This is a genomic window from Nocardioides sediminis (assembly GCF_003047295.1).
GTDB classification, from domain to species: domain Bacteria; phylum Actinomycetota; class Actinomycetes; order Propionibacteriales; family Nocardioidaceae; genus Nocardioides; species Nocardioides sediminis.
On sequence record NZ_PZYZ01000005.1, the window covers coordinates 279,849 to 334,930 of the forward strand.

Consider the following 55,082-nt stretch of genomic DNA (forward strand, 5'->3'; position numbering starts at 1 on the left):
GGCGATCGAGATCAGAGCACACACTCCGATCACCAGGGCCTCGCGGACTGCGTCCACGCCCTTCAGTGTGCACGCGCCTCCGCCCGCGGAGAAGGGCTCGCCGCCGGTGTCGCGCCGCGGGTCAGTTGGCGGGGTAGAGGATCGGCCCCACGCCCCGCCGGCCGGCCGCGGCGGCCTCGACGAGCAGCTGGTCGGCCGCCTTGCGCGCGCTGATGCCGTGCTGGCTCATCCGCGCGGCGATGAGGCCGCTCACCAGTGGCGTCGAGAACGACGTACCGCTCCACCGCGCGATGCCGGTGAACTCACGCTTCTCGCCGACGTTGGGCGGCTCGTGGCAGAAGAAGGTGCCGGTCGGGTAGGCGTTCACGACCCCGGTGCCCAGGGCGTAGACGTCGACCCAGCTGCCGAAGTTGGAGTAGTCGGCGCGGCTGCCGTCGGCATCGATCGCGCCCACGGAGACCGACCACGGGAAGGCGGCCGGCCAGAAGGGCTTGCGGTGGCCGTCGTTGCCCGCGGCCGCGACGAGGACTGTGCCCTTCTGGTGCCGCAGGCGCTGCTCCCAGAAGACCTCGAAGCTGAGCAGCGGCACCTCGCCGCGTGTCGGGCAGCCCGCCGAGAGCGAGATGATGTCGGGCCCGTGGGCGAGAGCCTCCCCCAGCTGCACGACGATCTCGGACTCGTAGACCGCGCCGCCGAGCGGCAGGAAGCCCTCGACGCGGATCCGGGCCGCCGGGGCCTGGGTCCGGACGATGCCGGCGATGAACGTGCCGTGGCCGGCGTAGGGATGGATGTTGCTCGTGTCGATGGTCTCGGGATCTCCGTCCACGCCGGCCAGCCACGGGGACACCGGGTCCGTCGCGGCGGGCGGCCACCAGCCGGTGTCCACGACGGAGACGAAGACCTCGGTCCCGGCACCCAGGTCGCTGGTGATGGCCGGGTGGGGCGCGGGGTCGGAGCCCGGCTCCTCGGGCTCGGTGGCGGGACAGGCATAACCGCCGCCCCCGCCCGGGGTCACGAAGAGGATGTGGTCGGGCGTGGCCTTGCCGACCCCGAGCTCCCGGTCGACGCGCTCCAGGACGTCGGGGACCGTCGTCTCCGAGTCGAGGGCGACCTGCAGGACCGTGAGCCCGCGCTGGCGCTGGATCCGCTCGCCCTCGACCCGCTGTGCCCCGAGGAGCTCCGCCACCTCGGTCCAGTGCTCGTCGCGGGCCAGGAGGACGCCCGGTCGGTAGAGGTAGTCGAGCCAGCCGTCCTCGGTCCACACCACGGCCGCCGCGTCCGGTCCACCCATGGCCTCGATGAGGTAGCGGACCTGCTCGCGGAGGATCTCCTTGCGGAGCTTCTCGCTCGCCTCGTCCATGCCGTGCACGGACGCCTCGTCGGGTGCGTCGGACTGCGAACTCGTCATGGGCTCTCCCGGGATGGGCTTGGATGAGGCGTCACAGGTGCGCCGACGGGCGTGACCTGCATCGACGATAACGACGACCGCGCGCGGGGAGGGGCGAATGGCGATTTCGACCGGCGACGACCTCCTGGCCCTCGTCCCCGTCGATCCCGACCGGGCGAGCCGGACGGCGCGCCACATCCTCGACACCGGCGCCGACCACGTCGCGCTGTCCTACGCCCACCAGGCGCTCGGCATCGTGATGCGGGACCGGGGCGACATCGAGACGGCCCTCGACCACCTCCGGACCGCGAGGCGCCTGGCCGAGGGAGCGGATCCCGACCGGGTGGCGGACGTCCGGGCGACCCTGGGAGTCGCCCTCTCCCTGCGCGGGCGGACCCCGGCCGCCATGCGGGAGCTCGACGCGGCCGTACGCCTGTCCGCGGCCCGCGGTCCCGTGCGCCCCAAGGTGCTGCTGCGCCGCGCGCACGTGCTGGCCTACCTCGGGCGCCACCTCGACGCCGTGGCCGACCTGCAGGAGGCCGTGCCGGCCTTCCGTCGCGCCGGGGACGAGATCTGGGAGGCGCGCGCACTCAACCTGCGCGCGTACGCGCTCATGCAGCGCGGCGACTTCACCGAGGCGGAGCAGGACCTGCACGGTGCGGAAGCCCTGTTCGCGCACCACGAGCAGCGCCTCGAGGTGCTGCACACCCGTCACAACCTCGCCCACGTCCGCTTCTTCCGCGGCGACGTCCCGGGTGCGCTGTCCGCCTTCGCGCGCCTCTCGGCAGCCTTCGAGGACCTCGGTGATCCCCACCTCGACGTCGCGCTGGACCGGGCGCGCGTGCTGCTGACAGCCGGCCTCTCCGAGGAGGCGGTGGGAGTCACCACGGCTTCCTGGCCCTGGGCCGCACCGCGTCCGCGGGCACGCGCCGACCTGCTGGTCACCCGCGCCGCCGCCCAGCTGGGCGCAGGGCGTCCCGACCTCGCGCTCGCCGACGCCCAGGAGGCACGACGACTGTTCGTGCGGCAGGACCGGCAGTGGTGGCGCATCCGCGCCGACCTGGTCGCCCTGCAGGCCCGCACCGTCCTGGGCCGCGGCTCGCGGCGCGCGGCCGTCGCACTGGCCGACTCGCTGCGCGAGGACCGGACCGAGGACGCCGTGCTGGCGCACCTGATCGCCGGTCGCGAGCTCGCGCGGAGCGACCCGGCCGGCGCATCGGCGTACCTCTCCCGGGCTGCTGGCGGACGCCACCGCGGCAGCCCGCTGAGCCGCAGCACCGCGTGGCTCGCGCGGGCCCTCGAGCTCGAGGTGCAGGGGCGGCCGCGGGTGCTGGACGCGGTCGGCCGCGGGCTGGACGCGCTGGCCGAGCACCGGGCGACGCTCGGCAGCCCGGAGCTGCGCGCCCTCACCGCCCTGCACAGCGAGGAGCTGGCGCGACTGGCGGTGCGCCACGCGCTGCCGCGCGGCCCGCGCGCCCTGGTGCGTTGGAGCGACCGCGCGCGGGCGGGGTCGTTGGCCGAACCGGTGCGGGCACCGCAGGACCCGGCGATCGACGCCCTGCTCGCGACCATCCGCGGCCTCTCGCACCGGATCGCCGAGGAGGAGCACCCGGGGCGTGTCCAGGAGCTGGAGCGCGAGCGGTCGCGGCACGAGCGTGCCGTGCGCCTCGCGTGGGCGGCGACGCCCGCCGACGGCCGCCCCAGCACGTCGGTCGCGGACACCGACCTCGTCGCGCACCTCGGCGGCCGGGTCCTGGTCCAGCTCGTCGACGTCGACGGCACCCTGCAGGCCGTGGTGGTGCGTGACGGCCGCTGGCGCCGGGTCGAGGTCGGCCCGCGGGTCCGTGCGGCCGGAGCTGTGGACCAGGCGCTCTACGGCCTGCGGACCGCCACGCGGGGGCGTCCCGTCGACCTGGACGCCCTCGGTCGGCGGCTCGAGGTGGCCCTGCTCGGGCGGGTGGCCGGGCTCCTGCCGGAGGGCCGGGCCGTGGTCGTCGCCCCGCCGACCGACCTCCTCGCGGCACCGTGGGGGCTGCTGCCGGTGCTGCGCGAGCGGGCGGTGGCGCTCACGCCGTCGGCGACGGCCTGGGTGCGCGCGTGCCGGGCGGGTACGACGTCGTCGCGTGCCGTCTTCGTCGTCGGGCCCGACCTGCCCACCGGCGGCGGCGAGGTGCAGCTGGTCGCCCGGATGCACGACGGCGCGGCGACGCTGTCCGGCGAGGGCGCCACGGTGGCGGGTGCCCTCTCCGCCCTCGACGGCGCAGCCCTGGCGCACGTGGCGGCGCACGGGTCGTTCCGCGCCGAGTCCCCGATGTTCTCGAGCCTGCACCTGGCCGACGGCGCACTCACCGTCGACGACGTGCACCGGCTCGACCGCCCGCCGCACCGCGTGGTGCTGCCGGCCTGCCGGTCGGGGGTCGTGGCCGACGTGGCCGGCCAGGACATGATCGGCTTCGCGTCCGCGCTGCTCGGGCAGGGCACGGCCGGGGTGGTCGCGTCGATCGCCGACGTCGACGACGCCGCGACCGTGCGGGTGATGGTCGAGCTGCACCGCGGGCTCGCGGCCGGGTGCCGGCTCGACGAGGCGCTGCGGGACGCCCGCGTGGCGGCCGGTTCCGACGCGGTGTGGCTGGCGACCGCGGTGGCGTTCACGGCGCTCGGCGCGGGCTGACGCGTCGTACCCCGCTGGGTAGTTTGGGACGATCTGGGTGGCCGAACGGCGGTTTCGCCTACGAGTTCGTCCCAAACCATCCGGCTGACCCGGGGTAGTCCGTGACGAACGGACCCTCATCCGAACCGATTCGGGGTCCCTTCGTCGCGGACTACGCCACCGGGCCCGGTGCGACCGGGCGTCCGCCCTGCCAGACCCCGGCGACCAGCGGGACGCCGGGGCGATAGGCGAGGTGGAGGTACGACGGGGCGTCGAGGAGGACGAGGTCGGCGCGCTTGCCGACCGCCAGGACCCCGACGTCGTCGCGGTCGAGGGCGGCAGCGCCCATCGCGGTGGCGGCGTGCACGGCCTCCGCGGGGCTCATCCCCATGTCGCGCACGGCCAGCGCGACGCAGAACGCCAGGGACGAGGTGAAGCACGAGCCCGGGTTGCAGTCGCTGGCCAGCGCGACCCGGACCCCGGCGTCGAGCAGCCGGCGCGCGTCGACGTAGGGGTGCCGCGTCGAGAACTCGACCCCCGGCAGGAGCGTGGCGATCGTGCCGGAGTCGGCCAGCGCGCTGACGTCGTCGTCGGTGAGGTAGGTGCAGTGGTCCACCGCGACCAGCCCGAGCTCGGCGGCCAGCCGGACGCCGCCGCCGTAGGTCAGCTGGTTGGCGTGGAGCCGACCGCGCAGGCCGTTGTCGGTGCCCGCTGCCAGGATCGTCCGTGCCTGGTCGACGTCGAAGGCGCCGTCCTCGCAGAAGACGTCGATCCACCGCGCGTGGGGGGCCGCGGCCTCCAGCATCGGGCCGGTGACCAGCTCGACGTACTCCTCGGGGGTGGTGTCCGCCGGCACGACGTGGGCACCGAGGAAGGTCGTCTCGTCGGTGAACTGGCGGGCCACCGCGAGCGACCGTGCCTCGTCGTGGACGGAGAGTCCGTATCCACTCTTGATCTCGATGGTGGTGGTGCCCTGGGCCCGCATCTCGGCGACGAGACGGGCGACGTGGGAGGTGAGCTGTTCGTCGGTGGCCGCACGCGTGGCGGCGACGGTGGTGCGGATGCCGCCGGCGGAGTAGGGCTCCCCCGTCATCCGGGCGGCGAACTCCTGCGCGCGGTCGCCCGCGAACACCAGGTGGCTGTGGCTGTCCACCCAGCCGGGCACGACGGCGCGCCCACCGGCGTCGTACGCCGTGTCGGCCGCGGGTGCCTCGGCCGCCGGGCCGACCCACGCGACGGTGCTGCCCTCGACCACGACGGCGGCGTCCTCGACCAGCCCGAGCAGTCCCTCGCGCTCGGGGTCGTTGGTGACCAGCTCGCCGATGCCGGTGATCAGCACGCTCATCCGTGCACCGCCTTGATCACCCGGTCGAGCTCGCGTCCGATCTCACCGACCTGGTCGCGCGTGTGCACCAGTCGCCCGTCGGCGACCACCTGGAGGACGTCGCCGGCGCTCGCGGCGAAGACCACGGCGTGCTCGTCGACCCCCGCCCCCGCCGTGCGCGGGGAGGCGAGGTCGAGCGTGACCAGGTCGGCGCGCTGGCCCACGGCGATCGAGCCGGCGTCCGGCCACCCGAGACTGGCGTGGCCGGTGGCGGTCGCGGCCGTGAGCAGCTCGGCGGCCGACCAGTGGCCGCGGCGCATCGTGGCCAGCCGCTCGTCGAGCTCGACCGCGCGCATCTCCTCGAAGAGGTCGATGACCGCTTGGCTGTCGGACCCCAGCGTCAGCCGCGCGCCGGCGTCGGCGAGCCGCCGGCTCGGGCCCACGCCGTCGCCGAGGTCGCGCTCGGTGGTCGGGCAGAAGTCGACGTAGGCGTTCGCCTCCCCGATCAGCGCGATGTCCGCGGAGGTCAGGTGGGTGGCGTGCACGAGCGTGGTCGTCGGCCGCAGCAGCCCGTGGGCGGCGAGCAACCGGGTCGGGGTGACGCCGTACGCCGCCTGGCAGGCCTCGTTCTCCGCGACCTGCTCGGAGAGGTGCACGTGCAGCACGCCGTCGTGGTGCCGCGCGACGTGCTCCAGCGCGTCCCGCGGCACAGCGCGCACCGAGTGCAGCGCCGCCCCGACGCGGGCGCCCGGGCCGGCGTCGATGGCCGCCGTCCGGTCGGCCCACGCCTGCGAAGACCCGTCGCTGTAGCGGACCTGCACGCCGTGCGGCGGCTTGCCGAAGCCGCTGGAGAGGTAGAGCGAGTCGAGCAGGGTGATCCGGATGCCGGCCTCGCGGGCCGCCTCGAGCAGCGCGTGGCCCATGGCGTTGGGGTCGGCGTACGGCGCCCCGTCGTGCTGGTGGTGCAGGTAGTGGAACTCCCCGACGGCGGTGATGCCGGCGGCGACCATCTCGCGGTAGGTGGCCCGGGCCAGCTCGAAGTAGGAGTCGGGGTCGAGTCGGCCGGCAACGACGTACATCTGGTCCCGCCAGGTCCAGAACGTGCCGCGGCCGCGCTGGGTGCGCCCCCGCAGGGCGCGGTGGAAGGCGTGGCTGTGGCAGTTGGCCAGGCCCGGGATCGTGAGCCCCAGGAGCACGTGGTCGGGCTCGAGCGGACGCGGCTCCGCCTCGGGAGCCCCCGAACGATCACGCAGCGTGACGCCGCTGATGACCCCGTCGTCCACGTCGACGACGACGCCGGGCTCGACCCGTCCCCCGACCCACGCGTGCTCGAGCAGGTAGGTCGTGGTCATCGCGCCAGCTCCGTGAGGGTGTCGGCCAGGGCCTCCACCCCCGACAGGCAGTCGACGGTCTCGGCGGACTCGGCAGGTGAGTGCGACACCCCGGTCGGGTTGCGCACGAAGAGCATGGCACTGGGGATGCCGGCCGCGGAGAGGATTCCCGCGTCGTGGCCGGCCTGCGTCGGGATGACCGGCCAGTCGCCGATCCCGGCGATCCGTGCCGCGAGCGCCGGGTCGAAGGCCACGGAGCGGGACACCGACTCCGCGGTCACCGCCAAGGCCGTGCCGTCGCGGTCCGCACGCTCGGTGCCCTGCCGCTCGATCGCGGCGACCAGGTCGGTGAGCACCTCCTCGGAGGAGCAGCGGGCGTCGAGCCACGCGGTCACGCGCGACGGGACGGCGTTGGTGCCGTTGGGGGCGACCTCGAGCCGACCGAACGTCGCGCGCTGCCCCGACAGCCGCGCCTGCTTGTTGGCGGCCAACGCGGTCATCGCGTAGGTCAGCATCGGGTCGCGGCGGTCCTCCATCCGCGTCGTGCCCGCGTGGTTGGCCTCGCCGGTGAAGTCGAAGCGGTAGCGACCGTGCGGCCAGATCTCGCTGCCCACGCCGACCGCGGCGCCGCGGTCGACGAGGTCGCGGCCCTGCTCGACGTGCAGCTCGACGAAGCAGCCGACCCCCGAGAGGTCGACGAGGCCGCCGCCGTCCTCCAGCGCTCCCACGTCGAGGCCCGCGGCCGCCAGCGCGTCCGGCAGCGCCACCCCGTCCCGGTCCCGGCGCTCCCGGGCGTCGGACCACGAGGTCGCCCCCGTCGCCAGCCGCGACCCGAGGCACGCCAGCCCGAAGCGTGATCCCTCCTCCTCGGTGAACACCGAGACGCCGATCGGCCGGGTCGGCACGACGCCCCGCGAGCGCATCAGGTCGAGCGCCGCGAGCGCGGAGACCACCCCCAGCGGGCCGTCGTACGCCCCGCCCTCGAGGACGGAGTCGAGGTGCGACCCGGTGAGGATCGCGCCCGGTCGGGGTGGTCCGTGACGTTCGGACCCCCTTTCGGCGGACGCAGGGGTCCGTTCGTCACGGACCACCCCGGCCGGACGCCACCACGCCACCTGGTTGCCCATCGCGTCGGTCTCCAGCTCCAGCCCGCGCGCCGACGCGGCCGAGGCGAACCAGGCCCGCAGCTCGGACTCCGCCGAGGCCCAGGGCTGGCGGTTGTAGCCCCCCGACGACGCCGACCGGCCGATCGGCGCCAGCTCGGCCCACATCCCCTCGAACGTCATGGGGTGAGTCCACCGGGCGGAGGTCCGCCGGTCAACGACACCCGCCGTGGCGACGTCTCGGATCCCAGACGCCGGCCGGGACGTCAGCCCGTCCAGACCCCGTCGTCCCAGGCCCGCCGGAGCACGGCGAGGTAGGGCTCGAGGTCCCAGCCCTGCGTCTCGACCCAGGCCGGCGAGAAGTAGGTGTCGAGGTAGCGCACCCCGGCGTCGCACAGCAGCGTGACGATCGACCCGGCCTCGCCGGCGGCCCGCATGTCGCAGGCCAGCTTGGTGGCGGCGTACAGCGCGGTGCCCGTCGACGGGCCCGCCAGCTGGCCCGTCCGCTCCCGCAGGAAGTGCGCGGCCGCGACCGAGGCGGCGTCGGGCACCTGCACCATCCGGTCCACGACGTCAGGCAGGAACGACGGCTCGGCCCGCGGCCGACCGATCCCCTCGATCCGGGAGCCGCAGGTGGTCTCCCCGCAGCCGGGGTCGCGGAAGGCGGCGAGGAAGGCGGAGTTCTCCGGGTCGACGACGCAAAGCCGCGTGGTCAGCCCGCGGTAGCGCACGTAGCGCCCGATCGTCGCCGAGGTCCCGCCCGTCCCGGCGCCGACGACGACCCACGCGGGGACGGGGAACCGCTCCATGGCGAGCTGGTCGAAGATCGACTCGGCGATGTTGTTGTTGCCCCGCCAGTCGGTCGCCCGCTCGGCGTAGGTGAACTGGTCGAGGTAGTGCCCGCCGGACTCCTCGGCCAGCCGGCGCGCGACGTCGTACACCGAGGCGGGGTCGTCGACGAGCACGCACCGCCCGCCCTCGCGCTCGATCAGCGCGACCTTGGACGGCGACGTGGTGCGGGCCATCACCGCGGTGAACGGCAGCCCGAGCAGGTGCGCGAAGAACGCCTCGCTCACCGCCGTCGACCCCGACGACGCCTCGACGACGTGGGTGCCCTCCTGGATGAGGCCGCTGCACAGGCCGTAGAGGAACAGCGAGCGCGCCAGCCGGTGCTTGAGCGAGCCGGTCGGGTGCGTCGACTCGTCCTTGAGGTAGAGGTCGACGTCGGGGAACGCCGGCATCCGCACCGCGTGCAGATGGGTGTCGGCCGAGCGGTTCTGGTCGGCCTTGAGCCGCCGGATCGCCTCGACGACCCACGCACGCTCGGCGTGCCCGGACTGGTCGACCTCGACGATCGGCACGACGCCGCCAGCTGTGCCCGGCTCTCCCATGGCGGGAGCGTGCCACAGTCGGGGCATGGAGTTCCAAGACGTCGTACGACGACGCCGCATGGTCCGCACGTACGCCGACCGGCCGGTCGCGCCCGAGGCCCTCGACCGGCTCCTCGACAACGCCACCCGCGGGCCCAGCGCGGGCTTCAGCCAGGGCTACGCGTTCCTGGTGCTGGACACCCCGGACGACGTCGCGCGCTTCTGGACGGCCACCGGTGCGGACCCGGACGCGCACAACACCTGGCTCGACGGCATGCGCACCGCGCCGGTGGTGATCGTGCCGCTGGCCCACAAGGACGCCTACCTCGACCGCTACGCCGAGCCCGACAAGGGCTGGACCGACCGCGACGAGGCGCGCTGGCCGGTGCCCTACTGGCACGTCGACACCGGGATGGCGGCCCTGCTGATCCTGCAGACCGCCGTCGACGAGGGCCTCGGCGCCTGCTTCTTCGGCATCCCGGGCGAGCACGTCGACGGCTTCCGCGAGGCGTTCGGGGTGCCGGCGGACCACACGCCCGTCGGGGCGATCACCGTGGGCCACCGCACCGAAGCGACCGGCACCCGAGGCTCGGCCGCCCGTCGCGAGCGGCGTACGGACGTGGTGCACCGCGGTCGCTGGTGACCCGCCCTTCGTGACCCAGCCGTCCCCGGTGACCTGGGCCACCCCGGGGAATGCCTGCCGGCCCGAGGCCCTTGGACCAGGTGAACGGTCAACGAGTTCTCGAGGAGAGGTCACCCACGTGTCCAAGGCATTCGAACCGATCGTCGTCGGCGGCTGGAAGCTGCCCCAGCGCTTCGTGATGGCGCCGCTGACGCGCAACCGCGCGAAGGGCACCGTCCCCGGCGACCTCAACGCCGAGTACTACGGCCAGCGCGCCGGCGCCGGGCTGATCATCACCGAGGGCTCGCAGCCCAGCGCCGTCGGCCAGGGCTACCTCGACACCCCCGGCTTCCACTCCCCCGAGCAGCTGGCCGGCTGGCGCAAGGTCGCCGACGCCGTGCACGAGGGGGGCGGCCACGTCGTCGCCCAGCTGATGCACGTGGGCCGGGTCGCGCACCCCGACAACAAGGGTGGCCTCGAGTCCGTCGCCCCCAGCGCCCTGCCCGCCGACGGCAAGATGGTCACCGCCGACGGGCAGGTCGACATGCCGGTCCCCCGCGCGCTGGAGACCGACGAGGTCGCGGGCGTCGTCGAGGAGTTCGTCACCGCCGCCCGCAACGCCGTCGAGGCCGGTCTCGACGGGGTCGAGGTGCACGCGGCCAACGGCTACCTGATCCACCAGTTCCTGGGCCAGTCCTCCAACACCCGCACCGACGGCTACGGCGGGACGCCCGAGGCGCACGCCCGCTTCGCCATCGAGGTGACCCGCGCCGTGGCCGAGGCGATCGGCGGCGACCGGGTCGGCATCCGCATCTCCCCCGCGCACAACATCCAGGGCGTGCTCGAGGAGGACAAGGCCTTCACCCGGGCGACCTACGAGACCCTCGTGGACGGCATCAAGGACCTCGACCTGGCCTACCTCAGCATCCTCGCCGACCCGCGCAGCCCGCTCGTCGCGGACCTCCGCAGGCGCTTCGGCGGCCCGGTGATGCTCAACTCCGGCTTCGGGTCGGTCACCGCATTCGAGGACGTCGAGGCGATCCTCGACGAGGACCTCGCCGACCTCGTGGCCGTCGGGCGCGAGTTCCTGGCCAACCCGGACCTCGCCGAGCGCTGGCGCACCGGTGCGCCCCTCAACGAGCCCGACCCGTCGACGTTCTACGGCGGCGGTGCCGAGGGCTACACCGACTACCCGACGCTCGGGGACCGCTGATGCGCGCCGTGGTCTACCGCGAGCGCGGCGACTCCTCGGTCCTCCACCTCGTCGAGCGCGACGCGGCCGAGCCCGGCCCCGGCGAGGTCCGGGTCCGCATCGTCCGGGCCGGGGTCAACCCGACCGACTGGAAGTTCCGCGCAGGAGGCATGGGCGAGCTCGCCTTCCCCGAGATCGTGCCCGGCCAGGACGGCGCGGGCGTCGTCGACGCCGTCGGCCCCGACGTCACGGACCTCGCGGTCGGCGACCGGGTGTGGACGATGCTGGCGCAGCACACCCGCCCCGGCGGCACGGCGCAGGAGCAGGTCGTGCTCCCGGTCGGCAACGTCACCAGGCTCCCGGACTCCGCGTCGTACGACGTGGGGGCGGCGCTGGGCGTCCCGGCCGTCACCGCCCACCGGGCCCTGACCACCTCCGAGGACGGCCCCGACCGCCTGACCCCCGGCGCGCTCGACGGCCGGACCGTGCTGGTCGCCGGCGGGGCCGGCGCCGTCGGCAACGCGGCCATCCAGCTCGCCCGCTGGGCCGGCGCGACGGTGGTCAGCACCGTGAGCAGCGCCGAAAAGGCCGCGCTGGCGACGGCGGCCGGCGCGCAGCACGTCGTCAACTACCGCGAGGACGACCCCGTCGCGGCGATCCGCGTGCTGGCGCCCGACGGCGTCGACATCGTCGTCGAGGTGGCCCCCGCGCAGAACCTGCGCCTGGACCTCCAGGTGATCCGGCCCCGCGCGACGATCGCGATCTACGCCAACAACGGCGGCGACGAGGTCACCCTCGGGGTGCGTGAGACGTTCACCACCAACGCGCGCTTCCAGTGGGTGCTGCTCTACACCGTCGGTCACGAGGCGCTGCGCCGGGCGGCCGAGGACGTCACCGCAGCCGTCGCCGACGGCGCCTTCGGGATCGGTGAGGAGCACGGCCTGCCCGTGCACCACTACCCGCTGGAGGAGACGGCGGCAGCCCACGCCGCCGTCGAGGCCGGCGCGGTCGGCAAGGTGCTCCTGGACGTCACCGAGGCCTGACGGGTCGAGGCCACCCCCCTCCCCCCGGGCTGGCTAGTTTGGGACGATCTCGTAGGCGATCGCGCGGTTCGACCTACGAGTTCGTCCCCAACTACCCGGGGGCGGCACTAGGTTGCGGCCATGTCCGACGCCCCCCTCGACCGCGTGGTCGGCAAGCTCCAGGCCCTCGTGCGGATCCCGACGGTGTCCGACCGTGACCCCGCGCGGGTCGACACCGACGCCTTCGACCGGCTGCTGGCCGAGCTCGAGACGCAGTTCCCCCGGCTGCATGCCGAGCTGGAGGCCACCCGCGTCGGCACACACGGGTTGCTGCTGCGGTGGCCGGGGGCGAGCGCCACCAAGCCGGTCGTGCTCATGGCCCACCTAGACGTCGTACCGGTCGACGAGGACGCACCCTGGCAGCACCCGCCCTTCGGCGCGGTGCTCGCCGACTCCCCCACCGGGCCGGCAGTCTGGGGCCGCGGCACCCTCGACGACAAGGGCTGCGTGGTCGGCATCTGCGAGGCGGTCGAGCTGCTCCTCGAGGCCGGGCACGTGCCCGGCCAGGACGTGTGGCTGTCGTTCGGCTGCGACGAGGAGGTGAGCGGTACGGCGGCACTCGCGGCCGTCGACCACCTGCGGGCCGCCGGGGTCGACCCGTGGTTCGTGCTCGACGAGGGCGGTGCGATCGCGCACGAGGCCTTCCCCGGGATCGCGGCACCGCTCGGCGTCATCGGCGTGACCGAGAAGGGCACGACCAGCATCGAGCTGGTCGCCGAGGGCCGCGGCGGCCACGCCTCGACGCCGGCACGCAACGGCCCCACCGCCCGCATCGCGCGGGCGATCCTGCGCATCGAGAGGTCGCCGTTCCCCGCCTCCGCGCCCGCCCCGACGCTCGAGCTGGTGCACCGGCTCGCGCCGCACGCGCCCGCCCCGCTGCGCCCGATCCTCTCCCGCGCCGGCCGGCTCGCGCCCGCCGTGACACGCGCGCTGGTGGCGGCCGGCCCGGAAGCGGCGGCGATGACCCGCACCACCGTGGCCGCCACGACGCTGAGCGGGTCGCCGGCGATCAACGTCATCGCCTCCACCGCCCGGGCCGGGCTCAACGTCCGGGTGATGGTGGGCGACACCGTCGCCGGCGTCGTCGAGCACCTCCGGGCGGTGATCAAGGACGACTCGATCCGCATCGACGTCGTCGCGGCCGGCGAGCCCAGCCCGGTGTCACCGATGGACGACGCCTTCCGACTCCTCGAGTCGTGCATCGGCGAGGTGTTCGCCGACGCGGTGCCCACGCCGTACGTGATGATGGCCGCCACCGACTCGCGGCACTTCACCGCGATCTGCGAGCGGGTCTACCGCTTCGCGCCGTTCCGGATGACCAAGGCGCAGCGCGAGTCGATCCACTCCTACGACGAGCACCTCGGGGTCTCGGCGCTCGTCGACGGGGTCCGCTGGTACCGCACGCTCCTCGAGAGGCTCCCCGCATGACGACCACCGCCGCCGCGCCTCGCGTCGCGCCGCACCTGGTCCGGATCGTCGGCTTCCTGGTCTGCGTCGAGCTGGCCAGCGGCATCCTGCAGGGCTACTACACGCCGATCTTCAGCGACATCGCCGACCACCTCGGCATCACCGACGCCGACGTCAACTGGTTCGAGGCCGCACAGCTCATCGTCTCCGCCCTCTGCGTGCCGCTGCTCGCCCGGCTCGGCGACCTGTGGGGGCACCGCAACGTGCTGCTCCTGTCCACGGCGATCACCGCGCTCGGCTCGTGGATCCTGGCGTTTGCACCGTCGTTCACCACCTTCCTCATCGGCTGGGCCATCCAGGGCGCGTACGTCGTGTGGCTGCCGCTCGAGGTCGCGATCATCCACCGGCGCACCGCCGGCACCGGACGGCAGGCGCTGCTCACCCGGCGGTCGGCGGCGGTCCTCGTGGGCGCGCTCGAGCTGGCCGTCATCATCGGGGCGCTGACCTCCGGTGCCCTAGTCGAGTCGACCTCGATGACGGTGCTGCTGGCGCTGCCCGCGGTCGCGGTGACGATCTGCTTCGTGGTGATCTGGTTCGGCATCGAGGACGTGCCCGGGCGGGCCACCGGCGGCATCGACTGGGTGGGCTTCACCCTCATCACCGGGGTTTTGGGCGTGCTCATGACCGGCCTCATCGTGGTCCGGCTCGACGGCCCGTCGTCGCTCCTGGCGTGGCTGCTGATCGGCGCCGGGCTCGCGCTCCTCGTCCCCTTCGTCCGGGCCGAGCGCCGGATCGCCGAGCCCCTCATCGACGTGGACCTGATGGCCACCCGCGCGCAGTGGCCGGTGCAGCTGACCGCGTTCCTCTTCGGCATGTCCGTGCTCGGGGCGCAGATCCCGCTGTCGACCTTCGCGCGCACCGACCCCGACGTCGCCGGTTACGGCCTCGGTGCGGACGCGGCCTTCGTCTCGACGCTCATCGGCGTGTACGTCGTGAGCCTCGCCGTCGGCGCCTTCACGCTGCCGCTGACGGCGCGGCTGCTGACCGCGCGGCGGGCGCTGATCGCCTCGTCGTTGCTGGTCGCGCTCGGCTACGCGTTGTGGATCCCGTTCCACGACACCACCACGCAGGCGCTGGTCAACATGGGCGTCGCCGGCATCGGCTCGGGGGCGCTCGTGGCTGCCCTGCCGGCCGCGGCCGCCGCCGCGGCCCCCGCGGACCGGACGGGCTTCGCCACCGGGATGACCAACGCGACCAAGACCGTCGGCGGTGCGATCGCCTCCTCGATCTTCGCCATCGCGCTGGCCTCGACCGGCTCGCTCGTCGGCCCGGAGGCCGGGCACGCGCCGCTGGCGGGCTACCTCACGGTGTGGGCCGTCTGCTCGGTCGCCGCGCTGCTCGCGGCGCTCGCGCTGGTCGCCGTACCGAAGTCGTCCTTCAGCGACCACTGACCCCTCACGTCCCGGGCGTGCTCTTCCCCGTGGGTCGTGTGCAGGTGCAGTCGGCAGTTGACGGCAACCGCGCACGGTCTCGCGGGTCGCCCCCTCGCCGGTGGAGCACCGCGAGCGTCAGCCGCCGGCACCGAGACGCTGCCGCAGCGTCGGCACTCCCGGCCCAGCGAGGTCGTCGAGCGCGACGGTGCGGCCGGCGGCCACGAGGAGCAGCGACAGGGCCGGTCCGCGCACCTCGGCACCCTCGCCGAGGCCGAGGCCCGCGTCGGTCGCCACGAGGCGGAGCCGGGCGAGGTGCTGCTTGGCGCCGCCGAGGCCGACCCAGGTGTGCGCCTGGTAGGCCAGCGCCCGCAGCACCGCCTCGGGCGGATAGCTGCGGGTGAGGCCCAGGGGGCGGCGGATGTCCTCCCCGTGCACGACCTCCTCGACGAGCCGACTGTCGAGCGGGGCACCCGGGCCGGTCGTGCGCAGGGCCACGCGCCGCAGGCGGTCGAGGGTCTCGGCCGGGGTGGCGCCGCGGGCGCGGGAGACGCCCTGCGCGTTCTGCCGGTCGAAGTCGAGCCCTGCGCGCAGCATCGCCCGGACGACGCCGCGACGGGTGGCGAGGGCGTTGACGACCAGGTGGGCCGCCACGTCGTGGACGGTCCACCCCTCGCAGAGGGACGGCTGCGCCCACTGCTCGTCGGTGAGCCCGGCCAGGTCCTCGATGAGCGCCGCCCGCTCGGCGTGCACCAGCCTCCACACATCCGTCATGGCAGACAGTCTGACGGGCACCACCGACCGTGGCCGGGAACAGATTCGCCGTGCCTTGCTTTGATGACTGGCATGACGACCTCCTCCCGTGCCACCGACCTGCTCGCCCTCCACCAGGCCCCGGAGCTCCTCACCGTGGTCAACGTCTGGGACGCCATCAGCGCCAAGACCGTCGCCGACGTACCCGGCACCCGGGCCCTCGCGACCGCCAGCCACTCGATCGCCGCCACCCTCGGCTACCCCGACGGCGAAAACATCCCCGTCGAGGAGATGCTCGACATGTGCCGCCGCATCGTCGAGGCGACCGACCTGCCGGTCAGCGCGGACCTCGAGGGCGGGTACGGCGACGCCGCCGAGACAGTGCGCCGCGCGATCGGTGTAGGCGTCGTCGGCGCCAACCTCGAGGACCAGATGAAGCCGCTGGCCGAGGCCGTCGCCCAGGTCGAGGCCGTGATGGCCGCCGCCGAGGCCGAGGGCGTCCCGGACTTCGTGCTCAACGCCCGCACCGACGCCTTCCACCTCGGGCGCGACCGCGACCGGGGGGAGGTGCTCGCCGACGCGGTCGAGCGCGGCAAGGCGTTCCTCGACGCCGGCGCGCCGGTCGTCTTCGTGCCGGCGATCCTGACCGAGGAGGAGATCGTCACCCTCGTCGACGCCTTCGGGCCGCAGCGGCTGACCACGATCGCCATCCCCGGCACCCCGTCGCTCGAGCGCCAGCAGGAGCTCGGCGTCGCCCGCGTCTCCCACGGCCCGCTCTCCCAGAACGTGGCGCTCACCGCGCTCCAGGAGCTGGCCGAGGAGGTCCAGCGCGGCGGGGGCGTGCCGTCGTCGATGCGCATCCTCAACTGAGCCGGCCGCCGGGGTAGTTTGGGACGAAATCGGTGGTGGAACCGCGGTTTCACCGACGAGATCGTCCCAAACTATCCGGAGGGCGGGGTGGATCGGGTACGACGCGGCTAGGCGCGCTGGGCGAGCAGCCGGGTGAAGTGGTCCCGGCTCTCCCCGTCGAGCGCTGGGTTGGCCATCGACTCGCGGGCGGCGTCGAGGTCGCCCATCCAGCCGGCGAGCAGGCGTGGCATCACCAGCCCGGAGCCCGACGGCTCGACGGCGATCGCGTCGCCCGCGGCGACCCGGCCGGGCTCTCGCACGGCGAGGTAGCACCCGCTGCGTCCACGCTCGGTGAACCGCCGCACCCACGCCCGCTCCCCCATCCGCGCCGCGAAGGTCGCGCAGGGGACGCGCGGCCCGGTGACCACCAGCACGGCCGACCCGACGCGCCAGACGTCGCCCTGCTCGGCGGCGTCGACGTCGATGCCGGCGGTCGTGAGGTTCTCCCCGAACAGGCCCGGGGCGATCGTGCGCCCGAGCTCGCGCTCCCAGTGGTCGAGCTCCTCGCGGGCGAACGCGTAGACGGCCTGCGCCGAGCCCCCGTGGTGGCGGCCGTTGCCCACGAAGTCCCCCGCGACGCCGGAGAAGCCCACCCCGCCCGGGCCGCGGCGCTTGGGCCCGGGGTCGGCGACGTCGAGGGCGCCGACCGGGCGCTTGCCGATCCCGCTGGGGCGACGCCCCTCGCGCACGACGGCGGCGGCGCCGAGGTTGGTGGAGAGGATGCGCACGGGCAGACCCTACGGGCCGGCCGACGTCCTCAGCGCCCGCCGGGCCGTTGCTCGGGACGGCTGAACGGGGAGTCCGGCCGCTCGAGCAGGACGCCGTCGACGCGCAGGTCGACGAGCTCGTTGTAGAAGGCGATCCGGCTCGCGATGGCGCTGACGGCCGGCAGCGGCGAGGAGTAGGACCAGGCGACGTTGACCACCTCCGGCGGCCCCGGGAACGTCCAGTAGTGGTCGGCCTCGCCCTTGTAGGGGCAGGCCGACCGGGCGTGCGTCGGGACCAGCAGGTCGAGCCGGACGTCCTCGCGTCGCAGGTAGTAGCGCGTGGGCAGGTCGGTCTCCAGCAGCAGCACCGGGTGGGAGCTGGTCGCGACGGGGACGCCGCCGATCGCGATCTCCACGTGCCGCGAGCTGTGCAGCGTCTCCACCCGCTTGTGAGGGTCGCGGGGGTGCAGCCCGACGGGCTCGTCCTCCTCGGTCCAGTCCAACCGGTGCGGCTCCCAGGTCAGCACCACGCGGTCGGGGAGGTCCGCGAACCGCCACGCCCCGCACGGCACCACGCGGTCGCCGACTGCCACGTCGTACCACTCGGCCACCGGCAGGTGCGGGCCGAAGAAGAAGCCCCCGTCGTACGACGACCCGGTCGCCGGCCGCAGCGTGCCGTCGGCCACCTCGTCGGGGGCGAACCCGTAGACCGGCGGGAACCCGTCCTGCCACACCAGGAGCGGGTCGCGCGTCTCCACCACCACGGTGCCGTCGAGGCGCCCGCGCACGTGCTTGTCGATGGGCTCCGTGCGGATGGCCATGCTCCGAGTGTGGCACCGGGACGGCGGACCGGCCAGACCCCGCCGTGACCGCTCGCCTCCTAGGCTGGGGACCTCGGAGGTGAGCCGCATGACCGACCCGGAGGACCAGCCGCGGGACCCCCCGCGCCAGTCGCAGCACCAGGAGCTGGCGCGCGACGACCGCACCGGCGGGTCCGCGGCCGCCGCACGGATCCAGCACCAGACCCAGTGGGTCGAGCAGCAGCTACGGATCGCCTTCGAGCGCGGTGACTTCGACGACCTCCCCGGTGCCGGCAAGCCGATCGAGGGGCTCGGGACCGAGCACGACCCCGACTGGTGGGTCAAGAAGCTCGTCGAGCGTGAGCAGATCAGCGTGCTCCCGCCGGCGCTGGAGCTGCGCAAGGAGGACGTCGAGCTGGCCGGCCGGCTCGACCGGATGACGGCCGAGTCGGAGGTCCGCGAGGAGGTCGAGTCCTTCAACGCGCGCGTCCGCCGGGCTCGCATGCAGCTCCTCGGCGGCCCGCCGGTCATCACCCCCGAACGCGACGTCGAGGGCGAGGTCGAGGCCTGGCGCGAGCGTCGTACGGCGCGGGTCGAGGCGCAGCGTGCCGCGCTGGAGGAGGCACGGCGCGACGAGCGCGCCGAGCGACGCCGTCGGTGGTTCGGCCGCCGCGGCTGACCCGGCCGGACCGTTGCCCGCCGCCCGTCGCGGGACGACACTCGGAGGGTGACCTCCGACCCGTTGGCACCGGCGCGGGAGGCGTTCTCGCAGCGCGACTGGCGCGCCGCCCGTGACGCCTTCGAGGGGTCGCGCGACGGCCTGACGACCGCCGACCTCGAGCTCCTCGCGGAGGCCGCGTGGTGGCTCGGGGACTCGCCGCGGTCCATGGCGGTCTCGGAGGAGGTCTACCGCCGGCTTCTCGCGTCGGGCGAGCGCCGGCAGGCCGCCGACCGGGCGTTGCGCCTGGCGCTGGAGTGGTTCACCCGCGGCGACCTGCAGGTCGGCGCGGCGTGGCTGGCCCGCGCCCGGCGGGTGCTGGACGACCTGCCGCGCTCGAGCGCCCACGGCTACCTCGCCTACTTCGAGGGAACGGCCGACATGGACGTCGGCGGGGACCCGGAGACGGCGGAGGCGGCCGCTCTCGAGGTGGAAGCACTGTCCCGGGAGTTCGGTGATCCCGCCCTCGAGGGCTTCGGCCTCACGCTGCGCGGCATCGCGGCCGTACGACGCGGGCGCACCGCCGAGGGGTTCGCCCACCTCGACGAGGCCATGCTCCCCGTGCTCGCCGGCCAGGTCGACCCGCTCTGGTCGGGCGACCTCTACTGCACCGTCATCCACCTCTGCGACGAGCTCGGGGACCTGGCGCGGATGCGGTCCTGGACCGACGCGATGGCCCGGTGGTCACGCCCGCGGGGCGGGACCTTCATGTTCGCGAGCGTCACCCGGATCCACGAGCTCCAGCTCCTGGTCGCAGAGGGCGACTGGGCGACCGTCGAGAGCGAGCTCGGCGAGCGGAGCGCCGACCTGGTCGGCGCGCACGGCTGGCTGGCCGGCGAGGGGTACTACACGCTCGGGGAGGTGCGACGCCTGCGCGGCGACGCCGAGGGCGCCCGGTCGGCGTACGCCCTCGCCCGCGGGCTCGACCACGACGCCCTCCCCGGATCGGCGCTGCTGCTCGCCGCGGAGGGACGGCCCGACGAGGCGCTCACCGCGCTCCGGGTCGGCCTCGCGGACGCCACCCGGCTCGGCAGGGCGCGGATGCTGCTCGCCGCGGTGGAGCTCGCCCTCGGGCAGGGCGAGGCGTCGTACGCCGCGACGCTCGTGGCGGAGCTCGAGGAGACCGCCGCCTGGTTCGGCACGCCCGGCCTCCTGGCCCGTGCCGACCGGGCCCGGGCCGCGCTGCTGCTGGCCGAGGGCCGGGCGACCGGGGCCGTGGACCTCCTCGAGCGCGCGGCCGCCGTCTACCGCGCGCAGCGCCACCGCCACGCCACCGCGGCGGTCCACGAGGCACTGGCCGGCGCCCACCGGGCTGCGGGTGAGCACGACCGCGCCGACGCCGCACGAGCCACCGCGCTGGCGATCTACACGCAACTCGGGGCGGCCCCGGACGTCGGTCGGCTCACCGCGCACGACGCACGGCCGTGCGGACTGACCCAGCGGGAGGTCGAGGTGTTGCGCGAGGTCTCGTCCGGACGGAGCAACCGGCAGGTGGCCGAGGCCCTGGTCATCAGCGAGAAGACGGTGAGCCGGCACCTGGCCAGCATCTTCACCAAGGTCGGGGTCTCCTCGCGCACCGCCGCCGCGGCCTGGGCGCGGGACCAGCACCTGGTGTGAGCCCGCTGGGGTGGATGCCCCAGCCGTGCGGCGAGAGATGGGGCGTTCGCCCGACGCGGCGCGCGGTGCCGCGCTCCTAGCGTCACGGACCCGACACCCACGACCGAGGAGCCCGTCATGACCACGACCGAGACCCGCGAGCACACTGCCCCGACGACCGACCTCGACCCCGACGCCGTCGTCGACCGCCTCCTGCGCATCCTCGACGACGGGGCGGTCTGCATCCTGACCAGCATCGGCCACGAGGTCGGCCTGCTCGACACGCTCGCCGCCCTTCCCCCGGCCACGAGCGTCCAGGTCGCCGACGCCGCCGGCCTCGACGAGCGCTACGTCCGCGAGTGGCTCGGCGGCATGGTCACGGCCGGATTCGTCGACTGGTCGCCCGGCGACCGCACCTACGCGCTGCGTCCCGACCACGTGCCGTTCCTCACCGGCCCCGGCGCCGACAACCTCGCCCGCCAGGCCCGCTACATCGCGTTGATGGGCCAGGTGGCCTCCCTGGTCGCGGAGAAGTTCCGCACCGGGGGCGGGCTGTCCTACGACGACTACCCCGGCTTCCACGCCCTGATGGCCGCCGAGTCGGCCGCGGTCAACGACGCCTCCCTGCTCGACACGATCATCCCGCTGGCGGGGGTGACCGACCGGCTCGAGTCCGGGATCGCGGTCGCCGACATCGGGTGCGGGTCCGGGCACGCCATCAACCTGCTGGCCCGCGCCTACCCGGCGAGCACCTTCGTCGGCTACGACTTCAGCGCCGAGGCGCTGGCCTCCGGTCGCGCGGAGGCGGCCGCCTGGGGGCTGGACAACGTGCGGTTCGAGGAGCTCGACGTGGCGCGGCTCGACGCCGAGGCGGCGTACGACCTCGTCCTGACCTTCGACGCCATCCACGACCAGGCCCGGCCCGCGACGGTCCTGGCCAACGTGCGCCGCGCGCTGCGGCCCGACGGCACCTACCTGATGGTCGACATCAACGCCCAGAGCAACCTGGAGGACAACCTCGACCTGCCGTGGGCCTCGTTCCTCTACGCGGTCTCCACCGTGCACTGCATGTCGGTCTCGCTGGGCCAGGGCGGCGCCGGCCTCGGCACGGTCTGGGGCGTCCAGACGGCCGAGCGGATGCTGCGCGAGGCCGGCTTCTCCGACGTGGTGGTGCACGACGTCGAGGCGGACCCGTTCAACGCCTACTTCGTCGCCAGGCCCTGAGCGCGGGCGGGACGAGCGGGCGGACGAGTGGAATAGGTCATACCCGGCGGTCACCCGAAGTCGGTAGGTTCCGCCCCATGCGCCCAGCCAAGGACTTCTTCCGCCCGCTCGCCGTCGGGGCTCCCGCCCCGGTCACCGAGATCCCGGCCCGCCCCAGTCGCGCCATCCACTTCTTCGACCCGTCCAACGCCAAGATGGCGGCGAAGGTGCCGCAGATGGTCGGCACCGTCGACGTGCTGCTCGGCAACCTCGAGGACGCGGTCAAGGCCGACAACAAGGAGGCCGCCCGCGCCGGGCTCGTCGAGATCGCCAAGGAGACCGACTTCGGTCCCACCCAGCTCTGGACGCGCATCAACGCGCTGGACAGCCCGTGGGTGCTCGGCGACCTGACCACGCTGGTCACCGAGATCGGCGACAAGCTCGACGTCGTCATGGTGCCCAAGGTCCAGGGCGCGGAGGACATCCACTACGTCGACCGGCTGCTCGCCCAGCTCGAGGCGAAGGCCGGCCTCGACCGCCCGATCCTCGTGCACGCCATCCTCGAGACCGCCCGCGGGGTGGCCAACGTCGAGGAGATCTGCGGCGCCAGCCCGCGCATGCAGGGCCTCTCCCTCGGCCCGGCCGACCTGGCCGCCGACCGCCGGATGAAGACCACCCGCGTCGGCGGCGGGCACCCGGGCTACCTGGTCCGCGCGGACGGCAACCCCGACCAGCCCGAGGCGCGCCGCGAGATCTTCCAGCAGGACCTGTGGCACTACACGATCTCGCGGATGGTCGACGCGTGCGCGATGCACGGGATCTACCCCTACTACGGCCCCTTCGGCGACATCGCCGACGTGGTGGCGTGCGAGGACCAGTTCCGCAACGCCTTCCTCCTCGGCTGCGTCGGCACCTGGACCCTCCACCCGAAGCAGATCGAGATCGCCAACCGCGTCTTCGCCCCGAGCGCTGCGGAGATCGAGCACGCCCGCCGCGTCGTGGCGGCCATGGGCGACGGCACCGGCGCCGTCATGCTCGACGGCAAGATGGAGGACGACGCGTCGCTCAAGCAGTGCCTGGTCATGGTCGAGCTGGCCGAGCAGCTCGCGGCGATCGACCCGCAGCTCAAGGCCCAGTACGACGCCATCACGATCGAGGACTGACCGATGACCGACTTCCGTCCGCGCCGCTCCGTCCTCTACATGCCCAGCTCCAACGAGCGGGCGCTGGAGAAGGCCAAGACCCTGCCGTGCGACGGGCTCATCCTCGACCTCGAGGACGCCGTCGCCCCCGACGCCAAGGAGGCCGCGCGCGACGCCGCGTGCGCCGCCGCCGCGAGCGGGGACTACGGCCGCCGCGAGCTGACCATCCGGGTCAACGGCGCCGACACCGCCTGGCACGCCGACGACATGGCGGCCGCGTGCGCCGCCGGGCCGGACGCGATCGTCGTACCCAAGGTCGACAGCGCCGACGCCGTCCTCGCCCTGGTCGAGACCATGGCGTCCCACGACGCGCCCGAGCACACCAAGCTGTGGGCGATGGTCGAGACGCCCTACGCCATGCTCCACGCCGAGGGGATCGCCGCCGCCTCCGATCGGCTCACCGTGCTGGTGATGGGCACCAACGACCTGGTCAAGGAGCTGTACGCCGAGCACGTGCCGGGCCGGCAGCCCGTCCTGGCCGGGCTCTCGCTCGCCCTCCTCGCCGCGCGCGCCACCGGCAAGGTCATCCTCGACGGCGTCTACAACGACGTGAAGGACACCGAGGGCTTCCTGGCCGAGTGCACGCAGGGCAGGCAGATGGGCTTCGACGGCAAGACGCTCATCCACCCCGGCCAGGTCGAGGGCGCCAACGAGGCCTTCGCCCCCAGCGAGCAGGCGGTCGAGACCGCGCGCGGGATCCTCGAGGCGTGGGAGGGCCGGACGTCCCACGTCGTCACCCACAACGGCCGCCTCATCGAGGCGCTGCACGTCGAGTCGGCGCAGCGGACGCTGTCGATGCACGAGGCGATCCGGGCCCTGCAAGGCTGATCCCGTGGGAGGGTCGGCGGCATGACCGACCACGTCGCCCTCCTGCACGACGGCCGGGTCCTCGCCGACGGCTCGGGGCGGCTGCCCTCGTTGCCGCGCCGCGAGGACGACGAGCTGACCGGTGCCCTCCGGCTGGTCGGCGCCGACATCGCGGTCGCGCCCACGGCCCGGCTGGCCGACGGTCGCCGTGTGCACTTCGTTGGCAGCCGGGGGGCCCCGCCCCGGGGGCGGTTCGTGACACCCACCGAGCTGGGCGACGACGACCATGCCGAGGCCGTGGCCCGTGCCGTTACCGAGCTGGACCCCGCGCACACCCCGCCGGGCCGACCGGACTGGTTCAGGGCCGGGTGGTTCGACCGCGTCGAGGCGTGGGTGGACCGCGTCCTCGACGGATCCGGCCGGAGCCGCAGCGCGCCGGTCGAGCCGGTCAAGACGTGGAGCATCTCCACGGTCGCCCGCGTCCCGACCGACGCGGGCGACCTCTGGCTCAAGGCGCCGTGCGAGCACTTCCGGGCCGAGTCCCGGGTCCACCCCACCGTGGCACGCCTGTTCCCCGATCTCGTCCCGACACTGGTGGCCGTCGAGCAGGACGAGGGCTGGCTGCTCATGGAGCCGATGACCGGCGCCGAGGACGCCGACCGGGCCGACGGAGCGGGAGTGGAGGTGGCCCGCCAGTGGGCCGACGCCCAGATCCGGGCCGTCGCCCACGTCGACGAGCTGCGCAACGGCGGCTGCGCACCTCGTGGCGCGGAGGAGACGCTCGCCGGCTTCCGCGCGGTGCTGTCCGGGAGCGGCGAGCTGGCGCTGCTGAGCGCCGACGAGCTCGCCGCCGCGCGGCGCTGCGCCGACGACCTCGAGTCGCTGGTGCACGAGCTCTGGTCGGCCGGGATCCCCGACACGCTGTGCCACGGCGACCTGCACCTCGGCAACGTCGCGTGGGACGGCCGGTCGCTGCGCATCTTCGACTGGACGGACGGGTGCGTGAGCCACCCCTTCCTCGACGCGGTCCACCTGGCCCGCTTCAGCCGGTCCCGCCCCGGCGAGCCGGCGCTCGAGACGACGTACGCCGCGCGGTGGCGGGCGGCGTACGCCTCGGCCGACGTCGACCGCTGCCTGGCGCTCGCACCCCTGGCCGACCTCGTCTTCCAGGCCGTGACGTTCGACGGCATCATCGCGAGCACCGAGCCCGGATCGCGCTGGGAGCTGGGCGGGGTCGTGGCCGACATCCTCAAGGCCCTGCCGACCGAGCTGGCCACGTTCCGCAGGCGCGACACCACCCGAACGGACTAGTTCCACCCGCCCGGGTGTTGGCTTTTCGTCCGCATATCGGGCAGTGTGACGCCGCGGTCTCAGAGTGAGACCTCTTAGGAGGGCAGCACCCATGGTCGTACTCGGCCTGATTCTTCTCATCGTCGGCCTCGTGGCCAAGATCTCGATCCTGACCACGATCGGCGCGATCCTGCTGGTCGTCGGCCTGATCCTCAACTTCGTGCCGATCGGCGGCAGCAGCCGTCGGGTCTGGTAGCACCACACCAGACGCACGACACGCCAGTGGCCCGGTCCTCCACGGACCGGGCCACTGTCATGTCCGGAGCACGGCGAAACCGATTGGTGCGTTGTCGGTGCGGGGGGCGAGGATCTGCGCCGTGAGCACGACACGACCGGGCATGCGCGCCTTCTGGGACTCCCTCTCGGTGGAGGGCCGCTGGTTGCTCTCGACCGTGGTGGTGCAGACGTTGGGGCGCGGCCTCACCCTGCCCTTCACGATCATCTACATGCACGAGGTCCGCGGGATCTCCCTCGACCTCGCCGGCCTGCTGATGGCCTTCATCGCCGTCGTGGCCCTCGCGGTCACCGGACCGGGCGGCGCGCTCACCGACCGCCTCGGCGCCCGGCGGATGCTGCTCGTCGCCACCAGCGCGCAGGTGGTGGGGTGCACGGTGATCGCGTTCGCGACCACGCCGCTGGCCTTCGCCGTGGGCTTCGCGTTCCTCGGCTTCAACTTCGGGGTCTCGTGGCCGGCCTTCAACGCCCTCGTCGCGGCCGTCACCACCGGCGAGACCCGCCAGCAGTACTTCGGCATCAACTTCGCGCTGGTCAACCTCGGCATCGGGCTCGGTGGCGTCATCGGCGGCTTCTACGCCGACGTCACCGACCCCTCGACGTTCACCGTCATCTTCCTCGCCGACGCGGCCTGCATGCTCGTGCCGATCGCGCTGCTGCTCGGCCCGCTGCGCCACGTGCACGGTCGGGCGGAGCGGCCCCACGACGCCGACGACTCAGCCGGTTCCTACCTCGCGATCCTGCGCCAGCCCGCCGTGCTCTGGCTGACCGCGCTGACCTTCCTCGGCACGTTCGTCGGCTACGGCCAGATCGAGGCCGGCCTGCCGGCCTTCGCCCGCACCGTCAGCGAGGTGTCCACCCGCGTCATCGGCGTCGGCTTCGCGGTCAACACCGCGACCATCGTGCTGCTCCAGTTCGTCGTGCTGCGTCGCATCAGCGGCCGCCGCCGCACCCGCGTGCTGGTGGTCATGACGGTGCTGTGGGCCGTGTCCTGGCTCGTGCTCGGCCTCACCGGCCTGGTCCCCGGGACCATGGCCGCGGCCGTCGGCGTGCTCGCCTTCAACGGCCTCTTCGCCCTCGGCGAGACCCTCCTCCAGCCGACCATCCCGGCCATCACCAACGACATGGCGCCCGACCACCTGCGGGGCCGCTACAACGCGGTCAGCGCGGGGGCCTTCCAGGCCGGCACCATCCTGGGCCCGGTGGTCGCCGGCTTCATGCTCAGCCACGGCTGGTCGTGGGGCTTCATCGCGCTGATCGTCGCCGGGTGCGGGGCGATGGCCGTGCTGGCCATGGTGCTCGAGCGGCTCGTCAGCCCCACGGTCAACGGCGTCACGGGGCACGAGACCCCGCAGGCCGACCCGGCCACCGGCGAGCCCGCCGTGGCGGACTGAGCCGGAGCCGGGTCGGACCGGTCACTCGTGCGGGTCGCTGACGTAGGGCCCCCGCTCGCGCAGCGCGTCGGCCGGTGCCGTGCTGGCCGTCCACAGCGACCCGTCCGCGGCCGCGTCGACGACCGACTCCGCCGCGACGATCGTCTGCTGCGTGATGTAGCCGTTGGAGGCCGCCCCGATGCCGCCGCGGGCCTCGTAGAGCACCGACGCCGAGCCGAGGAGGCCGTAGGCGTTGCGGGCGATCCCGGGGAACTCGGTGCTCGGGTAGCGCGTGATGTTGGCGTAGCCCTTGCCCTCGAGGGCGGTCACCATCTGCGACACCGCGCGCTTGGAGTCGACGACCGTCTCGGCGAACTGCTCGGCGATCCCCAGGCGCTCGGCCTCGGCCTCGGCGTTGGGCCACATGATCGAGCCGGTGATCATCCGGCCCTCCTCGTCGACGTAGGTGCCCTGGTGGTGGAAGTCGACGACCAGCTCAGGCTGCCGCTCGTCCCACAGCAGCCGCATGGTGATCGCCTCGGGCACGGGGTTGTCGCTGTCCTCGCCCGGTTGGTAGGGGTGGTCGTAGGCGTTGGCGGAGTAGGAGTGGTAGCGGTTGATGTCGTAGCCCCGACCCTCCTCGTAGAACTCGCAGAACGCCGCGCACTCTGTGTCGTAGTTCTGCCGCCAGGGCGTGGTGTCGCCAGAGAGGTCGGTGACGTCGGCGTCGAAGCCGTCGACGTTGACCCGCGGCACGATGGTCAGGGTGAGCGCGTCACGCACCTCCCGCGCGTGCGCCGAACCGCCGCTCAGGGACCGGACGACCTCTACCATCGCCTCGCTGACGACGTACTCGTTGCCGTGCTGGTTGGCGATGAGCATCAGCGAGGTGGGGCCGTCGCCCAGGGTGACCACCGGGATCTCCCGGCCGGTGTTGGACGGGAGCGGTGCGGCCTCGAGGTCGAAGCGGCCCTGCGCCCGCCCGTCGATGGTCTCCAGCGTCTTCCACAGCTGGTCGTAGGAGCGGATCGCGTTGACGTTCTCCTGGCCGGGCCAGGGGCCGCCCGGCACGGTCTCCGGGTCGGCGACGGCCGGTGACCCGAGCGCGAGGCCCAGGGGCAGGAGGGCGAGGGACGCCAGGACGGCGAGTGGGCGTGAGACGGACATGTGGGGCCTCCCGAGATAGGTTCCCTGCATCCACCCACCGTCAAGGCGACCCTGTCAACGGATCCCCGTCGGTAACCACCCGGGACCCGAGAGAGGTCAGGCGCTCTCGGTCCCGTTGCGACGGAAACGCTCGTCGAACCAGCCCATCGCCGTGCCCATCCAGCCCGCGAGGTCGTGGACGAGCCGACCGAGGGTGTCGGAGGTGCGCTCGAACGCCTGGGTGTAGCTCGCTGCCGCCTCCTGCGCGGCGGCGGTCATCGAGGCGCTGTCGTCGTCCTGGCGCCGCGGGTAGGCGCCGCCGAGGATGGCCGTGTAGGCGCCGGTGTCGATCCAGCGGCGCAGCTCGGTGGCGCGGACGACGGCGAACGGGCGGGTCTGCTGCTGCAGCAGCGAGAGCTTGATGAGCGACTCGCGGACGTCGCCGCCCTCGTCGTACTCCGCGCCCTGGGCGAGGAACGAGGTGACGTCGAGCTCCTCGAGCGTCCCGCCGCTGGCGAGCTTCATGTGGGTGCGCAGTGCGGCCGTGGGGTCCTGGCAGGCCAGCACCCCGGCTCGGTCGGCCGACAGCTCGGCCTTGCGCGACCACTCCAGCAGCCCGACGGTGACCATCCGGATGCCGACCGCGCCGCCGGGGATCGCGCTGAGCAGGCCGGTGAGGCCGAGCAGCCGCAGGAGCAGCGTGCGGTAGACCGCGTGTCCGCTGACGGCGTGGCCGAGCTCGTGGCCGATGACGAAGCGCAGCTCGTCGTCGTCGAGGTGGTGCACCAGCCCGGAGGACAGCACGATGACGGGGCGGTCCATCCCGACGGTCTGCGCGGACAGCGTCGGGTCGGACGCGACGTACATCTCCGGCAGGTCGGGCGCGTCCAGGCTCACCCCGACCTCGGCGAGCAGGCGGTGCAGCCGGGTGAACTGTCGTTCGTCGACGCGCACCGCCGAGCCGAGGAGCGTGAGCCGCCAGGCCCGCTCGCGGAACACCCCCGACATCGTCTTGAGCATGACGTCGAAGCCCTTGAGCTTGCGCAGCGCCACCAGGGCGCCGCGGTCGGCCGGGTGCTCCCACGCGCGTGAGCTGATGTCGGTGAGCGCCACGCGCGCACGCGCCGGTTTCCTGTCCCCCGTGTTCGTCATGCGGGCATCCTGACCGATGGGCGGAGCCCGCGTCAGGGCTTCCCTGTCACCCCTCCTGCATCGGGATGCGTACGCCGCGCTCCGCGGCCACCTCGGCGGCCCGCTCGTAGCCCGCGTCGACGTGCCGGATGACGCCCATGCCGGGGTCGTTGGTCAGCACCCGCTCGATCTTCTGCGCCGCCAGCTCGGTGCCGTCGGCGACGCAGACCTGGCCGGCGTGGATCGAGCGGCCCATCCCGACGCCGCCGCCGTGGTGGATGGACACCCAGCTCGCGCCCGAGGCGGTGTTGACCAGCGCGTTGAGCAGCGCCCAGTCGGCGATGGCGTCGGAGCCGTCGAGCATCGCCTCGGTCTCGCGGTAGGGCGAGGCGACCGAGCCGCAGTCGAGGTGGTCGCGGCCGATGACGACCGGCGCCTTGAGCTCGCCGGAGGCGACCATCTCGTTGAACTTCAGCCCGGCCAGGTGCCGCTCGCCGTAGCCCAGCCAGCAGATGCGCGCCGGCAGGCCCTGGAAGGACACCCGCTCGCCCGCCATGGTGATCCACTTCCGGAGCCGCTCGTTGTCGGGGAAGAGCTCGAGGATCGCCCGGTCGGTGGCCGCGATGTCGGCCGGGTCGCCGGACAGCGCCGCCCAGCGGAAGGGACCCTTGCCCTCGCAGAAGAGCGGGCGGATGTAGGCCGGGACGAAGCCGGGGAAGTCGAACGCGCGGTCGTAGCCGCCCTTGCGGGCCTCGTCGCGGATGGAGTTGCCGTAGTCGAAGACCTCGGCGCCCTTGTCCTGGAACTCGACCATCGCCCGCACGTGCGCGGCCATCGACGCCTGCGCCGCCTTGGTGAAGCCGGCCGGGTCGGCCTCGCGCTGGGCCTGCCACTCCTCGAAGGGCACCCCGATCGGGAGGTAGAAGAGCGGATCGTGCGCCGACGTCTGGTCGGTCACGATGTCGATCGGGGCGTCCTGCTCCAGCAGGGCCGGCACCATCTCGGCGGCGTTGCCGAGCACGCCGATCGACAGCGGTCGCCGGGCGTCGCGCGCCTCGACCGCCAGCTCGAGGGCGTGCTCGAGGGAGTCGGCCTGCACGTCGAGGTAGCGGTGCTCGATCCGCCGGGCGATCCGGGACGGGTCGCACTCGATGCAGATGGCGACGCCGTCGTTCATGGTGACCGCCAGCGGCTGGGCGCCGCCCATCCCGCCGAGTCCGGCCGTCAGGGTGATGGTCCCGGCCAGGCTCCCGCCGAAGGTCTTGTCCGCCACCGCCGCGAACGTCTCGAAGGTGCCCTGGAGGATGCCCTGGGTGCCGATGTAGATCCACGAGCCTGCCGTCATCTGGCCGTACATCGTCAACCCGAGGTCCTCGAGCCGCCGGAACTCCTCCCAGTTGGCCCAGTCGCCGACCAGGTTGGAGTTGGCGATGAGGACGCGCGGCGCCCACTCGTGGGTGCGCATGACCCCGACGGGCTTGCCGGACTGGACGAGCATCGTCTCGTCGTCGCGCAGGTCGCGCAGCGTGCGGACCAGGGCGTCGTACGCCTCCCAGCTGCGGGCGGCCTTGCCGGTGCCGCCGTAGACGACGAGGTCCTCGGGGCGCTCGGCGTTGGCGGGGTCGAGGTTGTTCATCAGCATCCGGAGCGGCGCCTCGGTCTGCCACGACCTCGCGGACAGCTCGGTGCCGGTGGCGGCGTGGATGGGCAGGCGGGGGTTGGTCATGCGAGTTCTCCGATCACGGACTGGGCGGCGTCGAGCACCGCACCGGAGGCGACGAGCGAGACGGCCGTCTCGATCTCGGGTGAGAGGTGCCGGTCGGGGCCGGGGCCCTCGATGCCGGCGTCGCGCAGGAGCCGTACGACGGCGCCGGTGGCCGGCGACGGGTCGAGCTCGCGCATGTCGATGGCGCGGGCTGCGGTGAGGACCTCGACGGCGACCACGCGCGCGAGGCCGTCGACGGAGCGGCGGAGCTTGCGGGCCGCCGACCAGCCCATCGAGACGTGGTCCTCCTGCATCGCGCTGGAGGGGATCGAGTCCACGCTGGCCGGCACCGCGAGCCGCTTGAGCTCGGACACGATGGCGGCCTGGGTGTACTGCGCGATCATGTGCCCGCTGTCCACGCCGGGGTCGCTGGCCAGGAACGGGTTGAGGCCGTGGCTGCGCGCCCGGTCGAGGAACCGGTCCGTGCGCCGCTCGCTGATCGAGGCGACGTCGGCGGCGACGATCGCGAGGAAGTCGAGCACGTAGGCGACCGGCGCCCCGTGGAAGTTGCCGTTGGACTCCACCCGCCCCTCGTCGGCCAGCACGACCGGGTTGTCGACGGCACTGGCCAGCTCCCGGCCGGCCACGACCGCGGCGTGCTCGACGGTGTCGCGCGCCGCGCCGTGCACCTGGGGCGAGCAGCGCAGCGAGTAGGCGTCCTGCACGCGGTTGCAGTCGCCGGTGCGGTGCGAGGCGACGATCGCCGAGTCGGCCATCAGGGCGGTGAGGTTGGCCGCCGACAGGGCCTGGCCGGGGTGCGGCCGGATGGCCTGGAGCTCGGGGGCGAAGACCCGGTCGGTGCCGAGCTGCCCCTCCACGCTCATCGCGGCCGCGACGTCCGCGGTGCGCAGCAGCATCCGCAGGTCGGTGACGGCCATGACCAGCATGCCGAGCATGCCGTCGGTGCCGTTGATGAGGGCGAGCCCCTCCTTGGCGGCCAGCTCGACCGGCGTGAGCCCGGCCGCGGCGAGCGCCTCGCCCGCCGGCAGCAGGGTGCCCGCCGCGTCGCGGACCTCGCCCTCGCCCATCAGCGCGAGCGCGCAGTGCGACAGCGGCGCCAGGTCGCCCGAGCAGCCGAGGGAGCCATACTCGCGCACCACGGGGGTGATGCCCGCGGAGAGCAGGTCGGCCATCAGCTGCGCGGTCTCCCGGCGGATGCCCGTGTGCCCCGTCGCGAGCGTCGAGAGGCGCAGCAGCATCAGCGCGCGGACCACCTCGCGCTCGACCTCGGGGCCGGAGCCGGCCGCGTGCGAGCGCACCAGCGAGCGCTGGAGCTGGGCGCGCATGTCGGTGGGGATGTGCCGGGTGGCCAGGGCGCCGAACCCGGTGGAGATGCCGTACGCCGGGGTGGGCGCCGCGGCGAGCTCGTCGACGACCGCCCGGGCGCGGTCGATGGCCGCCAGCGCGCCGTCGCCGAGGCGGACCGGCGCACCGTGACGGGCGACCGCGACGACGTCGGTGAAGGAGACGGGTCCGACGCCGACGGTGACGGCGGGACGGGAGGTGGTGTCGCTCATGCCCTCATCCAAGCCCCGGTCGGGCCGGCAGCACAGGACCCACGACCTCGAGGCGTCTCGGATCCGAGACCGTGACCGCGCGTGCTGGCCCGGACGGTCCATGTCCCCGGAGCGGGGACGGCCCTACCGTGGTCAGCAGTGGGGAGGAGGCGACGTGCCGGACATCGTGCTCTCGGACCGCGAGCAGGACCTGGTGCGTTCGCTCGTCGCCCTGGAGCCGGTGCCGGGGGCGCCGCTGTCCACGCCCGCCGTCGTGCAGCTCATCGGCCGCCTGGTCGGCTGCGACGGGGTCCGGGTGGCGGCCGCGGACCCGCCGGGGACCGACACCGCGGAGGACCTCCTCGCGCTCGACCTCCGGACCAGCCGCGGGCACGGGGTCCGCCTGGTCCTCGTCCGCGACCGCGGTCGGTTCTCCGAGCGGGACCGCGCACTGCTGCGGATGGTCGCGCCCGCCCTCCGACGCCTCCTGTCCGGTCCGCCCGTCCCCCTGCTGCCCGCGACGCTGACCCTCAGCGAGCGGCGGGTCCTCCAGCTCCTGGCGACCGGGCTCACCAACGCCGACATCGCGGCGTACCTCCACGTCGCACCCTCCACCGTGCGCAAGCACCTCGAGCACGCCTTCCCCAAGCTGGGGGTCACCAACCGGCTGGCGGCGGCGCGGGTCTTCGAGTCGGCCCTCGCGCCCGTGCCCGGCGCGGCCACCGGACCCGAGGCGGCCGAGACATTCGCCTGATGGCGAATGGTCCCCGGCCCGGCGGCGTTCCGAGACTGGGAGGACGACCCAGTCCTGGAGGCACCCCATGCGCTCGCACCGCCGCTCACTCACCCTGCCGGCCCTCGCCCTGTGCCTCCTCGCACCGGCGCTGCTCGGCCCACCGGTCAGCGGCGCCGCCGCCCCCGCCCGCCACCGCACGGACGACGCCTCCGTGGTCCTGGCCTGGGAACGGATCGCCATGGCCACCGTCTACCCGGCCACCCCGATCCCCTCCGGGGTCCCGATCCTGGGATTCACCTCCATCGCGATGTACGACGCCGCGAAGGCATCAGCGCGCCGCTCGCACAGCTCGGAGACCGCCGCCGTCGCGACCGCCGCCCACGGCGTGCTCGCCCACTACGTCCCCACCGCGAAGGCGACGCTCGACACCCAGCTGGCGACCACGCTCGCCGGGGTGCCCGACGGTCGCGCCGAGGACAAGGGCGTCTGGCTCGGCCGGTGGGCCGCCGCACGCATGATCGAACGCCGCAAGCACGACGGGTACGGCGACCCCACGATCCACTACACGCTCGCGGCAGGGCCGGGGATCTGGCAGCCCGCCCCACCGGCCACCGACATGCTGGTCCCCTGGCTGGGTTCGCTGGATCCCTTGGTTCTCCATCGACCCATCAGGCTGGACGGCCCGGACGAGCTCACCAGCACCGCGTACGCCCGCGACTACGAGGAGGTGCGGACGACCGGGGCCGCCACCGGCTCCGTGCGGACCGCGGAGCAGACCACCATCGCGCAGTTCTTCAACTCCAACTCCGTGACGATGGTCGTCGACGCGCTCCTGCGGCACCTCGAGAAGCAGCCCCTGCCGCTGCTGGACACGGCGCGCCTCATCGCGCGCATCCACGCCGCGCAGACCGACTCGGTGATCGAGGCGTGGCGGCTCAAGCGCGACGTCGGGTTCTGGCGACCGTCCGAGGCGATCGCCGGCGCCGCGACCGACGGCAACTCCCGCACGCAGCCGCAGGCCGGGTGGACGCCGCTCGTCGCCAACCCCAACTACTCCGACTACGTGAGCGGCCACGCGTCCGTCACCTCTCCGGCGGTCGAGATGATCCGCCTGACCCTCGGTGAGGCCACCAGCCTCGAGCTGCGCTCGACCAACACCCTCATCGACCCCGCCGCGAGGGTCCGGACCTACGCGGACCTCACCTCCATCGAGTACGACGCCTTCCACGCGCGTATCTGGGCCGGACTGCACTTCGCCGACGCGATGGACGACGGCTACCTCCTCGGGCACCTGACGGCTCGCAAGGTGCACCACAAGCTCCACTGACCCGGGGTCCGGCGCGCGGCCTCCCCCGCGAGGAGGTATCTCGCCGGCGAGACTCGCCCCTAGGGTGGCGGGAGGTGCGGCGCCGCCCGAGGTCGCCGTACGGGAGCAAGGAGCAACCGTGACCACCCAGCAGATCATCTGGACCGTCGTCTTCGTCGTGGCCGCCCTGGCCCTGATCGGGTTCATCGTCGCCTCGATGCGCAAGAAGAGCCAGCAGGAGAACCGCGCGCGTGCGGCCGAGATCCGGGAGTCGGCCGAGGCGGAGGCGGAGGTGATCCCCGACGCCCAGGCCCGCGCCCGCGAGACCGAGGCCCAGGCGGAGCAGGCCCGCCTCCAGGCCGAGCGGGCCGAGGAGCGCGCCCAGGCCGCGCGGACCGAGGCCGCCCAGCAGGAGGCCCTGCACGAGGACCAGGTCCGGGCCGCCGACCGGCTCGACCCGGACGTCGACCACAAGGCCGACGACTACACGCCGGAGGCCGTCGCCCCTGCTGCCGCGTCCACGGGCACGCACGCCGGCGAGCGCACCGAGGCCGAGACCGCTCAGCACCCGACGGCCGCCTCCACGGGCACGCACGCCGGCGAGCGCACCGAGGCCGAGACCGCCGACGTCCACCCGTCCGGCTCGACCGGCACGACCCCCACGACCGGCTCGACCGCCGACGAGCGCTCCGGCCGCGACCCCGAGACGATCTTCGACAGCCGCGACACCGACACCAGCACCGACAGCAGCACCAACGAGAGCGTCGACACGGCGCCGGGCACCGGCACCCACCGCGACTCCACCACGGAGCCCGACTGGACCGACCCCGACCAGCGCGGCGGCACCGGCACCCCCGGAGGGTCCCACCGGGCCTGAGCGGCAGCACCGGATCGGGCAGGATGACGCGCCATGACCCAGGTCCCCGCCGCCTCCCGCGCGCTGCGGGTGCTGCGCTACCTGGCCAGCCAGCCCGATCCGGTGCCCCTGGCGAGCATCATGCGCGCGTGCGACCTGCCGCGCAGCACGGCGTACCACCTCGTCAGCACGATGATCGACGAGGGCTTCGTCGTGCACCTGGCCGACGACCGGCGATATGGCCTCGGGGTCGCGGCCTTCGAGGTCGGCACCGGCTACGCGCGGCAGGAACCGCTCGGGCGGATCGCCCGTCGTCCGCTCGCCGCCCTGGTCGACCGGACGGGGTACGGCGGCCACCTCGCCGTCCTGCACGGTCGTGACGTCCTCTACGTGCTCGAGGAGCGGGCGCCCGGCCGGCCGCCGCTCGTCACCGACGTCGGGGTCCGACTGCCGGCCCACCTGACCGCGAGCGGCCGGGCGATCCTGATGTCGCTCCCCGCCAGCCAGGTCCGGGCGCTCTACCCCGACCGGGCCAGCTTCGTGGACCGCGTCGGCACCGGGCCGGCGTCGCCGAGCGCCCTGCGGGCAGTGCTCTCGGAGGCGCGCCAGCGCGGCCACGCCGAGGAGGACGGCGAGGTCACGCGGGGCCTGGCCAGCGTCGCCGCGGCGGTGCTCGACCACAACCGGCACCCGGTGGCAGCCGTGGCGCTGACCTTCCCCGCGGACGAGGACGTCGACCGCGAGCGGCTCGCCGGCGACGTGCGCGCGACCGCGCGGGCGCTCACCCGTCGCCTGGGCGGCTGAGCCCGCCCGGAACGATCGCCCGAAATGATTGAACGCCGGGTGGTCGGTGACCACCCGGCGTTCGGTGTCGGCGATCGAGATCGCACCGTGACTGCGGAGCGGGCCCATGTTCCCGTGCCGCGGACCCCCCCGGATCCGTGGTGCTGCTCGAACGCTTCGCCTGCCTCGGCCGGCGTTCTCGATGGGTCAACTCTCGCAAGCCGGCCCCCACGGCTCTCCCACCACAGATCCACCGCTCGGTAACAACTTGTGGCGGCGGCTCCCGGCAGAGGGAAAAGGGGACCTGAGCGGGGCGGGACGCTCGCCCACGCCCTCGAAGTTACCGGCAGGTAGGATCCTTCTCACGTCTCGACGCCCTGCCTGCGGGACGGGGCCCGGTCATATGCTCCGGGCCAGTACGCCCCTACCGAGGAGCAACCCCTGATGCAGATCATCGCGATCGTCGTATCGCTCGCCATCACGGCAGTCGCCGTCGGACTGGCCGTGCAGGCCGTCCGCTCGATGCTGGGCGTCATCCGGACCGGTCAGCCGGACGGCACGCGCAGCGACCAGCCCGGGCGCCGGCTGGCGACGATGTTCAAGGAGACGCTCGGCCACACGCGCATGCTCCAGTGGACGTGGATCGGTGTCATGCACTGGTTCGTCTTCGCCGGCTTCATCTTCCTGTCGTCGCTCGTCTTCGGCGCCTACCTCCTGATCTTCGACGCGCACCAGGCCTTCCCGGTGATCGGCACGTGGATCGTCTACGAGTGGCCCGTCGAGCTGCTGTCGTGGCTGACCCTGATCGGCATCGTCTACCTGATCGCGGTGCGCCAGAAGAACCACCCGCGCAGCCTGGGCCGGAAGTCGCGCTTCTTCGGATCGACGTTCTGGCAGGCCTACTTCGTCGAGGCCGTCATCCTCAGCGTGGTGCTCCTCGGCATCGTCCTGCGCACGATCGAGTACGCCCTGCTCAACAACGCGTCGTACGTCGCGGACCACCCGGAGGCCGCGGAGCACAACGGGCTGCTGCACTTCCCGACCACCGCCTGGCTGGGCCAGCTGTGGTCCGGGCTCTCGCTCGGGACGCTGGAGAACCTCGTCTACCTGCTCGCGATGGTCAAGATCGTCGTGTCGATGACGTGGCTGATCGTCATCGCCCGCAACATCAGCATGGGTGTCGCGTGGCACCGGTTCACCGCCTGGTTCAACATCTTCTACAAGCGCGAGTCGGACGGTTCGACCGCGCTGGGCGCGATGAAGCCGCTCACCTCGGCCGGCGTCCCGGTCACCCTCGACGACATCGAGGACCTCGACGAGGACTCCACCCTGGGCGTGGGCAAGGTCGAGGACTTCTCCTGGAAGGGGATGCTCGACTTCACGACCTGCACCGAGTGCGGTCGCTGCCAGTCGCAGTGCCCGGCCTGGAACACCGAGAAGCCCCTCTCGCCCAAGCTGCTGGTGCTCGGCCTGCGCGACCACGCTTACGCCAAGGCGCCGTACGTCCAGGCCGGCGGCGAGGACAGCGCCACCGCGACCGCGCTGCTCGAGGAGGACGAGGTGCTGGCCCGCGAGGCCGCGCGCCCGCTGGTCGGCGACACCGGCGACGAGTGGTTCTACATGCCCGAGGACGGCTCGGCCGTCATCGACTCCGACGTGCTGTGGAACTGCACGTCCTGCGGCGCCTGCGTCCAGCAGTGCCCGGTCGACATCGAGCACGTCGACCACATCATGGACATGCGTCGCTACCAGGTGCTGGTGGAGGCCAACTTCCCCGCCGAGCTCAACCAGCTCTTCAAGGGCCTGGAGAACAAGGGCAACCCGTGGAACATGTCGTCCTCGGCCCGCATGGACTGGGCCAAGGGCCTCGACTTCGAGGTGCCGGTCGTCGGTGAGGACCTCGAGTCGCTCGAGTCCGTGGACTGGCTGTTCTGGGTCGGCTGCGCCGGCGCCTACGAGGACCGCGCCAAGAAGACCACCCGCGCCGTGGCCGAGCTGCTCGACATGGCCGGCATCTCCTTCGGCGTGCTCGGCAACGGCGAGACCTGCACCGGCGACCCGGCCCGTCGCGCCGGCAACGAGTTCGTCTTCCAGGGCCTGGCCGCGCAGAACGTCGAGACGTTCAAGGAGTACAAGGTCAAGAAGGTCGTCTCGACCTGCGCCCACTGCTTCAACACGCTCAAGAACGAGTACAAGGACTTCGGCATCGAGCTCGAGGTCGTGCACCACACCCAGCTGCTCAACCGCCTCGTCCGCGAGGGGAAGCTGACCCCGATCAAGGACGGCGCGGGCGCCGCGAAGCGCTCGATCACCTACCACGACCCGTGCTACCTCGGGCGCCACAACCAGGTCTACTCGCCCCCGCGCGAGCTGCTGCAGATCCTGCCCGGCGCGGAGTTCACCGAGATGGAGCGCAACTCCGAAAAGTCCTTCTGCTGCGGCGCCGGCGGCGCCCGCATGTGGATGGAGGAGAACATCGGCGAGCGCATCAACCTCAACCGCACCAAGGAGGCCGTCGGCACCGGCGCCGACCAGATCGCGGTCGGCTGCCCGTTCTGCCGGGTGATGCTCTCCGACGGGCTCACCGCCGAGCAGGCCAAGGGCAACGCCCGCGAGGAGGTCGAGATCCTCGACGTCGCGCAGATGCTGCTCGCCTCGGTCAAGGGCGAGTCCGCCACGAAGGCGGGCCCCGGCACGTCGTCGTCCGGTTCCGGGGGTACGACGCCCGCGCCCGCAGCTGCCGCTGCTGCCGGCTCGGCGGACACCGACGTGGCGACCAAGGCCGAGCCCGAGCCCGGCGACGTCACGACCACCGAGGACACCGTCACCGAGACCGCGGACGCCGGCCCCGCCGCCAAGGCGTCCGGGGGCTCGTCGCTCTTCGACGTCGAGGAGCCGTCCGCAGCCGCCGCACCGGAGAAGTCCGTCGCCGAGACGCCGGCCGACGCGACCCACGCCCCGGCCGCTCCCGCCCAGGGGTCGGGCTCGCTCTTCGACCTCGACGAGCCGGCGGACAAGTCCGCCGCGGCAGAGCCGGAGACCGTCGCGGAGGCTCCGGCCGCCGAGAAGCCCGCGCCCGCGAAGCCGTCGGCCGACCTGGGCTCGGGCGGCTCGCTCTTCGACCTCGACGCGCCCGCCGACTCGGCGTCGGCGAAGGCGGAGACGGCTGACGCGCCGACCGAGCCCGTGGCCGCCGAGAAGTCCGCACCGGCGAAGCCGGCGGCCGACCTGGGCTCGGGCGGCTCGCTCTTCGACCTGACCCCGGAGGAGCCGGCGAAGGCCGCGGAGCCGGCAGCGCCGGCGAAGGCCGAGCCCACCCCGGCCCCGGCGCCCGCCGCCGAGGCACCGGCGGCGGAGCCGGCCGCTCCGGCACCAGACCTCGGTTCCGGCTCGCTGTTCGACATCGCTGCCGAGCCCGCGCCGAGCGGTGAGCCAGCCACCTCCACGACCTCCCCGAAGGTGGCTGACGCACCGACCGCCGACACCGACACGGCCGACACGCCCGCCGGCGGTGAGCCAGCCACGTCCGCGCCCACCGCGAAGGTGGCTGACGCGCCGGCCACCTCCGGGCAGGCGAGCACCCCGGCGACCTCGATCCCCGAGGGCGGGTCGCTCTTCGACATCGAGGCCCCGACCCCGACCGCCGCACCGGCGGCTCCTGCCACGTCTGACGCAACGACGTCCGACGAGGCGGCGGCCCCGGCGACCGGTACGTCGGACGTCCCGACGGAGGCTCCGGCAACGTCCGACGAGGCGGCGGCCCCGGCGACCGGTACGTCGGACGTCCCCGAGCAGGCCGAGGGTCTCGCCGGTGGTGCGGCGCTCAGCCAGGCGGCGACGTTCGCGGCGGCCGACGAGGCCGGCGAGCAGGCGGCGGCACCCGCCGAGGCACCGACCAGGGCCGAGACGTCCGACGACGGGGTTGCCCCGACCGCCGAGGCGTCGGACGTCCCCGAGGACGCCCCGGCGGAGGCGACCGACCAGCCGGAGCAGCCGAAGCCGTCGTCCGACGGGGCCGCCCACACCCCGCGCACGGACGTGGACATCGACGAGTCGGGCTCGCTCTTCGACCTCTGAGCACCGAGCACGACCAACCTGCGAACGCGGCCGACCGGACACCCGGCGGCCGCGTTCGTCGTACCGACGTCGTCGTCCGGCAGGACACGCGTAGACACGCGGACACAACCCCGGTCAGGCGGTGTGGCCACGCCGGACATCATCTGTCGCTCAGCAGTTGTGTCCGCGTGTCTGCGCGCCGCCCGCCGACGCAGCCCGATACCGGTCGCACCGTTCGACAGCGGTCGCGCGGCGCACTGACACCATCAAGACCTTGTCATGACGTCACTGTGATGTCATAGTGGTGCGCATGGACATCACGCCGTACGTCGACAGCCTCCGCCGCGACCTCCTGGCCGCCGCCGAGGCCGGGGGCGAGGAGGCCCGCCAGGTCGCCGAGCGCCTCTCCTACGCGCTGGACGCCAGCGCGCGGCTCGCCCTGATGGAGGCCATCTCGCAGGCTGCCGCCGAGATCAGCACCGAGCTGCCCCAGGGGGGCGTGGACGTGCGGCTGGCCGGCCGCGAGCTCGACTTCGTCGTCGAGGTGGCTCCCATCGCCCCCGCTCCCCCGGCACCGCCCGCGCCGCCTCGCCCGGAGGAGGCCGAGGAGGGCGACCTCGCCCGCATCACGCTCCGGATCCCGGAGTCCATCAAGACCCGGGCCGAGGAGAAGGCCAACGCCAGCGGCCAGAGCCTCAACACGTGGCTGGTCTCGGTCATCCGGGCCGCGACGTCCGACCACGCCATCAACGTCGACATCGACCTCTCGAGCATCCCGTTCTTCGGCCGCGACCCGTTCAAGGGAGGCAACCGCGGCAACCGCCGCATGACCGGCTGGCTCTGACCAGCCCCGCAACGTCCGTCAGGCACCCGAGCGATCCAGCACCCAGGCTGGACCGTGGGCCGAGCACACCCAGGAGCTCCCATGGACCACACCTTCGAGACCCCCGACCCCATCGAGCTGTACGTCGAGGTCGGCCGCGGGCACGTCGACGTCACCGCGACCTACACCGACCGCACGACCGTCACCGTGACCGGTGACCACGCCGAGGACCTCCTGGTCGAGCAGCGCGAGCGCCAGGTCGCCGTGATCGCCCCGCGCAGCAACGGCTTCCTCACCGGCGGCAACCGCCGCTACTTCGTGTCCGTCACCCTGCCCACCGGCAGCGCGCTCGCCCTCAAGACGGGCAGCGCCGACACCCGCGCCGAGGGTGAGTACGCCGCCACGTGGGCCAACACCGGCAGCGGCGACCTCAGCGTCGAGCGGGTCACCGGGCCGCTCGAGGTGCAGGCCGGCAGCGGCGACCTGTCCTTCGACGAGCTCACCGGGGAGGGTCGCATCAAGAGCGGCTCGGGCGACGTCCGCGTCGGCCGCGCCGCGGGCTCGCTCACCGTCTCCACCGGCAGCGGCGACGTCCTGGTCGAGCACGTGGCCGGGGAGCTCGCCGTCAAGACCGGGTCCGGCGACGTCCGGGTGGGCGAGAGCAGCGACGACGTGTCCTTCTCCACCGGTAGCGGCGACCTGCAGGTCGACCTCGCCCGCCGCGGCCGGTTCACCGTCAAGGGCGCGAGCGGCGACGTCCGCCTCGGCATCCCCGCCGGCACGCCGGTCTGGACCGACATCACCACCGTCACCGGACGCATCCACAGCGAGGTCGGCGGCGCCGGCGAACCGGCCGACGGCCAGGACCACGTCGAGGTGCGCGCCCAGGTCGCCACCGGCGACATCACCCTCCAGCAGCGCTGACCGGCAGCCCCACCAACCCCAGCACCAGGAAGGAGCAGACCATGAACGGCATCACCGAGATCGAGCTGATCGCCCGCCACCACCGTGACCAGCGCCAGCGCGCCGCCGCGCGCCGCTGGACCCGCAAGGCGTGAGGGAGCGTCAGGACCTCATCGCGACGCCCCGACGCCAGTAGCCCATGAACGCCACCTGGCGCCGATCCATCCCCAGCTCCCGGACCAGGTGTCGGCGCAGCCCGGTGACGACCGTGGACTCCCCCGCGATCCAGGCGTAGACGCCGTCGAGCGGTCGTCCCGATCCCCTCGAGGGATCGCCGCCCGCCGCGGCCTCGATCTCCTCACCGGAGGAGGAGTACGACGGGGTCTCCCACAGGTCGGGGTCCACCTCTCAAGACGGGCAGCGCCGACACCCGCGCCGAGGGTGAGTACGCCGCCACGTGGGCCAACACCGGCAGCGGCGACCTCAGCGTCGAGCGGGTCACCGGGCCGCTCGAGGTGCAGGCCGGCAGCGGCGACCTGTCCTTCGACGAGCTCACCGGGGAGGGTCGCATCAAGAGCGGCTCGGGCGACGTCCGCGTCGGCCGCGCCGCGGGCTCGCTCACCGTCTCCACCGGCAGCGGCGACGTCCTGGTCGAGCACGTGGCCGGGGAGCTCGCCGTCAAGACCGGGTCCGGCGACGTCCGGGTGGGCGAGAGCAGCGACGACGTGTCCTTCTCCACCGGTAGCGGCGACCTGCAGGTCGACCTCGCCCGCCGCGGCCGGTTCACCGTCAAGGGCGCGAGCGGCGACGTCCGCCTCGGCATCCCCGCCGGCACGCCGGTCTGGACCGACATCACCACCGTCACCGGACGCATCCACAGCGAGGTCGGCGGCGCCGGCGAACCGGCCGACGGCCAGGACCACGTCGAGGTGCGCGCCCAGGTCGCCACCGGCGACATCACCCTCCAGCAGCGCTGACCGGCAGCCCCACCAACCCCAGCACCAGGAAGGAGCAGACCATGAACGGCATCACCGAGATCGAGCTGATCGCCCGCCACCACCGTGACCAGCGCCAGCGCGCCGCCGCGCGCCGCTGGACCCGCAAGGCGTGAGGGAGCGTCAGGACCTCATCGCGACGCCCCGACGCCAGTAGCCCATGAACGCCACCTGGCGCCGATCCATCCCCAGCTCCCGGACCAGGTGTCGGCGCAGCCCGGTGACGACCGTGGACTCCCCCGCGATCCAGGCGTAGACGCCGTCGAGCGGTCGTCCCGATCCCCTCGAGGGATCGCCGCCCGCCGCGGCCTCGATCTCCTCACCGGAGGAGGAGTACGACGGGGTCTCCCACAGGTCGGGGTCCACCTCGTCGGGGGCTACCTCGACCACGGCGCCGGGGGTCCCGAGGTGGGCCACCACGGCGGCGTGCAGCCGCTCGCCGAGCGGGGCGTCCCCCCGCGGCAGCCAGGTCACCGAGACGCCGTCGGGGCGTCGTACGTCGAGGACGTCGCCCGCCTCCGGCACCTCCACGAAGACGGCGCCCGTGGCAGTGGGCGGCAGCTGCTCGAGCACGGCGCACACCGCCGGGACGGCCGTCTCGTCGGCCACCATGAGGAGCTCGGCGCCGGGGGCGGGCGTGAACTCGATGCCGCCGTAGGGGAACCCGCGACGCGGTGCCATCATCACGATCCGGTCGCCCGGCGCGGCCTGCGCGGCCCACAGCGAGCCGGGACCGACCGCATCGCCCTCGAGGTGCAGCACCATGTCGACCACGATCCGGGTGTCGGCCCCGGAGCCGCGGACGTCGCGGACGGTGTAGGTGCGCATGTGGCCCCGCTCCGCGCAGGGGATGTCGAACCACGTCGAGAACCAGGACTGGTCCGCGTCGGCGACCGACGTCAGCCCGCCGGTCTCGGGGTCGGGCAGCACCAGCTTGATCCGCTGGTCGTAGCGCGGCCCGTCGACGCCGAACTCCGCGAGCTCGGGGCCGCCGAGCTCCACCCGGACGAAGGACGGGCTCAGGCGCTCAGCGGTGACGACCTCCACCTCGCAGAAGAGCATGGGCAGGCGTTCGACTGTCACGGTCATCGGTCCTCCTGGTGTCGGCGGCTGTGTCGGCGGCCCACGGGGACCACGAGCGGGGTGTGTGAGACGGGGTCCTCGATCACCCGGTTGTCGAGGCCGAAGACCTCCCGGACGACCTCCTCGGTGACGACGTCGCGGGGGGCGCCCTCGGCGGCGACGCGGCCGCCGCGCAGCGCGACGAGGTGGTCGGCGTACCGGGCCGAGAGGTTGAGGTCGTGCAGCACCATCACGATGGTGGTGCCGCGGCGTGCGTTGAGCTCGGCGAGCAGGTCGAGCATCTCGACCTGGTGGGCGACGTCGAGGTACGTCGTGGGCTCGTCGAGGAGGAGCAGGTCGGTGCCCTGGGCGAGCGCCATCGCGATCCAGACGCGCTGGCGCTGGCCGCCCGAGAGCTCGTCGACGACGCGGTCGGCGAGGTCGAGGGTGTCGGTCAGCGTGAGGGCCTCGGCGACGGCCGCGTCGTCCTCGGTGGTCCAGCGCCGGAACGCGCCGTGGTGCGGGTGCCGGCCCCGGCCGACGAGGTCGACGACGGTGACGCCCTCGGGCGCGACGGGGTTCTGCGGGAGGAGGCCCAGGGTGCGCGCGACCTGCTTGGTCGGCTGCCGGTGGATGGCCTCGCCGTCGAGCAGCACGGCGCCCGACCGGGGGCGCAGGAGCCGCGCCAGGCCGCGCAGCAGGGTGGACTTGCCGCACGCGTTGGCGCCCACGATGACGGTGACCCGGCCGTCGGGCACGTGGAGGTCGAGGTCGTGGACGACGGGCCGGTCGTCGTACCCGAGCGACAGCCCGGCCGCGACCAGGCGCGAGCCGACGGGCGTGGTGGTGGCGGTCATGCCGCCCTCCTTCCGGCACGCCCGCGAGCGAGCAGCCACAGCAGGAACGGCGCGCCCACCGCGCCGGTGACGACGCCTACCGGGAGGTTGGTGTCGGGGACCAGGTAGTCGGCCACGTAGTCGGCCGAGACGACGACGACCGCACCGGTGAGCGCGGCGCCGAGGATCGTCGTACGACCCCCGTTGAGCGCCCGGGCGATCGGACCGGCGAGGAAGGACACGAAGGCGATCGGGCCGGCCGCCGCCACCGCGACCGCGGAGAGCACCACGCCCAGCAGGAGCAGCAGCTCGCTGCGGGCCCGACTCACGCCGAGCCCGGCCGCGGCGTCGTCGCCGAGCTCGCTGACCCGAAGTGACCGGGCCACCCACCAGGTGAGCGGCAGCAGGACCGCGAGCACGAGCGCCAGCAGCCGGATGGTGGGCCAGGCGACGCCGTTGACGCTGCCGGTGAGCCAGCGCAGCACCAGCTGCGCGTCGTACTCGTCGACGCGGGTGAAGACGTACTGGATGACCGACTGCATCGCGGCGGCGGCACCGATGCCGACCAGGACGAGCCGGTATCCGCCGTGCGGTCCGGCGACGAGTCGCACGACCAGGGCGACCGCGACCGCGCCGGTCACCGCGACCGCCGAGACCGGCAGTCCCTGCCACCCCCAGAGCGCGATCGCCACGACCGCGCACGCGCTGGCGCCGAGGCTCACGCCGATGATGTCGGGGCTGGCCAGCGGGTTGCGCAGCGTGGTCTGGAACAGGGCACCCGCGACCCCGAACGCGACCCCGGCGAGCGTGGCCAGCACGGCCCGCGGGAGCTTGCTCTCCAGGAGGATGTAGGTGGCGCCCGGGATGTCGGTGCCGGCGAGGATCCGGACGAAGTCGGGGATCGTGATCGTGTAGTCGCCGAGCAGCACCCGGGCGCCGAACGCGGCGACCAGCGCGACCGCGAGCCCGCCGACGACCAGTGCGGTACGCCGCCGCGGCACACGTCGGGCGGCGCGGACGACCTGGACAGCGTCCGCGATCGCGGACCCGGGCGTCACCGTCCTGGCCTCCGTCACGGCGGTCACAGCGCCCCGCTCCCGGAGCGGCCGCGACGGACGAGGAGGAGGAACACCGGCACGCCGACCACGGCGGCCGTCACCCCGACCTGCACCTCCGAGGGCGGCAGCACGACGCGGCCCAGGGTGTCGGCCAGCACGACGAGGGCGGCGCCGCCCATGGCCGACAGCGGCAGCACGCGGGCGTGGTCCGAGCCGACCAGGGCGCGGACCCCGTGCGGGACGACCAGGCCGACGAAGGCGATCGGGCCCGCCAGCGCGGTCGCGGTGCCGGCCAGCAGCACCACGGCGACGCCGAGGACGACCCGGTCCAGCGCCGTACGACGCCCGAGCCCGCGCGCCAGGTCGTCGCCCAGGGCGAGGGTGTTGAGGAGCCGTGCGCCGGTCAGGGCGAGCAGCGCCCCGACGACCAGGAACGGCGCCCCGGTGGCCAGCACCGACAGGTCCCGTCCGCCGATGGTGCCGACCTGCCAGTAGCGGAAGGTCTCCATCGTCTGCTTGTCCACCAGCAGCACGCCCGTGGTCCAGCTCGTGGCCGCCGCCGTGACGGCCGCACCGGCGATGGCGAGCTTGACCGGGGTCGCGCCGTCGCGCCCCAGGGAGGCCACGACGTGGACCAGGACCGAGGCGACGGCCGCGCCGACGAACGCGATCCACAGGAAGTCGGTCAGCGAGGAGACGCCGAAGACCGAGAGGCCAACGACCATCGCGAAGCTCGCGCCGGCGTTGGTGCCCAGGATGCCCGGGTCGGCGAGCGGGTTGCGGGTGAGGCCCTGCATGACCGCCCCGGCGAGGGCGAGCGCGGCGCCGACCGCCAGGCCGAGCAGGGTGCGCTCGATCCGGGCGATGTAGACGGAGTGGAGCGGGTCGCCGGCGTCCCAGAGCGCGGAGACGGGCACGGACCTCGACCCGACCAGCACCGACAGCGCGCAGGCCACCGCGACCACACCCACGAGGAGTGCGGTCGCGGCGGCGGCGCCGAGGCGGAGCGGAGGCCGGGTCCTCCGGCCGGCCTCCGCCCCGCGCTCGAGGACGGGCGTCGAGGTCACGAGCCGGTGACCGCCTCGACGACCTTGGGGATGACGGTGTCGATGATGACCGGGATCGACAACGGGGTCGGGTTGGTCGACGCCATCGCGAGGCTCTTGTCCGACTCGGCGTAGAAGTTGCCTGACTCGATCGCCGGGATCTGGCCGACCAGGTCGTCCTCCGCGAGCGTCTTCACGTCGTTCGGCTTCTCGACCCAGGTGAGGAGCACGTCGGACTCGAGGTCGGAGGCCCGCTCGGCGGAGACGGTGCCGTAGAACTCGCCCTCCTTGATCGCGCCGTCGACCGCGTCGGCGTCCACCATGCCGAAGTCGCGCAGCAGCGCGACCCGCGGGTCCTCCGGGGCGTAGATGCCCACGGTGGAGAGGTCGGCCGGGGTCAGGTAGCCGTAGATCAGCGACGCCCCGTCGAGCTCGGGGTTGGCCTCCCTGGCCTCGTCGATGGCGGCCTGGGTGTCGGCCTCGACCTCGGCCGCGAGGTCGCTGCGGCCCAGCGCCTCGCCGACCATCTCGAGCGAGGTCTGCCACGGCGTGGTCCAGGGGAACTCGGGGTAGGCGACGACCGGCGCGATCTTGCTGAGCTTGGCGTACTCCGCCTCGGTGATGCCGGAGTTGGTCGCCAGGATGAGGTCGGGCTCGAGCTGGGCGACCTCGTCGATCGGGGCGCCGTCGGAGTCGTCGTACCGCACGGGCGCCTCGGCGCCGGCCTCCTCGACGGCGGCGTCGAACCAGTCCGAGGACCCGGCCTCGTTGCCGCCCCACGTGAGCTTGGTGGCGCCCACGGGGACGACACCGAGGGACAGCGCGTGGTCCTGGTCGGTCCAGCCGAGGGTCGCGACCCGGGTCGGCTCCTCCTCGATCGTGGTCTCGCCGAGGGCGTGCTCGATGGTGACCGGGAAGGCGTCGGCCTCCGCGGAGGTGGTGGCGGTCGGCTCGGTGGCCGTCGCGTCGCTCGAGGTCGAGCCGGTGCTGCAGCCGGCCAGCAGCGCGGCGGCCAGGCCGACCGTGACGGCCACGGCCGAGGTCCGCAGGGAAGCGCGGTTCATGGGGTTCTCCATCTGGTGAGGCAAGCCTTAATGAGGCGAGCCTAACTTAGGGAACCCTTACCTATCTCTGGGGTCCGGAACGCGGATGCCGGCCGCTCAGATCGGGGTGCGGTGGAAGCTCTGGAACGAGCGGCTCGGCGTCGGGCCGCGCTGCCCCTGGTAGCGCGAGCCGTACTTCTCCGAGCCGTAGGGGTGCTCGCTGGGCGAGGTCAGCCGGAAGAAGCAGAACTGGCCGATCTTCATCCCCGGGTAGAGCTTGATCGGCAGCGTCGCGACGTTGGCCAGCTCGAGGGTCACGTGGCCGCTGAAGCCGGGGTCCACGAAGCCCGCCGTGGCGTGGGTCAGCAGCCCGAGGCGGCCCAGCGAGCTCTTGCCCTCGACGCGCGCGGCGATGTCGTCGGGCAGGCTCACGACCTCGTACGTCGACCCGAGGACGAACTCACCCGGGTGCAGGATGAACGGCTCGTCGCCCTCCGGCTCCACCTCGCGGGTCAGGTCGGACTGGTCGGCCGCGGGGTCGATGTGGGGGTACCGGTGGTTCTCGAAGACCCGGAAGAACCGGTCGAGGCGCACGTCGATGCTCGAGGGCTGGAGCATGTCGGGGTCCCACGGGTCCAGGGCGATCCGCCCCTGGTCGATCTCGGCGAGGATGTCGCGGTCGGAGAGCAGCACGGGGGCAGCCTAGGGCCTGCGTGGCCGCGGCCCACGGGTCTGGACAATGGGTGGGTGACCTTCCACCGCTACGTCGCCCTCGGCGACTCCTTCACCGAGGGCGTCGGCGACCCCGACCCCACCCGCCCCAACGGCCTGCGCGGCTGGGCCGACCGGGTGGCCGAGGTGCTGGCCACCCGCACCGACGACTTCGGCTACGCCAACCTCGCGATCCGCGGCCGCAAGCTCGGGCCGATCGTCGAGGAGCAGCTGGAACCGGCACTGGCGCTGCGCCCCGACCTGGTCACCATCCACGGCGGCGGCAACGACGTCCTGCGGCCGCGCGTCGACCTCGACGGCCTCGCCGCGACGTACGACGACGCGATCGGTCGCCTCACCGCCACCGGCGCGCGGGTCGTGATGTTCACGATCTTCGACCCGGGGTCGTCGGGGATCTACGCCGCCGTGCGCGGCCGGATGGCGATCTTCAACGAGTGGGTCCGCGAGATCGCGGACACCCACGGCGCCGACGTCGTCGACATGTGGCGGATGCGGCACATCGACATCGGGCAGGTCATGGACGCCGACCGGATGCACCTCAACGCCTCCGGCCATCGGCACATGGCGACCGAGGTGCTGGCCAAGCTCGACGTCCCGCACGACCTCGCCCCCCACGAGCCGCGCGAGGTCCCCCCGCTCGCCCGGCGCGAGCAGTGGTCGCAGAACGCGCGGTGGACGCGCGAGTTCCTCGGCCCCTGGATCCACCGCCGCGTCACCGGACGCTCCTCCGGGGACGGCGTGGAGCCCAAGCGACCGACCCTCCTGCCCGTGGACGGGGGCGTCGGGTAGCATTCCCGCGCACCGTGCGGATGTAGCTCAGTTGGTAGAGCGCGACCTTCCCAAGGTCGATGTCGCGAGTTCGAGTCTCGTCATCCGCTCCAGTAACCGGTATCGCGCCGAGCGCGACACTCTGCCCACCGTCGATGTCGCGAGTTCGAGTCTCGTCATCCGCTCCACGCACAAGAAGGCCCCGGCCGAGTCCCAGACTCGCCGGGGCCTTCGCCCATTTCCGGGGTAGTCCGTGACGTTCGGACCCTCGAATCGCCCGAATCAGGGTCCGTCCGTCACGGACTACCGAACTACATGGCTGTAACTCACGGCGTGTCGCTCCCGCGCTTCTCCTGTGACGGATGAGAAACTTGCGCCTTTTGTGATCAGAGGGGACAGTGTGACGGCCAGCGTCACTGCTCTTCGAACGAGGTCTTCCCCGCCATGTTCCTCTCGGCCCGCACCCCCGCAGACCCCCGTCGTACGCCGCCCCCGCAGCGCCGCCCCGGCCGTGCCGTCGCCGCCGGTCTCGGGGCCCTCGTGCTCCTCGTCACCACCGCGCCCCTGCTCCCCGACGACCGCACCGGCAGCACGGCACCCGACGTTGCGCTGCAGGGGTCCGGCCCCGCGCTCCGGACCAGTGGCGCCGTCGGACCGGGCGCCGTCACGCCCGAGATGCAGGCCGAGATCGACCGCGTCGTCAGCGAGGGCACGGCGTCCCGGGTCTCCGCCCGCTCCTCGACCGGCACCCTGGCCACCGCCGCCGCCCGGTGCGCCACCTTCGACGGCCAGCGCTACTGCCTCGGCCTCGGCTGGACCACCGCCTCCGAGCGCGAGGTGGCCGGCCGGCTGGCCGGCACCACCCCCGCCGGACGCGAGCGCACCGGCGACCTCGACCCCGCCGCTGCCCTGCGCCAGCGCGCCCGCCTGACCCCGACCGCCCGCGCCGCCGCCGAGCGCGCCGAGCTCACCGCCGCGGCCAGGTCGGTCGCCAAGGTGTGGCTGCTGCGCCACGAGATCCAGGGCGTGCCGCTCCCCGCCGACTTCGCCCGGCGCCACCCCGAGGCGCTGGCCTCCACGCAGGCCCGGGACACGACGACCACCGAGACGACCGCGGAGACGGCCCTCGCCGCCGCCTCCAAGCCCAAGAAGGCCGCCGACTACCCCGAGTCGTCCCAGATCCTCCGGCAGAAGCAGGTCCGCCCCCAGCAGCGCTACTACTGGTGCGGCCCGGCCACGGCCCAGATGATCGGCTGGGGCTGGAGCGGCTCGCGTCGCGGCCAGTCCTACTGGGCCGACCAGCTCGGCACCACGACCGCCGGCACCGCGATCACCGACATGGTGCGGGTGGTCAACGAGACCACCGGCTGGGGTGGCGAGGACTACGCCGGCGAGTACATCGTGCTCGACATCGGCGACTTCAGCTTCAAGCAGTGGTACCTGTTGATGATGCGGCACGTCCACGACTACAAGGCCCCGGTCGTCCTGCACCCGGTCCTGCTCAAGCAGTACTTCCCCTATCTCGACGACGACGCCTCCGGCCACTTCCAGGTCGGTCGCGGCTTCGACCAGAACCCGGGCGGCCGGCCCAAGATCGGCTACTTCGAGCCGTGGGACCAGAGCAAGTTCGACCCTTCCGAGCCGCGCATCGCCCGCACCCAGTGGCAGAACGCCTACAAGAGCTTCCGGGCCAACAAGGCGCACTTCCAGCACAACGTGGGCGTCTGATGCTCCCGGTCCGTACGACGCTCGCGGCGGCGCTGCTCCTCGTCCTCGGCGCGTGCGGGGGCGGGGCGGACGAGCCCGACGCCACCCCCAGCCCGACCCCGGAGGAGACGAGCGCCACCGAGAGCCCGACCGAGGGCACCGGCACGGCCGCCCCGGAGGCGGGCCCGCTGGACTGGCAGTCGACGGGCCACTCCCCCGAGGACCGGGTCGTCCGCGGCACCGCGTGGACGGCCGTGGCCTCGGAGGCCGAGGTGCGGTTCGAGCCGACGGGCGACGGCGAGCCCGTCGTCGTACCCGCCGTCGAGGGCCGCTCGGTCGACGCCGTGCTGCTCGAGGGCGACTCGGCCGTCGTGTCCTTCGCCGCAGGTGGCGAGACAATGACCGGCGAGGCCGTCCGGGTCGACCTGGCGACCGCGTCGCCGGTCGAGATCGTGACCCCCGAGCCGGCCAACGGCGGCTCCTGGGCGATGCACGCCGACAGCCTCTGGTACCCGAGCCGCGGCGAGGGCGGCGCCTACTGCCTGGCCACGCTGGCCGTCTCGGACGGCAACGGCGAGGACGGCTGGTGCGCGCCGCAGCGGACCGGCTTCAGCAACCTCACCGCCGGCGAGCACGGCGTCGGCCTGCTCACCTTCGACGACACCCGGCCCGTCGCCTGCCGCACCGCCCACGTCCTCGACGAGGCCGGCGAGCCGCGGCCGGTCGAGGGCCCGGCCGAGTGCAAGGCCTGGGACGTCGCTCCCACGGCGACCGGCGTGATCTGGTCGGAGGTCCCGCGCGAGCAGCGCCAAGAAATCGCGACCTTCCACGCGAGCGTGGACGGAGCGGTCCAGGAGCTCGGCCGGGGCACCACCGGCACGCTGGTCCCCTGCGGCGGCGACGCGTTCTTCGTCCGCGACCCCCTCCGTCGTACGGACCCCGCCCGGCTGATGCGCTGGGACGGCACGGCCGTCAGCGTGGCCTACGAGTCGGAGTCGACCGGCAACGCCTTCCTCGGCGAGCCGGAGTGCGCCGACGGCATCCTCACCGTGTCGTCGTTCGGCGAGGCGGGCGACGAGCAGGTGTGGGCGCAGGTGTCCTAGACGACGCCGAGCAGCTCCGCGGCCAGCGCCTCGCCGTCGGGGCCGCGCACCTCGGGCCGACCGTGCGCGGTGGACCCGTCGAGCTTCTCGACGGGCGTGCCGTGGGCCAGCACCTGCTGCCCCATCGACAGCTCGCGGATCGCGATGGCCCGCACCCGCTCGGGCCGCTCGCGGGCGAACTCGGAGTAGATCACCGGGTCGCGCTGCCCGTCGTCCCCGACGAGCACCCAGCGAACGGTCGGGAAGTCCTCGGCCAGCGCCCGCAGGCACGCCAGCTTGTGCTCCGGGCCGCTGCGGAACCACCCGGTGTTGGTCGGGCCCCAGTCCGTCAGGAGCAACGGCCCGCGGGGGAAGTCGTGGTGGGCGAGGAACCGGGACAGCGCCCGCGCGGCGTTCCACGGCCCGGTCGACACGTAGACGGTGGGGGCACCGGGACGCCCCTCCAGCAGCGCGGCGTACAGGTCGGCCATCCCCTCGACCGGCGTGCGGGCCTCCTCGGCCAGGACGAACGTGTTGTACGTCGCCAACAGCAGCCGCGGCAGCCAGGTCGTGATGACGGTGTCGTCGATGTCGCTGACGATGCCGAAGTCCACGTCGTCACCGACCACCAGCACGTCGGCGGTCGCGGGCTCCTCGCCCGCGACGCAGATGCCCACCGTGTGCCACCCGGGCGGCAGGCCGGGGTTGGGGAGCCGTACGTCGACGGTGCCGGCCCGGTCGGAGGTGGTGTGGAAGACGCGACCCGCCACCGTGACCCGGACGTCGGCGCCCGCGACCTCGGCGGTGACGAAGTTGCGCCACCCCCGGCGGGCGTTGTTGCCGCGCTCGCCGCGGCCGGACGGACGGTCCCGGACCACCCGGCCCAGGACGCGCAGGAAGTCCGTCCCGCCGTAGCCGTCGTACCCGACGGCCCGCGGGCGCCAGCCGGCCCTCTCCAGGACACCTCCCAGCGCCTGGTTCCAGCGGTCCTCGACGAGGGCGGCGACGTGGGGCCTGCTCATGCGTCCCGAGTCTGGCAGACCTCAGTAGGGTCGGCGGATGGGCTTCACCGGATTCCCCGTCGCCGCGCTCGACTTCTACGACGACCTCGAGATGGACAACACCAAGTCGTTCTGGGCCGAGCACAGGGCCGTCTACGAGAGCAACGTCCGCGCGCCGATGACCGCGCTGGTGGCCGAGCTCGAGGCGGAGTTCGGCGCCGCCAAGGTGTTCCGGCCCTACCGCGACGTGCGGTTCGCCAAGGACAAGACGCCGTACAAGACCCACCAGGGCGCCTTCGTCGCGGTCGCCCCGCGCACCGGGTGGTACGTCCAGGTCTCCGCCGCGGGGGTCCGGACCAGCGCCGGCTTCTACGACGCGGACGGCGCGCAGCTCGCGGCCTACCGCACCGCGGTGGACGACGTACGCCGCGGAACCGAGCTGGAGGGGATCCTCGCGGACCTCGCTGCCGCGGGCTACGTCATCAGCGGCGAGCAGCTCAAGACCGCGCCGCGCGGCTACGACCGCGAGCACCCACGGATCGGCCTGCTGCGGCACAAGCAGCTCTTCGCCGGCCGGGAGCACGGGTTCGAGCCGGTGGTGCACACCCCCGAGCTCCTCGGCCTGGTCCGCGACGACTGGCGCGCCACCCGGCCGCTGGTCGAGTGGCTGGCGCGGGCCTGAGCCTCACTCGTACCACTCGGTGCTCGTGGCCAGCTCCTGCATCTCGGCCATCGCCAGCACCGGCTCGTCCGTGACGATCTCGCCGTCCTTCTCGCCGGTGGTGTTGCGCGCGGTGACGTCCACCTGCCACCCGTCGGTCGTCGCCAGCACCAGGTGTCGTTGGAGGAAGGTGTCGGGGACACCCGTCCCGCCACTGGCGAAGGTCTCCTCGCGCAGGAGGCGGGACCCGTCCGGCAGCGTCGTGCAGTCGTCCTCCACCCCCTGCTCGCAGATGTGGCTCGGGGTGAGCGGGCGACCGCCGTCCTGCACGACCACCGGGGAGTTGTACCAGCGGATGTAGAAGGACACCTGCGCACCCTCCACGGTCAGGTGGTAGAGCCTGGCCAGGTCGCCCGAGCCGTCGTCCTCCCTCGCCACCTGCTCGACGCCGGTCGCGGCGGTCGCGGCCAGGAGCCGGCGCCCCATCTCCTCGGGCGCCACCAGCGACCGCAGCACGTCGGCGGGGGGAGCCACGTCCGGCCCACCGGTCCACGTCGGCGCGGACGTCGCAGGTCTCACCGGCCGCGGGTCGCGGGCCGTGTCGGCTCCCTCGCCGACGACGAGCGGTGACAGGGCGCCCGCGGCCCCGGCGAGGACCAGCGCGGCGATCGCGGCGCCGACTTCGTGCCTGTGGGCCATATGACTCCTCCGGTGCGGACGGTCTCACCCGTACGACGCGCCGGAGCGGTCGTCGGGTTGCAGCCCGCCGCGGACGAATGTCCGACCCGGCTGCGCGTGGCGTCCACCGCGCGTTCACCGACTCGTCCCGGGAGCCCGTCAGCGTGGCGCCATGGCCAAGCACACGGCGTACCTGCACATCGGACCCGTCGGCATCGCCGTCGACTCTGGAGTACGCGACCCGCTCGTTGCGGTCAGCGTCGTGGTCCCGGAGGTGAGCGACGACGACCTCGAGCGCGCCGACCTCGAGATCCGACGGGCCCACCGCGCGGCCGGTCGCCGGCGGAAGGACGTGGAGGGCGCGTGGGCGAAGGTCTGCCGCAGGGCGTTCCGAACCCGCTCGAACATCTTCCTCAGCCTGCCGGGGTTCGCCGAGGCCGACGCAGGTCAGGCGGCCTTGGCCCTCGACGGCCTGCACGGACTCCGGGTGCACCTCGTCGTCACCGCCGGCGCGGGCGAGCTGCCGACGGCGTGGACCCGGCTGGTGAAGCCGGAGCGGGTGCACGCGCTGGGCGCCGCCGTCACGCCTGCCGACGTCGGTGAGCAGGTCGCCCGGATCGCCCTGGCAGATGAGCACGCGCGCCTCACCAAGACCTTGGTCAGGCTCCGCCGGCGCCGCACGAGGGTCGACGAGCGCGTCGCCGCCTGACCCCAGCTCCGCCGCTGAAGTTCCACGCACCTGCGTCGAAGTCCGTGCTCGATCGCCGTGAACCGCCCCGGGTTTGATGCTCACCGGGTGGTTGTCACGCCCTGTGGGGCGTGGGGCTGATCGTAGTAGTCGTTCTCGGCCTCGAGTGGTGGT

Annotated in this window: 49 protein-coding genes and 1 tRNA gene; 29 read left to right on the top strand and 21 right to left on the bottom strand. The window is 73.6% G+C overall.

Translation table 11 applies throughout. The features are described 5' to 3' along the window. Nucleotides 1–121: 121 nt before the first annotated feature. Nucleotides 122–1,408 (bottom strand): S8 family peptidase, encoded by a 1,287-nt coding sequence (locus tag DAI17_RS13785; protein ID WP_107773758.1) that lies wholly within the window; start codon nucleotides 1,406–1,408, stop codon nucleotides 122–124. 97 nt (nucleotides 1,409–1,505) lie between these two features. Between DAI17_RS13785 and DAI17_RS13790 the strand changes: the two genes are divergently transcribed. Continuing rightward, nucleotides 1,506–4,058, top strand: a complete 2,553-nt coding sequence (locus DAI17_RS13790; protein WP_107773759.1) for a CHAT domain-containing protein — start codon at nucleotides 1,506–1,508, stop codon at nucleotides 4,056–4,058. Nucleotides 4,059–4,209: 151 nt separating this feature from the next. Here DAI17_RS13790 and hutI read toward each other — a convergent pair whose 3' ends face one another. The 4 genes from hutI to DAI17_RS13810 all read right to left on the bottom strand — a co-directional run bounded on the left by hutI (nucleotide 4,210) and on the right by DAI17_RS13810 (nucleotide 9,186). After that, nucleotides 4,210–5,382: an imidazolonepropionase gene (gene hutI, locus DAI17_RS13795; RefSeq protein ID WP_107773760.1), complete on the bottom strand. Its 1,173-nt coding sequence runs from the start codon at nucleotides 5,380–5,382 to the stop codon at nucleotides 4,210–4,212. Beyond that, a complete protein-coding gene (locus DAI17_RS13800) occupies nucleotides 5,379–6,713 on the bottom strand; it encodes a formimidoylglutamate deiminase (protein WP_107773761.1) in 1,335 nt (444 codons plus the stop codon). Before DAI17_RS13800 ends, hutI begins: the two co-directional genes overlap by 4 nt. Beyond that, a complete protein-coding gene (locus DAI17_RS13805) occupies nucleotides 6,710–7,978 on the bottom strand; it encodes an allantoate amidohydrolase (RefSeq protein ID WP_199905119.1) in 1,269 nt (422 codons plus the stop codon). Before DAI17_RS13805 ends, DAI17_RS13800 begins: the two co-directional genes overlap by 4 nt. A gap of 83 nt (nucleotides 7,979–8,061) precedes the next feature. Next, nucleotides 8,062–9,186, bottom strand: coding sequence for a PLP-dependent cysteine synthase family protein (locus DAI17_RS13810; protein ID WP_107773762.1), 1,125 nt, complete (start codon nucleotides 9,184–9,186; stop codon nucleotides 8,062–8,064). A gap of 25 nt (nucleotides 9,187–9,211) precedes the next feature. Here DAI17_RS13810 and DAI17_RS13815 point away from each other — a divergent pair, with 25 nt between their 5' ends. The 5 genes from DAI17_RS13815 (at nucleotide 9,212) to DAI17_RS13835 (ending at nucleotide 14,919) form a co-directional block, all read left to right on the top strand. Next, nucleotides 9,212–9,808 carry a nitroreductase family protein gene (locus DAI17_RS13815; protein WP_107773763.1) on the top strand — a complete coding sequence of 199 codons (597 nt, stop codon included), beginning with the start codon at nucleotides 9,212–9,214 and terminating at the stop codon, nucleotides 9,806–9,808. Nucleotides 9,809–9,926: 118 nt separating this feature from the next. After that, entirely contained in the window at nucleotides 9,927–11,000 is a 1,074-nt protein-coding gene (locus DAI17_RS13820) for an alkene reductase (RefSeq protein ID WP_107773764.1), read from the top strand. Further along, nucleotides 11,000–12,022 (top strand): NADPH:quinone reductase, encoded by a 1,023-nt coding sequence (locus DAI17_RS13825; protein WP_107773765.1) that lies wholly within the window; start codon nucleotides 11,000–11,002, stop codon nucleotides 12,020–12,022. Before DAI17_RS13820 ends, DAI17_RS13825 begins: the two co-directional genes overlap by 1 nt. Before the next feature lie 120 nt (nucleotides 12,023–12,142). Next, nucleotides 12,143–13,489 carry a M20/M25/M40 family metallo-hydrolase gene (locus tag DAI17_RS13830; protein WP_107773766.1) on the top strand — a complete coding sequence of 449 codons (1,347 nt, stop codon included), beginning with the start codon at nucleotides 12,143–12,145 and terminating at the stop codon, nucleotides 13,487–13,489. After that, entirely contained in the window at nucleotides 13,486–14,919 is a 1,434-nt protein-coding gene (locus tag DAI17_RS13835) for an MFS transporter (RefSeq protein ID WP_107773767.1), read from the top strand. Before DAI17_RS13830 ends, DAI17_RS13835 begins: the two co-directional genes overlap by 4 nt. Nucleotides 14,920–15,036: 117 nt before the next feature. On the opposite strand, the gene DAI17_RS13840 is transcribed toward DAI17_RS13835, so the two are convergent. Next, nucleotides 15,037–15,672, bottom strand: coding sequence for a maleylpyruvate isomerase family mycothiol-dependent enzyme (locus tag DAI17_RS13840; RefSeq protein ID WP_107773768.1), 636 nt, complete (start codon nucleotides 15,670–15,672; stop codon nucleotides 15,037–15,039). A gap of 72 nt (nucleotides 15,673–15,744) precedes the next feature. Between DAI17_RS13840 and DAI17_RS13845 the strand changes: the two genes are divergently transcribed. Beyond that, entirely contained in the window at nucleotides 15,745–16,521 is a 777-nt protein-coding gene (locus DAI17_RS13845) for an isocitrate lyase/PEP mutase family protein (RefSeq protein ID WP_107773769.1), read from the top strand. 107 nt (nucleotides 16,522–16,628) lie between these two features. On the opposite strand, the gene DAI17_RS13850 is transcribed toward DAI17_RS13845, so the two are convergent. Together DAI17_RS13850 and DAI17_RS13855 are read right to left on the bottom strand one after the other, a co-directional pair. Then, on the bottom strand, nucleotides 16,629–17,288 hold the full coding sequence (locus tag DAI17_RS13850) for an MOSC domain-containing protein (protein ID WP_107773770.1): 660 nt from the start codon (nucleotides 17,286–17,288) through the stop codon (nucleotides 16,629–16,631). 29 nt (nucleotides 17,289–17,317) lie between these two features. After that, on the bottom strand, nucleotides 17,318–18,088 hold the full coding sequence (locus DAI17_RS13855; protein WP_107773771.1) for a DUF427 domain-containing protein: 771 nt from the start codon (nucleotides 18,086–18,088) through the stop codon (nucleotides 17,318–17,320). A gap of 88 nt (nucleotides 18,089–18,176) precedes the next feature. Between DAI17_RS13855 and DAI17_RS13860 the strand changes: the two genes are divergently transcribed. From DAI17_RS13860 to DAI17_RS13890, 8 genes are all read left to right on the top strand, one after another. Continuing rightward, complete coding sequence (locus DAI17_RS13860; RefSeq protein WP_107773772.1) at nucleotides 18,177–18,746, top strand: DnaJ family domain-containing protein; 570 nt, start codon at nucleotides 18,177–18,179, stop codon at nucleotides 18,744–18,746. Nucleotides 18,747–18,794: 48 nt separating this feature from the next. Beyond that, a complete protein-coding gene (locus DAI17_RS13865; protein WP_107773773.1) occupies nucleotides 18,795–20,402 on the top strand; it encodes a helix-turn-helix domain-containing protein in 1,608 nt (535 codons plus the stop codon). Between the two features lie 117 nt (nucleotides 20,403–20,519). Continuing rightward, nucleotides 20,520–21,605: a class I SAM-dependent methyltransferase gene (locus tag DAI17_RS13870; protein ID WP_107773774.1), complete on the top strand. Its 1,086-nt coding sequence runs from the start codon at nucleotides 20,520–20,522 to the stop codon at nucleotides 21,603–21,605. Between the two features lie 77 nt (nucleotides 21,606–21,682). Beyond that, complete coding sequence (locus DAI17_RS13875) at nucleotides 21,683–22,747, top strand: HpcH/HpaI aldolase/citrate lyase family protein (RefSeq protein ID WP_107773775.1); 1,065 nt, start codon at nucleotides 21,683–21,685, stop codon at nucleotides 22,745–22,747. Nucleotides 22,748–22,750: 3 nt separating this feature from the next. Continuing rightward, nucleotides 22,751–23,614 (top strand): HpcH/HpaI aldolase/citrate lyase family protein, encoded by an 864-nt coding sequence (locus DAI17_RS13880; RefSeq protein WP_107773776.1) that lies wholly within the window; start codon nucleotides 22,751–22,753, stop codon nucleotides 23,612–23,614. Nucleotides 23,615–23,635: 21 nt separating this feature from the next. Continuing rightward, complete coding sequence (locus DAI17_RS13885) at nucleotides 23,636–24,904, top strand: phosphotransferase family protein (protein ID WP_107773777.1); 1,269 nt, start codon at nucleotides 23,636–23,638, stop codon at nucleotides 24,902–24,904. A gap of 91 nt (nucleotides 24,905–24,995) precedes the next feature. Then, the gene (locus DAI17_RS21300; protein WP_199905120.1) at nucleotides 24,996–25,139 is read left to right on the top strand and encodes a hypothetical protein; all 144 of its coding nucleotides are present in this window, start codon (nucleotides 24,996–24,998) and stop codon (nucleotides 25,137–25,139) included. Between the two features lie 121 nt (nucleotides 25,140–25,260). Next, entirely contained in the window at nucleotides 25,261–26,571 is a 1,311-nt protein-coding gene (locus DAI17_RS13890) for an MFS transporter (RefSeq protein WP_199905121.1), read from the top strand. Between the two features lie 21 nt (nucleotides 26,572–26,592). On the opposite strand, the gene DAI17_RS13895 is transcribed toward DAI17_RS13890, so the two are convergent. The 4 genes from DAI17_RS13895 to hutH all read right to left on the bottom strand — a co-directional run bounded on the left by DAI17_RS13895 (nucleotide 26,593) and on the right by hutH (nucleotide 32,109). Beyond that, the gene (locus DAI17_RS13895; protein ID WP_107773779.1) at nucleotides 26,593–27,717 is read right to left on the bottom strand and encodes a M14 family zinc carboxypeptidase; all 1,125 of its coding nucleotides are present in this window, start codon (nucleotides 27,715–27,717) and stop codon (nucleotides 26,593–26,595) included. Nucleotides 27,718–27,813: 96 nt separating this feature from the next. Further along, complete coding sequence (locus tag DAI17_RS13900; RefSeq protein ID WP_107773780.1) at nucleotides 27,814–28,848, bottom strand: M48 family metallopeptidase; 1,035 nt, start codon at nucleotides 28,846–28,848, stop codon at nucleotides 27,814–27,816. Nucleotides 28,849–28,894: 46 nt separating this feature from the next. Beyond that, complete coding sequence (gene hutU / locus DAI17_RS13905; RefSeq protein WP_107773781.1) at nucleotides 28,895–30,553, bottom strand: urocanate hydratase; 1,659 nt, start codon at nucleotides 30,551–30,553, stop codon at nucleotides 28,895–28,897. Continuing rightward, on the bottom strand, nucleotides 30,550–32,109 hold the full coding sequence (gene hutH / locus DAI17_RS13910) for a histidine ammonia-lyase (protein WP_107773782.1): 1,560 nt from the start codon (nucleotides 32,107–32,109) through the stop codon (nucleotides 30,550–30,552). Before hutH ends, hutU begins: the two co-directional genes overlap by 4 nt. Before the next feature lie 154 nt (nucleotides 32,110–32,263). Between hutH and DAI17_RS21305 the strand changes: the two genes are divergently transcribed. From DAI17_RS21305 to DAI17_RS13945, 7 genes are all read left to right on the top strand, one after another. Continuing rightward, on the top strand, nucleotides 32,264–32,842 hold the full coding sequence (locus DAI17_RS21305) for a helix-turn-helix transcriptional regulator (protein WP_234412500.1): 579 nt from the start codon (nucleotides 32,264–32,266) through the stop codon (nucleotides 32,840–32,842). A 67-nt stretch (nucleotides 32,843–32,909) separates the two neighbouring features. After that, nucleotides 32,910–34,151 (top strand): vanadium-dependent haloperoxidase, encoded by a 1,242-nt coding sequence (locus tag DAI17_RS13920; protein WP_107773783.1) that lies wholly within the window; start codon nucleotides 32,910–32,912, stop codon nucleotides 34,149–34,151. Between the two features lie 118 nt (nucleotides 34,152–34,269). Next, the gene (locus DAI17_RS13925; protein ID WP_107773784.1) at nucleotides 34,270–35,007 is read left to right on the top strand and encodes a hypothetical protein; all 738 of its coding nucleotides are present in this window, start codon (nucleotides 34,270–34,272) and stop codon (nucleotides 35,005–35,007) included. 33 nt (nucleotides 35,008–35,040) lie between these two features. Beyond that, nucleotides 35,041–35,790: an IclR family transcriptional regulator gene (locus DAI17_RS13930; RefSeq protein ID WP_107773785.1), complete on the top strand. Its 750-nt coding sequence runs from the start codon at nucleotides 35,041–35,043 to the stop codon at nucleotides 35,788–35,790. 423 nt (nucleotides 35,791–36,213) lie between these two features. After that, on the top strand, nucleotides 36,214–39,846 hold the full coding sequence (locus tag DAI17_RS13935; RefSeq protein ID WP_107773786.1) for a heterodisulfide reductase-related iron-sulfur binding cluster: 3,633 nt from the start codon (nucleotides 36,214–36,216) through the stop codon (nucleotides 39,844–39,846). Nucleotides 39,847–40,135: 289 nt separating this feature from the next. After that, nucleotides 40,136–40,669 (top strand): toxin-antitoxin system HicB family antitoxin, encoded by a 534-nt coding sequence (locus DAI17_RS13940; protein WP_107773787.1) that lies wholly within the window; start codon nucleotides 40,136–40,138, stop codon nucleotides 40,667–40,669. Nucleotides 40,670–40,750: 81 nt separating this feature from the next. Further along, entirely contained in the window at nucleotides 40,751–41,572 is an 822-nt protein-coding gene (locus DAI17_RS13945) for a DUF4097 family beta strand repeat-containing protein (RefSeq protein WP_107773788.1), read from the top strand. Nucleotides 41,573–41,713: 141 nt separating this feature from the next. Here the strand turns inward: DAI17_RS13945 and DAI17_RS21805 are convergent, their stop codons facing one another. After that, a complete protein-coding gene (locus DAI17_RS21805) occupies nucleotides 41,714–41,956 on the bottom strand; it encodes an SIP domain-containing protein (protein WP_199905123.1) in 243 nt (80 codons plus the stop codon). On the opposite strand from DAI17_RS21805, the gene DAI17_RS13955 reads away from it, so the two are divergent. After that, nucleotides 41,869–42,528 (top strand): DUF4097 family beta strand repeat-containing protein, encoded by a 660-nt coding sequence (locus DAI17_RS13955; protein WP_107773789.1) that lies wholly within the window; start codon nucleotides 41,869–41,871, stop codon nucleotides 42,526–42,528. The genes DAI17_RS21805 and DAI17_RS13955 overlap by 88 nt on opposite strands. A 141-nt stretch (nucleotides 42,529–42,669) precedes the next feature. Here DAI17_RS13955 and DAI17_RS13960 read toward each other — a convergent pair whose 3' ends face one another. The 6 genes from DAI17_RS13960 to dcd all read right to left on the bottom strand — a co-directional run bounded on the left by DAI17_RS13960 (nucleotide 42,670) and on the right by dcd (nucleotide 48,284). Then, nucleotides 42,670–43,635, bottom strand: a complete 966-nt coding sequence (locus tag DAI17_RS13960; RefSeq protein WP_234412502.1) for a siderophore-interacting protein — start codon at nucleotides 43,633–43,635, stop codon at nucleotides 42,670–42,672. Further along, nucleotides 43,632–44,465: an ABC transporter ATP-binding protein gene (locus DAI17_RS13965; RefSeq protein WP_107773791.1), complete on the bottom strand. Its 834-nt coding sequence runs from the start codon at nucleotides 44,463–44,465 to the stop codon at nucleotides 43,632–43,634. Before DAI17_RS13965 ends, DAI17_RS13960 begins: the two co-directional genes overlap by 4 nt. Further along, nucleotides 44,462–45,529 carry a FecCD family ABC transporter permease gene (locus DAI17_RS13970; RefSeq protein ID WP_234412503.1) on the bottom strand — a complete coding sequence of 356 codons (1,068 nt, stop codon included), beginning with the start codon at nucleotides 45,527–45,529 and terminating at the stop codon, nucleotides 44,462–44,464. The genes DAI17_RS13965 and DAI17_RS13970 overlap by 4 nt, the downstream gene beginning before the upstream one ends. Further along, nucleotides 45,526–46,569 (bottom strand): FecCD family ABC transporter permease, encoded by a 1,044-nt coding sequence (locus DAI17_RS13975; RefSeq protein WP_107773792.1) that lies wholly within the window; start codon nucleotides 46,567–46,569, stop codon nucleotides 45,526–45,528. The genes DAI17_RS13970 and DAI17_RS13975 overlap by 4 nt, the downstream gene beginning before the upstream one ends. After that, nucleotides 46,566–47,612, bottom strand: coding sequence for an iron-siderophore ABC transporter substrate-binding protein (locus tag DAI17_RS13980; RefSeq protein ID WP_159081542.1), 1,047 nt, complete (start codon nucleotides 47,610–47,612; stop codon nucleotides 46,566–46,568). Before DAI17_RS13980 ends, DAI17_RS13975 begins: the two co-directional genes overlap by 4 nt. 96 nt (nucleotides 47,613–47,708) lie before the next feature. Further along, nucleotides 47,709–48,284 (bottom strand): dCTP deaminase, encoded by a 576-nt coding sequence (dcd, locus tag DAI17_RS13985; protein WP_107773794.1) that lies wholly within the window; start codon nucleotides 48,282–48,284, stop codon nucleotides 47,709–47,711. 54 nt (nucleotides 48,285–48,338) lie between these two features. Here dcd and DAI17_RS13990 point away from each other — a divergent pair, with 54 nt between their 5' ends. From DAI17_RS13990 to DAI17_RS14005, 4 genes are all read left to right on the top strand, one after another. Next, complete coding sequence (locus tag DAI17_RS13990; RefSeq protein ID WP_107773795.1) at nucleotides 48,339–49,112, top strand: SGNH/GDSL hydrolase family protein; 774 nt, start codon at nucleotides 48,339–48,341, stop codon at nucleotides 49,110–49,112. 16 nt (nucleotides 49,113–49,128) lie between these two features. Continuing rightward, nucleotides 49,129–49,204 (top strand) — tRNA-Gly (locus tag DAI17_RS13995). Nucleotides 49,205–49,535: 331 nt separating this feature from the next. Next, nucleotides 49,536–50,819 (top strand): C39 family peptidase, encoded by a 1,284-nt coding sequence (locus DAI17_RS14000; protein ID WP_107773796.1) that lies wholly within the window; start codon nucleotides 49,536–49,538, stop codon nucleotides 50,817–50,819. Continuing rightward, nucleotides 50,819–51,901 carry a hypothetical protein gene (locus tag DAI17_RS14005; protein ID WP_107773797.1) on the top strand — a complete coding sequence of 361 codons (1,083 nt, stop codon included), beginning with the start codon at nucleotides 50,819–50,821 and terminating at the stop codon, nucleotides 51,899–51,901. The genes DAI17_RS14000 and DAI17_RS14005 overlap by 1 nt, the downstream gene beginning before the upstream one ends. Here the strand turns inward: DAI17_RS14005 and DAI17_RS14010 are convergent. Then, nucleotides 51,898–52,902: an App1 family protein gene (locus DAI17_RS14010; RefSeq protein ID WP_107773798.1), complete on the bottom strand. Its 1,005-nt coding sequence runs from the start codon at nucleotides 52,900–52,902 to the stop codon at nucleotides 51,898–51,900. The genes DAI17_RS14005 and DAI17_RS14010 overlap by 4 nt on opposite strands. Before the next feature lie 37 nt (nucleotides 52,903–52,939). Between DAI17_RS14010 and DAI17_RS14015 the strand changes: the two genes are divergently transcribed. Next, on the top strand, nucleotides 52,940–53,563 hold the full coding sequence (locus DAI17_RS14015; RefSeq protein ID WP_107773799.1) for a DUF2461 domain-containing protein: 624 nt from the start codon (nucleotides 52,940–52,942) through the stop codon (nucleotides 53,561–53,563). A gap of 3 nt (nucleotides 53,564–53,566) precedes the next feature. Here the strand turns inward: DAI17_RS14015 and DAI17_RS14020 are convergent, their stop codons facing one another. Then, nucleotides 53,567–54,241 carry a hypothetical protein gene (locus DAI17_RS14020; protein WP_107773800.1) on the bottom strand — a complete coding sequence of 225 codons (675 nt, stop codon included), beginning with the start codon at nucleotides 54,239–54,241 and terminating at the stop codon, nucleotides 53,567–53,569. A 151-nt stretch (nucleotides 54,242–54,392) separates the two neighbouring features. Between DAI17_RS14020 and DAI17_RS14025 the strand changes: the two genes are divergently transcribed. Then, nucleotides 54,393–54,929 carry a hypothetical protein gene (locus DAI17_RS14025; RefSeq protein ID WP_107773801.1) on the top strand — a complete coding sequence of 179 codons (537 nt, stop codon included), beginning with the start codon at nucleotides 54,393–54,395 and terminating at the stop codon, nucleotides 54,927–54,929. Nucleotides 54,930–55,082: the final 153 nt, after the last annotated feature.

What these genes read in the sequence shown, in the direction of transcription:
- DAI17_RS13785 (WP_107773758.1), bottom strand. Translation starts at nt 1,408, where the DNA reads ATGACGAGTTCGCAGTCCGACGCACCCGACGAGGCGTCCGTGCACGGC.
- DAI17_RS13790 (WP_107773759.1), top strand. Translation starts at nt 1,506, where the DNA reads ATGGCGATTTCGACCGGCGACGACCTCCTGGCCCTCGTCCCCGTCGAT.
- hutI (WP_107773760.1), bottom strand. Translation starts at nt 5,382, where the DNA reads ATGAGCGTGCTGATCACCGGCATCGGCGAGCTGGTCACCAACGACCCC.
- DAI17_RS13800 (WP_107773761.1), bottom strand. Translation starts at nt 6,713, where the DNA reads ATGACCACGACCTACCTGCTCGAGCACGCGTGGGTCGGGGGACGGGTC.
- DAI17_RS13805 (WP_199905119.1), bottom strand. Translation starts at nt 7,978, where the DNA reads ATGACGTTCGAGGGGATGTGGGCCGAGCTGGCGCCGATCGGCCGGTCG.
- DAI17_RS13810 (WP_107773762.1), bottom strand. Translation starts at nt 9,186, where the DNA reads ATGGGAGAGCCGGGCACAGCTGGCGGCGTCGTGCCGATCGTCGAGGTC.
- DAI17_RS13815 (WP_107773763.1), top strand. Translation starts at nt 9,212, where the DNA reads ATGGAGTTCCAAGACGTCGTACGACGACGCCGCATGGTCCGCACGTAC.
- DAI17_RS13825 (WP_107773765.1), top strand. Translation starts at nt 11,000, where the DNA reads ATGCGCGCCGTGGTCTACCGCGAGCGCGGCGACTCCTCGGTCCTCCAC.
- DAI17_RS13830 (WP_107773766.1), top strand. Translation starts at nt 12,143, where the DNA reads ATGTCCGACGCCCCCCTCGACCGCGTGGTCGGCAAGCTCCAGGCCCTC.
- DAI17_RS13835 (WP_107773767.1), top strand. Translation starts at nt 13,486, where the DNA reads ATGACGACCACCGCCGCCGCGCCTCGCGTCGCGCCGCACCTGGTCCGG.
- DAI17_RS13840 (WP_107773768.1), bottom strand. Translation starts at nt 15,672, where the DNA reads ATGACGGATGTGTGGAGGCTGGTGCACGCCGAGCGGGCGGCGCTCATC.
- DAI17_RS13845 (WP_107773769.1), top strand. Translation starts at nt 15,745, where the DNA reads ATGACGACCTCCTCCCGTGCCACCGACCTGCTCGCCCTCCACCAGGCC.
- DAI17_RS13855 (WP_107773771.1), bottom strand. Translation starts at nt 18,088, where the DNA reads ATGGCCATCCGCACGGAGCCCATCGACAAGCACGTGCGCGGGCGCCTC.
- DAI17_RS13860 (WP_107773772.1), top strand. Translation starts at nt 18,177, where the DNA reads ATGACCGACCCGGAGGACCAGCCGCGGGACCCCCCGCGCCAGTCGCAG.
- DAI17_RS13870 (WP_107773774.1), top strand. Translation starts at nt 20,520, where the DNA reads ATGACCACGACCGAGACCCGCGAGCACACTGCCCCGACGACCGACCTC.
- DAI17_RS13875 (WP_107773775.1), top strand. Translation starts at nt 21,683, where the DNA reads ATGCGCCCAGCCAAGGACTTCTTCCGCCCGCTCGCCGTCGGGGCTCCC.
- DAI17_RS13880 (WP_107773776.1), top strand. Translation starts at nt 22,751, where the DNA reads ATGACCGACTTCCGTCCGCGCCGCTCCGTCCTCTACATGCCCAGCTCC.
- DAI17_RS13885 (WP_107773777.1), top strand. Translation starts at nt 23,636, where the DNA reads ATGACCGACCACGTCGCCCTCCTGCACGACGGCCGGGTCCTCGCCGAC.
- DAI17_RS21300 (WP_199905120.1), top strand. Translation starts at nt 24,996, where the DNA reads ATGGTCGTACTCGGCCTGATTCTTCTCATCGTCGGCCTCGTGGCCAAG.
- DAI17_RS13895 (WP_107773779.1), bottom strand. Translation starts at nt 27,717, where the DNA reads ATGTCCGTCTCACGCCCACTCGCCGTCCTGGCGTCCCTCGCCCTCCTG.
- DAI17_RS13900 (WP_107773780.1), bottom strand. Translation starts at nt 28,848, where the DNA reads ATGACGAACACGGGGGACAGGAAACCGGCGCGTGCGCGCGTGGCGCTC.
- hutU (WP_107773781.1), bottom strand. Translation starts at nt 30,553, where the DNA reads ATGACCAACCCCCGCCTGCCCATCCACGCCGCCACCGGCACCGAGCTG.
- hutH (WP_107773782.1), bottom strand. Translation starts at nt 32,109, where the DNA reads ATGAGCGACACCACCTCCCGTCCCGCCGTCACCGTCGGCGTCGGACCC.
- DAI17_RS13920 (WP_107773783.1), top strand. Translation starts at nt 32,910, where the DNA reads ATGCGCTCGCACCGCCGCTCACTCACCCTGCCGGCCCTCGCCCTGTGC.
- DAI17_RS13930 (WP_107773785.1), top strand. Translation starts at nt 35,041, where the DNA reads ATGACCCAGGTCCCCGCCGCCTCCCGCGCGCTGCGGGTGCTGCGCTAC.
- DAI17_RS13935 (WP_107773786.1), top strand. Translation starts at nt 36,214, where the DNA reads ATGCAGATCATCGCGATCGTCGTATCGCTCGCCATCACGGCAGTCGCC.
- DAI17_RS13940 (WP_107773787.1), top strand. Translation starts at nt 40,136, where the DNA reads ATGGACATCACGCCGTACGTCGACAGCCTCCGCCGCGACCTCCTGGCC.
- DAI17_RS13945 (WP_107773788.1), top strand. Translation starts at nt 40,751, where the DNA reads ATGGACCACACCTTCGAGACCCCCGACCCCATCGAGCTGTACGTCGAG.
- DAI17_RS13960 (WP_234412502.1), bottom strand. Translation starts at nt 43,635, where the DNA reads ATGACCGTGACAGTCGAACGCCTGCCCATGCTCTTCTGCGAGGTGGAG.
- DAI17_RS13965 (WP_107773791.1), bottom strand. Translation starts at nt 44,465, where the DNA reads ATGACCGCCACCACCACGCCCGTCGGCTCGCGCCTGGTCGCGGCCGGG.
- DAI17_RS13980 (WP_159081542.1), bottom strand. Translation starts at nt 47,612, where the DNA reads ATGAACCGCGCTTCCCTGCGGACCTCGGCCGTGGCCGTCACGGTCGGC.
- DAI17_RS14000 (WP_107773796.1), top strand. Translation starts at nt 49,536, where the DNA reads ATGTTCCTCTCGGCCCGCACCCCCGCAGACCCCCGTCGTACGCCGCCC.
- DAI17_RS14005 (WP_107773797.1), top strand. Translation starts at nt 50,819, where the DNA reads ATGCTCCCGGTCCGTACGACGCTCGCGGCGGCGCTGCTCCTCGTCCTC.
- DAI17_RS14010 (WP_107773798.1), bottom strand. Translation starts at nt 52,902, where the DNA reads ATGAGCAGGCCCCACGTCGCCGCCCTCGTCGAGGACCGCTGGAACCAG.
- DAI17_RS14015 (WP_107773799.1), top strand. Translation starts at nt 52,940, where the DNA reads ATGGGCTTCACCGGATTCCCCGTCGCCGCGCTCGACTTCTACGACGAC.
- DAI17_RS14020 (WP_107773800.1), bottom strand. Translation starts at nt 54,241, where the DNA reads ATGGCCCACAGGCACGAAGTCGGCGCCGCGATCGCCGCGCTGGTCCTC.
- DAI17_RS14025 (WP_107773801.1), top strand. Translation starts at nt 54,393, where the DNA reads ATGGCCAAGCACACGGCGTACCTGCACATCGGACCCGTCGGCATCGCC.